Below are 55,988 nucleotides of genomic sequence, written 5' to 3' on the forward strand. Positions count from 1 at the left end.
GACACGGTGCACAAAGTCGCCAGCAGAGGGGGCAGCCGCGGCGGTCGCGGGCGCCGCGGCCGGCCGTCGGGCGTGGGTGGTAACGCTCGAGTGCGGTGGGCCGATAACCGGGCAGACCGCCCGATCACCTGGAGACCGCGTGCCGAAGTTGAAGCTGGGTGCTGTGGTCTACGGGCTCGTCGCTGTCGGTTTGGCCGTGGGTGTCGTCCTGACCCTTCGGCACTACGGCGCGTATGTCGAGGTCCACGGCGCACCACTTGCCGCAACGGTTGTCGTGCTCGCGGCAACGGCTTTGCTGTTGGCGGTCGGCGCGGTGACCCGGCGGGGCCTCGTCGCCGATGACGGACCGTGGATCTGCCGGCACGGCTGGATAGTGCTGTTCGGGTTGACCGCCGCTGGTTGGGTCGTTGCGTTTCTCGGCAACCAGGACGTCCCGATGTGGCCAACAGGCCCTGCCGCGTTCCTGCCCCACTTCATCCGCAGGCTGCAGGAGTCGTACTACGACGGTGTCGCCGAGGCGGAGCGCGGACTCAGAGCAGAGCCTGACGAAGTGCGTGGGCCTGGGTCTTGAACCAGTGGTTGGTTCGGTCGGTGAGTTCGGCTTCGCCGGTGGTCCAGCGTTGGCGGAACCACGGGTGGCCGGTCTCGGCGCCGCGGCGGACGTAGTCCATGCACCAGACGTGGTTGTGGGCGGCCGCGTCGACCAGGCGGAGGCGGTCGGATTCGGTCAGCCCGTAAGCGTCGGCGAAGCGTCGGAGGCGGGTCAGCGTGCGGCCTCGTCGTACGTCGGCGATGTCGGAGTCGGGCCGCAGCGGAGCCCACAGCCGGACTGCCGTGGCGACGTCCCACAGCGGCGACCCCGGGCCGGCCAGGTCGAAGTCGATCAGCGCGACCGCGACGCCGTCCCGGAAGACGACGTTGTCGAGGTTCGGGTCGTTGTGGCTGATCAGGCCGGAGACGTACGCCGACGGCACCGGCTCGGCCCATTCCAGCCCGGACGGGGTGAAGTCCGCGACCGCCAGGTGATACGAGCGCAGCAGCACAGCGACACTGTCGAGCGCCTCATCCGTCATCGACCACGCCGGGTACGGCGGGGTGACCGTCTCACCGGGGAGATACGACAACACCTCACGCCCCCGGGAGTCGATGCCCAGGAACGTCGGCGCACCGGTGAATCCGACCTGCTCCAGGTGCTGGAGCAGCGCGTGCGTCGCGGTGCTGCTGGCGCGCAACGGCCGACGGACGGTATCGCCGACCCGCACGACCATCCCACGGTTCGCGGTACCGCCGAGCAGCAGAGTCTCGACCTCGGAAGCGGGCATAGCGCGTCAGTGTGTCTCGTCCAGGAGCGCCTTCGCCAGGGGTGAGTGGGTAACGATCCCGTTGACCAGGCCGCTGCGCACCGCGGCCCGGACCGCCTCGACCTTCGCAAGGCCGTACGGAATCGCGATCACCTCGTCGATCTTGTGCATCTGCTCGGAATTGATCGCGATCACCCGGTCGGTGACCCGGCTCTGCACCGGTGCGCCGGCCGCGTCCACGAACACCCCGGAGATGTCCGCGACCACGCCGCACTTCAGCAATTGATCACAGGCCTTCGCGTCCATCGCGTCGTACAGCGTGGACTGCCCGGCCGCCCACGACCCGAGCCCGACCACGGCCTTCGTCACCGAGTCGAAGTGGGTGATCGCCTCGGCCACCTCCGGCTGCTGACGCAGGGCGCGAGCGGTGGCCGCATCCGGCACGACGAGCGGCGCGTAGAAGAGGTACGCCGGTCCGCCGGACAGCCGAGCGGTGTGCCGAACGAGCTCGACCGAGTTCGCCTCGACATCCGGACGAGTCAGCGCGCCGGTCAACTGCACGACCGGAACGGGAGCCAGGGTGGTCAACTGCTCGGTCATCGCGGTGACCGCCCGGGCCCACGCGAGCCCGAGAACGTCTTCTGCCGTGACGATCTCGGACAGAAGGTCGGCGGCGGCCTTGCCCAACTGGGTGCGCAGCGCGGCCTCGTCAGCTTCGGGGGTGTCGACCACGATCGCGCGGCGGAGACCGAGCGACTCCTGCAGCCGCGCGGACAGATCGAGGTCGATGGCGCCTGGGTGGCTGATCTCGATCCGCACCAGCCCGCTGCTGCGGGCCTGGTCGAGCAACCGGGCCACCTTGAAGCGGCTCAGCCGAAACTCCTCGGCAATCTCCACCTTCGATCGCCCGTCGACGTAGTACCGCCGCGCGATCGACGCCGTCAGGACGAGCTGCGCCGGACCGAAGGTGTTGGTGCTCGGCTCCATGCTGCCTCCACGATGTCCAGGCCTGCTCATATGAGCACGCCCCCGCCCTAGTGTTGCACAGACTCTTGACAAGGCGCTCGGGTAACAGTTGACTCATGTATGAGCAGCGTGATGCTCATCTGAGCGAGGACGAGCGAGGGAGCACCATGCCCGAGACGCGCGAGGCCTTCGTGAGAGATCAACATCAGGTGGAGGTAGCTATGCGCAGCAGGTTCACGAAGTTGAGGACGATCGCCGTGGCCCTGCCGGCGGCTGCTGGGCTGGCGCTGGCCGGCTGCGCCGGTGCCGGTGGTGGTGGCGATAGCGGCGGTGGCGGTGGCGGCGGTGACAAGTCCATCAACGTCCTCATGGTCGGCAACCCGCAGATGGTGGACATCCAGAAGCTCACCGCGGACAGCTTCACCAAGGACACCGGCATCAAGGTCAACTACACCGTCCTGCCCGAGAACGAGCTGCGTGACAAGGTGACGCAGGACGTTGCGACCGGGGCCGGTCAGTACGACATCGCCACCGTGGGCGCCTACGAGGTACCGATCTGGGCGAAGAACAACTGGCTGCACGAGCTCGGGTCCTACGCGGACGGCGACGCCAACTTCGACAAGGCCGACCTGCTCAAGCCGATGGTGCAGTCCCTGTCCGGTCAGGACGGCAAGCTCTACGGCCTGCCCTTCTACGGAGAGTCCTCGTTCCTCATGTACCGCAAGGACATCTTCGCGAGCAAGGGCATCACGATGCCCGAGCGTCCCACCTGGCAGCAGGTCGCCGACATGGCCGCGAAGGTCGACGGTGCGGCGCCCGGCATGAAGGGCATCTGTCTGCGCGGTCTGCCTGGGTGGGGCGAGCAGGGCGCCGCGCTGACCACGGTGGTCAACACCTTCGGCGGCACGTGGTTCACCAAGGACTGGCAGGCACAGGTGAACGCCCCGGAGTTCACCGAAGCGACCAACTTCTACGTCAACCTGCTCAAGGCACATGGCGAGCCGGGTGCCTCGCAGGCGGGCTTCACCGAGTGCCTGAACGCGATGAGCCAGAGCAAGGTCGCGATGTGGTACGACGCGACCTCGGCCGCCGGCTCGCTCGAGGACCCCAACGTCAGCAAGGTCGCCGGCAAGGTCGGCTACGTCTTCGCCCCCGTGAACAAGACCAAGGTCTCCGGGTGGCTGTGGACCTGGGCGTGGGTGATGCCGAAGACCACGAAGAAGGCTGACGACGCCGCGAAGTTCATGCTGTGGGCGTCGGGCAAGGACTACGAGAAGCTGGTGGGCCAGAAGCTCGGGTGGTCCCGTGTTCCGGCCGGGAAGCGGGCCAGCACCTACGAGAATCCGGACTACAAGAAGGCCTCTGCCGCCTTCGGAGAGATGACGCTGAAGTCGATCGAGGAGGTCGACCCGACCAACCCCGGCGTGCAGCCCCGGCCCACGATCGGCATCCAGTTCGTCGACATCCCGGAGTTCCAGGACCTCGGCACCAAGGTGACGCAGGACATCTCGGCGGCCATCGCCGGACGAGGCACGGTCGAGCAAGCGCTCTCGAAAGGTCAGAAGCTCGCCGAGGAAGTGGCGGGCAAGCAGAAGTAGTAGACCTGCCCGGGGCGGACCGCGCCATCCGGTCCGCCCCTAGCCCGGGACCTCCGTCATCGGTGAGGTCTCGCACCTGGAGGAACCATGACTGCTCTGGCCACAGAGGCGGCTACCACCACCCCGCCCACGACCCAGCCTCCCACCGCGCGCGACAGGTGGCGCCGTAGGGGGCCGCTGCTTCCCGCACTGATCTTCACCATCATCATCACCCAGATCCCGTTCGTGCTGACGATCGCCATCTCGACGCTCCACTGGAACATCCTGCAACCCGGCGAGAAGAACTTCCTGGGGCTTGGCAGCTACCAGTCGTTCGCCGGTCTGCACAACTATGCGACCGTCTTCAGCGATGCCCGGCTGAGGAACGCAGTCGTCAACACCGTCGTCCTGACCGCGTCGGTGGTGGTCATCAGTGTGCTGATCGGGCTCGGGCTCGCGATCCTGCTGGACAAGCGTTTCCCGGGACGCGGACTGGCGAGGACCCTGCTCATCGCACCGTTCCTGGTGATGCCGGTGGCGGCGGCGCTGCTGTGGAAGCACGCGTTGTACAACCCCGACTATGGCCTGTTCAACGGTGTCCTCAACTGGATCTGGCAACTCTTCGGCGCCGAGCAGGGGCCGACGATCGACTACGTGTCGCGCTGGCCGATGCCCTCGGTGATCGCGGCGCTCGTGTGGCAGTGGACGCCGTTCATGATGCTGATCCTGCTGGCCGGGCTCCAGTCGCAACCCGGCGACGTGCTCGAGGCCGCCAAGATCGACCGTGCCGGCAGCTTCCAGACCTTCCGTTTCATCACGCTGCCGCACCTTCGGCAGTACATCGAACTGTCCGCCCTGCTCGGCTCGATCTACGTCCTGCAGACGTTCGACGCCATCTACACGATCACGCAGGGTGGGCCCGGCTCCGCCACGACCAACCTGCCGTACGAGATCTACCTGACCACGTTCCGCAAGTACGAGTACGGCGAGTCCGCGGCAGCCGGCGTGGTGACGGTGATTGCCACCATCATCGTGGCCACCTTCGCCCTTCGCACCATCTCGTCCCTGTTCAAGGAGGAGATCTCCCGATGACCACCGTGGTGGACAAGCCTCAGACGAGCGGCCCGAGGACCGGCCGGCGCAGCCGGCGACGCGGGCGCCAGGCGGAACCGAGGAGATCGGGGTTTCCCTGGTGGGCAGTGGGCACCTGGATCGTCACGGTGATCTTCTTCCTGCCCGTTGCCTGGATGGTGCTCACCTCGTTTCACCACGAGGCCGACGCGGCAACGAACCCGCCGTCCGTGTTCGCCCCGATCACGTTCTCCAACTACGCCGATCTCTTCGACCGTGATATCGCTCCATACCTGATCAACTCGGCGACAGCCAGCATCCTGTCGACGATCCTGGTGCTGGTCCTGGCTGTCCCGGCGGCGTACGCGTTGTCGATCAGGCCGATCGAGAAGTGGACCGACGTACTCTTCTTCTTCCTGTCGACCAAGTTCCTGCCGCTCATCGCCGCGCTGCTGCCGATCTACCTGATCGTGAAGTACCTCGGGATGCTCGACAACATCTATACGCTGGTCATCCTCTACACGTCGATGAACCTGCCCATCTCGGTGTGGATGATGCGCTCCTTCCTGGCCGAGGTGCCCTTCGAGATCCTCGAGGCCGCGCAGGTGGACGGCGCGGGCTTCGTCCGCACCCTGGTCTCGATCATCGCGCCCATCACGATGCCGGGGATCGCGGCCACGAGTCTGATCTGTTTCATCTTCAGCTGGAACGAGTTCATGTTCGCCGTGAACCTCACCGCGGTGCGTGCCGCAACCTCCCCGATCTTCCTGGTCGGGTTCATCTCCAGCCAGGGCCTGTTCCTCGCCAAGCTCTGCGCGGCCGCGACACTCGTGTCGCTCCCGGTCCTCATCGCCGGCTTCGCGGCGCAGGACAAACTCGTCCGCGGACTGTCGCTGGGAGCGGTAAAGTGACCCAGATGCTCTCCGTGACCACGCTAGGTGCCCTGAGCAACGAGGTGGATGTCCCCTCGTACGACCGTACGGCGGTCAGCCCCGGCATCGTGCACTTCGGGGTCGGCGGCTTCCACCGGGCCCACCAGGCGATGTACCTCGACCGGTTGATGAACGACGGCAAGGCGCTGGACTGGGGCATCGTCGGCGTCGGCGTACTCCCGCAGGACAAGCGGATGTACGACGTTCTGGAGGCGCAGGACCACCTGTACACACTGGTGATCAAGCACCCGGACGGGACCCTCGAGCCGCGGGTGATCGGGTCGATCGTCGACTACCTGTTCGCGCCGGACGACCCGTCCGCCGTCCTGGACCGGCTCGTCGACCCGGCCACCCGGATCGTGTCGCTGACGATCACCGAGGGCGGGTACAACGTGAACCAGGTGACCGGTGAGCTCGACACCTCCGATCCCGGGCTCACCGCCGATCTCGTCCCCGGCGCCCTGCCGGTCAGTGTCTTCGGGTTCATCGTCGAGGCGCTGACCCGGCGGCGGGCGGCCGGGATCCCGCCGTTCACGGTGATGTCCTGCGACAACATCCCCGGCAACGGTCACGTCGCGCGGAAGATGCTGGCCGGCTTCGCCCGGCTGAAGGACCCGGACATCGCCGACTTCCTCGAGACCGAGGTGCGGTTCCCGAACTGCATGGTCGACCGGATCACGCCGGTGACCACCGATGCCGACCGGTCCGCGCTGGCCGAGCGCTTCGGCGTGGAGGACGGCTGGCCGGTGGTGTGCGAGCCGTTCACGCAGTGGGTGCTGGAGGATGACTTCGGCGGTGATCGGCCTCCGTACGAGGATGTCGGCGTACAGATCGTCGGCGACGTCGAGCCGTACGAGCTGATGAAGCTGCGGCTGCTGAACGCGAGCCACCAGGCGCTGTGCTACCTCGGGTATCTGGCCGGCTACCGGTACGCGCACGACGTGTGCCAGGACAAGCTCTTCGTCGACTTCCTGATCGGTTACATGGATGACGAGGGGACGCCGACGCTGCCGCCGGTCCCCGGGGTGGACCTCGACCGCTACAAGCACCAGCTGATCGAGCGGTTCGCGAACCCCGAGGTCCGTGACACCCTCGCGCGACTGTGCGCCGAGAGCTCGGACCGGATCCCGAAGTGGCTGCTCCCGGTGGTCCGTGAGCAACTGGCGGCCGGGCGAGAGATCAAGCGCTCGGTCCTGGTGGTCGCGTCCTGGGCCCGGTACGCCGAAGCCGTCGACGAGGACGGGCAGTCGATCGAAGTGGTGGACCGGTTGCGCGACAGGCTGGTGGAGCGGGCGCAGCACAATCGCGAGGACCCGCTGATGTTCATCTCCGACCCGGATCTCTTCGGTGACCTCGCCTCCGACGATCGGTTCGTCACGCGGTACGAGGCCGCCCTCCGGTCGCTCCACGAGATCGGCGCCCGCGCCACTCTCGAAGCGATCCAGACACGGCCTTAGTCTGGGAGCCATGACTGAGCAGAGACTGGTGGCCGGTGTGGACTGCTCCACCCAGGCGACCAAGGTCGTCGTATGCGATGCCGAGACCGGAGCCGTACTGCGGGAAGGCCGGGCACCGCACCCGGACGGGACCCAGGTGGACCCGGCCGAGTGGTGGAAGGCGTGGGAGATCGCGTCCGACGGACTGCTCGACGGGGTCGAGGCGATCTCGGTCGGCGGCCAGCAGCACGGCATGGTCCTGCTGGACGAGGCCGGCGAGGTCGTCCACCCGGCGGTGCTGTGGAACGACACCAGCTCGGCGGACGCGACGGTCGAGCTCGTCGACGAGCTCGGTGGCCCGGGCGCGTGGGCCGAGGCGGTCGGTTCGGTGCCGGTGCCTTCGTTCACCGTGACCAAGTTGCGGTGGGTGCGTGACAAGGAGGCGGCTGCCCGCGCGGCGGCCGTCGTACTGCCGCACGACTGGATGACGCAGCGGCTGGCGGCCGATCGGCACGGCATCGAGGGCATCACCACCGACCGCGGCGACGCGTCCGGGACCGGCTGGTGGTCCCCGGCCACGAACAGCTACCGGCCCGACCTCCTCGAGCTCGCCTTCGGCCGGCAGCTCGCCCTGCCGCGCGTCGCCGGCCCGGCCGAGATCGTCGGCCGGACCGCTTTCGGTGCGGCCATCGCGGCGGGCACCGGAGACAACGCGGCCGCCGCACTCGGTCTCGATCTGCAGCCAGGTGATGTGGCCGTCTCCCTCGGCACCAGTGGTACGGCGTTCGCCCGGTCGGCGCACCCGACCGCCGACCCGACCGGCCTGGTGGCCGGCTTCGCCGACGCCACCGGCAAGTACCTGCCGCTGGTCTGCACCCTGAACGCCGCTCGGGTGCTGTCCGCCACCGCGGAGCTTCTCGGCCTCGACCTCGATGCCTTCAACGACGCCGCCCTGGCCTCTCCCGGGAGCGACGGTCTGGTCCTGCTGCCCTACCTCGACGGTGAGCGCACCCCCGACCTGCCCCACTCGACCGGCCTGCTCTACGGCCTCACCCGCGCCACGATGCAACCCGCGACGATGGCCCGCGCTGCCGTCGAAGGTCTGCTCTGCGGTCTGGCCGACGCCGTCGACGCGCTCCGGGCGCAGGGACTTCCCGTCCAGCGGGTCCTCCTGCTCGGCGGGGCAGCCAAGTCACGTGCTGTCCAGGCGCTCGCTCCGGCGCTGCTCGGGGCCGAGGTCACGCTCCCTGAGCCGGCCGAGTACGTCGCCTTGGGCGCCGCCCGGCAGGCCGCGTGGGCACTCTCCGGGGCGGACACCCCGCCGACCTGGCAGGTTCCGGTCGGCAAGCCCGAGCCCTCGGCCATGACGGACGCCGAGGCTGCCCGGGTCCGCGCCCTGTACGAGCAGGTCCTGACCAACACCCGGCCCTTGCTGTCGGCGCCGTACAACCAGTAGCCGGAGCGAGTGTCAGAATGCTCCGGTGAGTTCACGGGTGGTGTTGCTGGCCGGGCCGTCGGGGGCGGGGAAGTCCCGGCTGGCCGAGCAGGTGGCCCTGCCCGTGGTCCGGCTGGACGACTTCTACCGCGACGGCGACGACAAGGCGATGCCGCGCTCACCGCTCGGCATCGTGGACTGGGACGACCCGCGCTCGTGGGACGGTGACCGCGCCGTCGCCGCGCTCGAGCAGCTGTGTACGACGGGCACCGCGGAGCTGCCGATCTACGACATCGCCGCCGACGGCACGGTCGGTCACCGGCCGGTCACCACCGCGGGATCCCCACTGATCGTTGCTGAGGGCATCTTCGCCGACCAGATCGCCGGTGCGCTGCGCGAGCGCGGCCTGCTCGCCGCCGCCATCTGCGTCCGGCACCACCGCCTGGTCACCTTCGTCCGGCGGTTCCAGCGCGATCTGCGCGAACACCGCAAGCCGCCGCTGACGCTGCTCCGGCGCGGTCTGCTGCTGCTCCGCGACGATCCGCAGGTGGTCCGCCGCTGCGTCGAGGCCGGCTGCGAACCCCTGCACCCCAAGGCCGCCCGCCGCCGGATAGAGACGCTTCTCACGGAGGCTCGCTCGCACTAGTTTATCTGGTGTTCACCTTGCCCTGATGGCATCTGGCTCGGAATCATCTGATGCTCTCGGGGCGTAGCCGGACGGAGAGGACTCGTGACGCGGACCGCACCAGGTGTTGCCGCTGTAGTGACCGCGCTTTTGCTCGGCGTGACTGGGTGCGGGAATCATTCCAACTCCTCGACCGGTTCGCTGCAGAGTCCCGCCGCGAAGACGTCGGCCCTCGCGGCCCCGACGGACAAGAAGCCGAAGGGCACGCTGGCCGGCTTGGTCGTGCTTCCGCGCGGATACGTCGACGACACCCAGAACTCCACCGGCCCGTTCACCGCGACCGCCTTCCTGGCCAGCTGGTCCGCCGATCCCGCGACCGACCGGGCATTGTTGCTCAACGCCGCCTTCACCGACGGCTACCGCGCGACCCGGCTCAGCCCGGACAAGAAGAAGCGGTTCACCCTGCAACTGTTCAAGACTGGCTCCGCGGCCAAGGCGAGAGTCCTGCAGCGAGGCTTCTGGAGCCAGGAGACCCACGAGCGCTCGTTCGACGTACCGGATGCGCTCAGCGACGCCCGCGTCGCGTACGACGGCGGTCTCGACCAGTCCGTGGCCATCGCCGAGGTCAGCTTCGTCGCCGGCGCCCTGGTCGCCGAGCTCAGCGTCCAGCAGACCGGTGCCCTCGGCACCGACCTCCGGCCGGACACCGGCCTGCTCACGAGCCTCGCCAGGGAGCAGCGCGCCCGCCTCACGGCCACCTCGAGCTGAGCTCAGCCGATCCGCTCGATCACCAACGGCCCCTGCTCGTACGCCGTTGACACCTCGACGGCATCGGTCAACGCGTCGAGGGCTCGCTCGAAGCGGGCCGAGTCATCCGCGTGCAGAGTGAGCAACGGCTGCCCCTCCCGTACCTCGTCGCCCGGCTTGGCGTGCAACTCGACGCCCGCGACGGCGGACACCGGGTCCTCCTTACGAGCCCGGCCGGCGCCGAGGCGCCAGGCCGCGATACCGACCGCGAGCGCGTCCAGCTTCGAGAGCACTCCGGAGGCAGGGGCCGGTACGACGTGCTGCTCGGGGGCGACCGGGAGTTCGGCGGACGGGTCGCCGCCCTGGGCCGCGATCATCGTGCGCCAGACGTCCATCGCTGTACCGTCGCGAAGCTTCTCGGCCGGATCTACGTCGGTGACGCCCGCCGCGGCGAGCATCTCGGTGGCCAGGGCCAGGGTCAGCTCGACCACGTCGGCCGGACCGCCGCCGGCCAGAACCTCGACCGACTCGCGGACCTCCAGCGCGTTCCCGGCGGTCAGGCCGAGTGGAACTGACATGTCGGTGAGCAAGGCAACGGTCTTCACGCCAGCGTCGGTGCCCAGGGCAACCATGGTCTCGGCGAGCTCCCGCGCGTCGGCCAGATCCTTCATGAACGCGCCGGAGCCGACCTTCACGTCCAGCACCAACGCGCCCGTACCCTCGGCGATCTTCTTGCTCATGATCGAGCTGGCGATCAGTGGGATCGCCTCGACCGTCCCGGTCACGTCCCGGAGCGCGTAGAGCTTCTTGTCGGCGGGCGCGAGGCCGTCCCCGGCCGCGCAGATCACCGCGCCGACCTCGTCCAGCTGGCGCATCAGCTCGTCGTTCGAGAGCGCGGCCCGCCAGCCGGGGATCGACTCGAGCTTGTCCAGCGTGCCGCCGGTGTGACCGAGGCCGCGACCGGACAGCTGCGGCACCGCGACGCCGCACGCGGCGACCAAAGGGGCCAGCGGCAACGTGATCTTGTCGCCGACACCGCCGGTCGAGTGCTTGTCGGCGGTCGGCCGGGACAGCTTGCCGAAATCCATCCGCTCGCCGGACGCGATCATCGCCGCGGTCCAGCGGGCGATCTCGCGACGGTTCATCCCGTTCAGCAGGATCGCCATCGCCAGTGCCGACATCTGCTCGTCCGCGACGTCGCCGCGGGTGTACGCGTCGATCACCCAGTCGATCTGGCCGTCGCTCAGCTCGCCCCGGTCCCGCTTGGTGCGGATCACGTCGACAGCGTCGAAGCTCATCAGTTCTCCAGATCGTCCGGCCCGAACGCGTCGGGCAACAACTCACGCAGCGGCCGCGGTCCGGTCGGCGTCTCGAGCAGGAGGCCGGGCCCACCGTTCTCGTGCAGCAACTGCCGGCAGCGCCCGCACGGCGTCAGCAGATCACCGTGCCGATCCACACAGCTGAACGCGACCAGCCGCCCACCCCCGGAGCGGTGCAGCTCGGACACCAATCCGCATTCCGCACACAGGGTCAACCCGTACGACGCGTTCTCTACGTTGCACCCGGCAACGATTCGGCCGTCGTCGACCAGCGCCGCGGCCCCTACCGCGAACCCGGAGTACGGTGCGTAGGCGCAGCCCATCACCTCGACGGCGACGGCGCGCAACGCTTCCCAGTCGATCTCATTCGGTGACGTAGGGCTCACCATCCGCCTTCGGGGCTCTGACGCGGCCGACGAGGCCGGCGACCGCGATGATCGTCGCGAGGTACGGCGCCATCAGCAGCAGCTCGCCCGGGATCGGGGTCTGGATGATCTGCAGCTGGGACTGCAACTGCGTGGCGAAGCCGAAGAACAGCGCCGCGACCATCGCGCCGATCGGGTGCCAGCGGCCCATGATCAGCGCGGCCAGCGCGATGAACCCGTTGCCTGCGGTCATCTCCTTGCTGAACGAACCGGCGTACCCGACCGTGAAGAAGGCACCGCCGAGCCCGGCCAGCACGCCGCCCCAGAGGACCGCGGAGTACCGGACCCGCTTGACCTTGATGCCGACCGTGTCCGCGGCCTTCGGGTGCTCGCCGACCGCACGGACCCGCAGGCCCCATCGGGTCTGGAACAGCACGAAGGTGACCACCGCGACCGCGAGGTAGGTCAGGTAGACCAGTATGGTCTGGTTGAACAGGATCGGCCCGATGAACGGGATGTCGCCCAGACCGGGGATCTTGATCGCGGACAGCACGGTCGGCGTGTTCAGCTTCTCCGCGTTCGACTGCAGGAACTGGTCGAACAGATAGCCGGTGATACCGGTCGCGAACACCACCAGGACGACGCCGAGCACGACCTGGTTGACCAGGTACTTGATCGAGAACACCGCGAGCAGCCAGGCCATCACCACGCCGGTCACGGCCGCCGCGATCAACGCCAGCGCGGCGCTGTTCGTCGTACTCGAGACCACCGCGGCCGTGAACGCGCCGACCAGGAACTGGCCCTCGATGGCGATGTTGATGACACCGGAGCGCTCACACAGCACACCGCTGAGCGCGCCGAGGATCAGCGGGGTCGCGAAATTCAGCGTGCCCTGGAACTGGTTGGCCAGCGGGAACGTCTTGCCCGCGGCGGCCCAGCACAGGAACGAGCCGATGAAGCAGATCCCGAGCAGAGCGGCCAGGTACCCGGAGTACGACTGCGGGACGCGGCGCAGCAGGTACGCGCCGGCGGCGATCACACCGAGGATGCCGAGCACCAGCGCGGCGAACTGCGCGGGAATCCCGAGCAGGTTGTGCTGCAGGTCGCCGGAGGTCAGCTGGAACGTCGCCTTGCCGCCCTTGGTGAAGATCGCCAGGCCGAGCCCGATCAGCGCGAACACCACCATCAGGCCCCCGACGCGCAACCGCCGGGTTCGTTCGGCCGGCGCCTCGATGACCTGAGGCTTGGCCGGCGCCGCGGGTACGGCGTCGGGTGTGGTCTCGCTCATCCGTTCCAGCCTTTCGCGAGGACGGGACCTGTTCCGCGTTCCTTCGGCAGGAACCGGAAGATCGAGCGCACCAGCGCCGGAGCCGCGACGAACAGCACGATCACGGCCTGCAGCACCGTGGTCAGGGTCAGCGGGGTCTGCGTGATCAGCTGCATCTGCAGACCGCCCGCGTTCAGCGCGCCGAAGAGCAGACCCGCCAGCACGGTGCCGACCGGCGTACCGCGACCGAGCAGCGCGACCGTGATCGCGTCGAACCCGATCGACGCCGCGACGCCGTCGGTCAGCGGCAGGTCGGTGCCCAGCACCTGCTGGGTGCCGGCCAGACCGGCCAGCGCGCCGGCCACGACCATCGCGACGATGTACGCGCGGCCCACCGACATCCCCGCGGTCCGGGAGGCGTCCGGGTTCGAGCCCACGGCCCGCAGTTCGAAGCCGATGGTGGACCGGTTGAGCAGCCACCAGACGAAGACCGCGGCGAGCACCGACAGGATGAAGCCGCCGTGCAACCGGGTGTCGCCGAACTGCGGGTACTGCGCGTTGTGGTCGACGATCGGCGAGATCGGGTCGGTCCGTCCCGGCCGCCGGAAGGCCGTGGTGGTGAGCAGCCAGGCGAGCAGATAGATGGCGACGTAGTTGAGCATGATCGTCACGATCACCTCGTGCGCCCCGGTCCGGGCTTTCAGCAGGCCGACGACACCGCCCCAGAGCGCGCCGCCGAGGAGACCGGCGATGATCGCCACGATGAGGTGCAGGACGGGCGGCAGATGCCAGGCGAAACCGACGTACGCGGCGAGGATCGCGCCCATGATCAGCTGGCCCTGGGCACCGATGTTGAACAGGCCGGTGCGGAACGCCAGCGAGACCGCCAGGCCGCCGCAGATCAGTGGTGTTGCCTGGGTCAACGATTCGCTGATCGGGGTGATCCCACCCAGCGCGCCGAGGGCGAGGGCCTTGTAGGCCTCGCCGACCGCGGACGCGGCCGCGGTGACCGTGTCCATCGGCGCGGCACCGAAGTACCCGACGGCCGCCTTCACGCCCTCGTCACCGATGATGATCAGCACGGCGCCGACGATCAGCGCCAGCACGATCGCGCTCAGCGAGACCAGCGCCTGGACCGCCCAGTTGGGCAGGCCGGAGAGCCGCTCCTTCGTGGCGGGTGCCGGCGCCGGGGCCGGCTCGGTGGTGGTGTCAGTGCTCATCTAGATGGTTCCCAACGTGGTCGGGTTCTCGATCGCTACGTCGTGCGCCTCGGACCTGGAGGCGCCGGCCATCATCAGGCCGAGTTCGTCGCGCGGGGTGTCGGCCGGTACGACGCCGACCACCTTGCCGCGGTACATCACCGCGACCCGGTCGGTGAGCGAGGCGATCTCGTCCAGCTCGGTGGACACGATCAGGACCGCGGTGCCGTTGTCGCGCTCCTTGACGATCCGGGCGTGCAGGAACTCGATCGACCCCACGTCCACCCCACGGGTCGGCTGCGACGCGACCAGCAGCTTCACCGGCCGGGACAGCTCACGCGCCAGCACCACCTTCTGCTGGTTGCCGCCCGACAGCGACGAGACCGGCAGGTCGATGCCCTGGGTGCGGATGTCGAACTCCTCCACCCGGGCCTGCGCGTTGCTGGCGATCTCGTCGGTCCGCAGGGCCAGCCCGTTGCCGAACGGCGCCTTGCGGAACATGTCGAGGACCAGGTTCTCGGCGACCGTGAACGAGCCGACGAAGCCGTCGTGCGCGCGGTCCTCGGGCACGTAGCCGATCCCGGCGTCCAGCCGCTGTCTCGTCGTCCGCCCGGTCAGATCCACCCCGTCCAGCGAGATCTTGCCGGCCGCGATCTCGGTCAGCCCCAGCAGCGCCTCGGCGAGCTCGGTCTGGCCGTTGCCCTGGACGCCGGCCACGGCGAGGATCTCGCCGGCGCGCACCTCGAGGCTGACGTCGTCGACCGCGGTGAAGCCACGCTCGTCGATCACGGTCAGGCCCTCGACCCGCAGGACGACCTCCTGCGGCTGGGCCGGCGCCTTGTCGACCACCAGATCGACCGCGCGGCCGACCATCAGCTCGGCGAGTTGCTCCTCGGTCTCGGACGGCTCGGCCTGGCCGACCACCTTGCCGCGGCGGATCACGGTGATCTTGTCCGCGATCGCCTTCACCTCTTTGAGCTTGTGGGTGATGAAGACGATCGACGTGCCGTTCTCCTTGAGCTGGCGCATCACGCCGATCAGCTCGTCGATCTCGGCCGGAGTGAGCACCGCGGTCGGTTCGTCCAGGATCAGCACGCTGGCTTCGTTGGCGAGCGCCTTGATGATCTCCACCCGCTGCTGCACGCCGACCGGGATGTCCTCGACCAGCGCCTCGGGGTCGACCTCGAACCCGTACCGGTCGGACAGCTCGGTGACGAGCGCGTGCGCCTTCTTCCGGTCCAGGACGCCGCCGGCGTGGGTGTTCTCCCGGCCGAGCATGATGTTCTCGGCGACGGTGAACACCGGGACCAGCATGAAGTGCTGGTGCACCATGCCGATCCCGTGCTTGATCGCATCGCTCGGCGAGGTGATCCGGACCTTCTCGCCGTCGATCACGATCTCGCCCGAGTCGGGCTGCAGCAGCCCGTAGAGCATGTTCATCAGCGTGCTCTTGCCGGCACCGTTCTCACCGAGCAGACAATGGATCTCGCCCGGTTCGATGACGAGATCGATGTGGTCGTTGGCGACCAGCGAGCCGAAGCTCTTGGTCAGGCCGGACAGCTCCAGGTGCATGCGGGCAGCCTCCCCTTCAGACGGCGAGCCAGGCTCTTCGAACCGCGAGCCAGGCTCTTCGAACCGCGAGCCAGGAAGGCAGACCGTCGGTCTGTTGCCTTCCTGGCTCGCACCGTACTACGCGAATGCGCCGTGGTTCAGGACGCCTTGGGCTGTACCTTCGACTGAATCATGATCTTGCCGCTGATGATGTCGGCCTTGATCTGGTCCAGCTCGGACTTCACGTCCGCCGGGACCTTGCTGTCGAAGTCGTGGAACGGCGCGATCGCCGTACCGCCGTTCTGCAGCGTTCCGGTGAACTGGGTGTTGTCGAACTTGTTGTCGACGACCGAGATGACCGCGTCCTTGACCGCGACGTCCATGCCCTTCTCGACGCTGCTCATCAGCACCGGGCAGTACTCCTCCGCGCTCACGCAGCCGTCGGTGTCGACCCAGATCGCGTTCACCTTGCCGTTGCTGGCCTTGGCCGCCTGCAGACCGCCCAGACCGGACGGACCGGCCACCGGGAAGAGAACGTCGGCGCCCTGGGTGATCAGGTTCTGCGCGTTGTTCTGGCCCTTGGCCTTGTCCTCGAAGTCGCCGGTGAACAGGCCCTTCTGCTTGGCGTCGTCCCAGCCCAGCACCTGGACGTTCTTGCCCTTCTGCTGGTTGTAGTAGCGCACACCCTCGGCGAAGCCGTCCATGAAGATCGTCACGGTCGGGATGTTCAGACCGCCGAACGTGCCGACCTTGCCGGACTTCGTCATCGCGGCGGCCAGGTAGCCGGCCTGGAAGCTGGACTGCGCGGTGTTGAACAGCAGCGGCTTCAGGTTCGCGATCGGCGCCTTCGGTGCCGAGTCGACGATCGCGAACTTGATGTTCGGATTCGCCTTGGCGGCCGCCTCGGTGGCGTCCTCGAGCTTGAAGCCGACGGCGACGATGACGTTGCACTTGGCGTTGACCATCGCGGTCATGTTCGTCGTGTAGTCGTTGTCGGACTTCGACTCGGCCTTGACCTCAGTCAGGCCGCGCTCCTTGACGGCGTCCTGCAGACCCTTATACGAGGTCTGGTTGAACGACTTGTCGTCGAAGCCACCCGAGTCGGAGACCATGCAGGCCTTGAAGTCCTTGTTGGCGCTGCTGCCGCCAGAGCTGCTCTCGGTCGGCTTGCTGCCACACGCGGCGACGGCGAGCGTCAGTACGCCCACGATCGCCGTACCCCGCACGTACTTCTTCACCGGATGTCTCCTTCGTCAACCAGAGTTGTTCCCGGCACGCCTTCCCCCACGTGCCGCATCCGCAGACTATAGGGTGCGGTCCGACCTTCTTTGAACGTCAAGAGGGCCTCGATACCGGAAAGTGACCGGCACTTTCGTCACATTTCGACAACTCCTCCGGTCTGGTCACCGCCTGCTGAGCGCACGTCACGGTGCGCACGCTCCGTGCTTGCGTTCACGGTCCGTGGTCGTCACGATCGGTGACCGGCGTGGACACCTCCCGGAGTACGTCGTACCTGGATGTAACAATCGCGGGATGAGTCATCAGCTGCTGGTCGCCGACGTCCTCGCCCGCGTCGAGGCCGTGCGCGAGGAGATGGTCGAGGTACGGCGCGATTTGCACGCGCACCCCGAGCTCGGCTGGCGCGAGGTGCGGACGACGGAGATCCTCGAGCGAAGGCTGGTCGAGGCGGGGCTGTCGCCGCGGGTGCTGCCGACCGGGACCGGACTCATCTGCGACATCGGCTCCGGCGACAGCTGTGTCGCGCTGCGGGCCGACATCGACGCGCTGCCGGTGCCGGACGCGGTGGAGGCGCCGTGGCGGTCGACGATCGACGGAGTCGCACACGCGTGCGGTCACGACGTACACACCTCTGCTCTGCTGGGCGCGGGCCTGGTGCTGGCGGGGATGGCGCGTGACGGGCAGCTGGACCGGCGGGTGCGGCTGATCTTCCAGCCGGCCGAGGAAGTGATGCCGGGCGGAGCACTCGGCGTCATCGCGGCCGGCGGACTCGACGGGGTCCGCCGTATTTATGGGCTGCACTGCGATCCGCGCCTGCAGGTCGGCCAGATCGGCCTGCGTGTCGGCGCCCTGACCGCGGCGGCGGACCGGATCCTGGTCCGGCTGACCGGGCCCGGCGGTCACACGTCCCGCCCACATCTGACCGGCGATCTCGTCTACGCGCTCGCGACCCTGGTCACCGAACTTCCGGCCGCCCTCTCCCGGCGTGTCGACCCCCGCGCCGGCATGTCCCTCGTCTGGGGCCGCATCACCTCGGGCTCCGCCGCCAACGCGATCCCCGCCCGCGGCGAGGCCGAAGGCACCCTCCGCTGCCTCGACGCCAACGTCTGGCGCTTCGCCGCCGAGCTGATCCCCACACTGGCCGCCCAACTCGTCGCGCCGTACGGCGTCGAGGTCGACACCGAGGTCACCCACGGCGTCCCCCCGGTGATTAACGACGCCACCGCGATCGACGTCCTCCACAACGCCGTCCACCAGACCCTCGGCTCCGGCGCGATCGCCCCCACCGACCAGTCCCTCGGCGGCGAAGACTTCGCCTGGTACCTGGAAGACACCCCCGGCGCCATGGCCCGCCTAGGCGTCCGCCCACCCGCCCAGGAAACCGCCGCCGACCTCCACACCCCGGGCTTCGACCCCTCCGAAGAAGCCATCTCCCTCGGCACGACGATCCTCACCTCGGCCGCCCTGCTGGATTGACTAGAAGGTGTCGGCGGGGACGTAGCTGCCCCAGACGTCTCGGAGGGTGTTGCAGACTTCGCCTACGGTGGCTCGGGCTTTGAGGGCTTGTTTCATGGGGTAGAGGCAGTTGCCGGTGCCTTGGGCGGCCTTCTTCAGGGCGGCCAGGGCTTCGTCGACGGCCGACTGGTCGCGGTCGGCGCGGAGAGCGGCGAGGCGGTCGACCTGCTGGGCCTCGATGGCGGGGTCGACCCGGAGGGGTTCGTACGGCTCCTCCTCGGCGATCCGGAACTTGTTCATGCCGACGACGACCCGCTCGGCCGAGTCGATCTCCTGGGCGATGCGGTACGCCGACCGCTCGATCTCCTGCTTCTGGAAGCCCTTCTCGATCGCGGCGACGGCACCGCCGTACTCCTCGACCTGGTCCATCAGCTCGACCGCGGCCGCCTCGACCTCGTCGGTCAGCGACTCGACGACGTACGAACCGGCGAAGGGGTCGACGGTCGCGGTGATGTCGGTCTCGTACGCGAGCACCTGCTGGGTGCGCAGCGCGAGCCGGGCCGCCTTCTCGGTCGGCAGCGCGATCGCCTCGTCGTACGAGTTCGTGTGCAGGGATTGCGTGCCCCCGAGTACGGCGGCCAGCCCCTGGATCGCGACCCGGACGAGATTGATCTCGGGCTGCTGTGCGGTCAACTGCACGCCGGCGGTCTGGGTGTGGAACCGCAGCATCAGTGACTTGGGGTTCTTGGCACCGAAGGAATCCCGCATCACCCGCGCCCAGATCCGCCGCGCGGCGCGGAACTTCGCCACCTCCTCGAGCAGCGTGGTCCGGGCGACGAAGAAGAACGACAACCGCGGCGCGAACTCGTCCACGTCCAGCCCGGACGCGACCGCGGCCCGGACGTACTCGATCCCGTCGGCGAGCGTGAACGCGATCTCCTGCGCGGGCGTCGCCCCGGCCTCGGCCATGTGGTAGCCGGAGATCGAGATCGTGTTCCAGCGCGGCAGTTCCGCCTGGCAGTAGGCGAAGATGTCGCTGATCAGCCGCAGCGACTCCTTCGGCGGGTAGATGTAGGTGCCGCGGGCAATGTATTCCTTCAGGACGTCGTTCTGGATCGTGCCGGTGAGCTTGTCACCGGCCACCCCCTGCTCCTCGGCCACCAGTTGGTACAGCAGCAACAGCACCGAGCCGGGCGCGTTGATCGTCATCGAGGTGGACACCTGGTCCAGCGGGATCTTGTCGAACAGCGCCCGCATGTCGTCGATCGAGTCGATCGCCACCCCGACCTTGCCGACCTCACCGTGTGCGATCGGCGCGTCGGAGTCGTACCCCATCTGGGTGGGCAGGTCGAACGCGACCGACAGGCCCATGGTCCCGTGGTCGATCAGCTGGTGGTACCGCTGGTTCGACTCCGCCGCCGTCCCGAAGCCGGCGTACTGGCGCATGGTCCAGGGCCGCTGGGTGTACATCGTCGGGTACACCCCGCGGGTGTACGGGAACTTCCCCGGCTCGCCCAGCTTCTCGTCCGGCGCGAACCCGTCCAGCGCCTCGGGTCCGTACACCGGCGCGATCTCGAACCCCGACTCACTCCGATGACTCATCCTCCAACCGTAGGCCGAACCACACCACCACTGGTATGCAACAGCCTGGTGAGATCGAGCACGCCGTGTGACCGTCGTCTCCAGTTCGCACAGGACTAACCAAGTACCGCCCCGTGGTCACCTGACGGCCATCCCCCGGCCCCGGACCCGTCGACAGGGCATCGACGCCGTGTCACGAGAGTGTCGCCGAGGGTTCATGCGCGCTGGGGAACCTCCGAGGTGTGCGCATCGTGATGGTGGCTGAGACCTTCCTGCCGCAGATCAACGGCGTGGCGAACACGGCTCGCCACGTCGCCGATCGGCTGCGTGCCCGCGGGCACGAACTGCTGATCATTGCCCCCGGCCCCGGACCCGGCAGCTACGCGGACGTGCCCGTGATCCGGGCCCGCAGCTTCCGGACCCCGGGCTACAAGGAGTTCCCGGTCGGTCTGCCCGATCCCTCGATCGAGCGGGCGATGGCCGAGTTCAGGCCGGACCTCGTCCACCTCGCGTCGCCGTTCATCATCGGCGCGTACGGGCTGCGCAGTGCGCGCAAGCTCGGGCTGCCGACGGTCGCGATCTTCCAGACCGACATCGCCGGCTTCGCCCGCCAGTACCCCTGGTTCGCTGCCGCGGATCGCGGGATCTGGCGCTGGGTACGGCGTACGCACTCGCGGGCCGACCGCACGCTCGCACCGTCCACCGCGTCGGTCGAGGCGCTGGTCCAGGGCGGCGTACCCCGGGTCCATCTGTGGGGCCGTGGCGTGAATCTGGACCTCTTCGATCCCAAGCACCGCGACGAGAACTGGCGCCGGGAGATCTCCCCCGACGGCAAGCCGATCGTCGGGTACGTCGGCCGGCTGGCCGCCGAGAAGAAGGTCCGCCGGCTCGCCGAGCTGACCGACCTGGGCTGCCGGATCGTCATCGTCGGCGACGGCCCGGACCGCGCCTCCCTGGAGAACTCCTTGCCTGACGCAACTTTCCTGGGAATGCGCCGGGGCGCCGACCTGGCCGCGATCTTCGCCGGGCTGGACGTCTTCGTACACACCGGGGAACACGAGACGTTCTGCCAGACGATCCAGGAGGCGCAGGCGTCCGGTGTCGCGACCGTCGGCCCGGCCGCGGGTGGCCCGCTCGACCTGATCAAGCCCGGCGAGAACGGCCTGCTGTTCGAGCCGGGTCGGCCCGGATCGCTGCGGCAGGCGGTCAAAACCTTGCTCGACTACCCGACGGCCCGCGGCAGGATGGCGGCGAGCGGCCTGGAACGCGTGCAGTCCCGGACCTGGCCGGCGGTGGTCGACGATCTGGTCGACCGGCACTACGCCGAGGTCCTGCGCGAGGCCGCAGCCGTCCGGCGGGTCGCATGACTGGGTTGCGGATCGCCCAGCTGGCCAATTTCGTCGGGCCCACGTCCGGCGGGATGCGGACCGCGATCGAGCATGTCGGTCAGGGGTACGTCGAGGCCGGCGCCGAGCGGATCGTGATCACCCCGGGCGAACGGGACGTCGTGATCGAGACCGAGTTCGGCACCGTGGTCCGGATGAAGGCCCCGAAGGTCGGCGGCGGTTACCGCCTGATCACCGACCCCTGGAAGGTGATCGAGACCCTCGAACGCTTCCGGCCGACCACCGTGGAGATCTCGGACAAGTCGACGCTCCTGCCGGTGGCCCGCTGGGCCCGTCGCAACGACATCGGCTCGATCCTGTTCAGCCACGAACGCCTCGATGCGATGCTCTCGCTCCGCACCGGCCGCCAGCTCGGCGTCGCGGCCGGGGTCGGCGCGCTCTACAAACTCCTCAGCCGGACGTACGACGCGGTCGTGGTGACCTCGCGTTACGCCGCGGCCGAGTTCGACGAGGTGACCACCCCACTGGTCCGGATCCCGCTCGGGGTCGACCTCGACACGTTCCACCCGTCACTCGCCGAGCCGGTGGACGACGGCGTACTCAAGCTGGTCCACGCCGGACGGCTGTCGCGGGAGAAGAGCCCGCACCTCGCGGTCGCCACGGCCGCCGAGCTGTACCGCCGGGGCGTCAACCTGCGCATGGACGTCTTCGGCACCGGCCCGCATCTCGACGAGCTCCTCGAGATCGCCGGCTCCGCGCCAGTCACCTTCCACGGGTACGTCGACGGCCGCCGGACGCTGGCCACGCACCTGGCCGAAGCCGACATCGCCCTGTCGGTGTGCCCGGGCGAGACCTTCGGACTGGCCGTACTGGAAGCCCTCGCCGCAGGCACCCCGGTCGTCACCGCGAACACGGGCGGCGCGCGCGAACTCGTCGACGACACCTGCGGACGCTGGGCGCCGGCCAACCCGGCCGCCCTGGCGGAGGCCGTACTCCAACTGGCCGAACTCCCCGGCCGCAGAGCCGCCGCCCGCCGCCGCGCCGAGCTCTACGACTGGAACTCCTGCATCCACCACATGCTCGCCCTCCACACCCGCCTCGCCGAGGGCCGCCTCGCGGCCTGAGTGTGCAGCTCGACAGGACGTATATGCCCACTCAGGCTCCTCGGCAGCACCTCCTGAGCGTGCCCAGCCGGTCCAGTGGGCGTATACGTCCTGTCCTTGTGCACCAATCAGGTCAGGTGGTCGTAGTCGCCGCGGACCCAGGCGGCGTGGCGGTCGGCGGAGCGGCGTACGACGGCCTTGGCGTCGACGGGGATGGTCGAGCCGAAGTTGTTGTAGAGGCGGTCGTAGGCGAACGGGTCGAGTGACTTCGCGACCCGGTCGACGACCGCGCCGGACAGTGGGATGCGGTTCGGGTAGCTGCGCATGAAGCTGACCGAGGTGCGGTCCGGGTTGGCGAAGATGGTGTCGCCGGACAGGATCACACCTTTGCCCTCGGCACCGTTCGCCCAGTGCACCACCGCGCTGCCCGGGAAGTGCCCGCCCGGCTGGATCACGGTCACGCCGGGCAGCGGGGTGAGCTTGCCCGACCAGGTCCGGATCACCGGGTCCTGCCGGGCCACCCACTCGGCATCCGCCTCGGACACGTACACCGGTACGTCGCCGAGCCGGTGGCTCCACTCGACCTGAACGCCGTACATGTGCGGGTGGCTGGCGATGATCGCGACCACGTCGCCCAGCTCGCGGACCCGCCGTACGGCGGCATCGTCGACGTACCCGATCGGGTCCCACAGCAGGTTGCCCTCGGCGGTCCGCAGCAGCATCGACTGCTGGCCGATCCCGACCGGCGGCTTCGAGCGAACGCCGTACAGGTCCGGCTCGACCTCCTCGATGGTGACCTCGGTGCCGGCCTCGGCCAGCTCCTCGAGCGTGGTCCAGTGCTGGCCGTCGGCCGGCACCCACTGCCGCTCGTCGGCGCAGATCGCGCAGACCTCGACCTGCTCGGAGTGCTCGACCGCACAGGTCGCACAGATCCAGAAACTCACCGTGTTCTCCCCTTCGTCGGACACCGACGCGACCGATCTCACACGCATCGCGATCGATGTCACATCTGTCAGGACATTTCACCTCACGCAGCAGGTCTAGCATCGAGACGATCTGGCGTTCTCGACAAGGAGGATCTGGTGCCCAGCAAACCAGCCGGTACGCTCTACCGCGGCCGGGAGGGCATGTGGTCATGGGTCGCGCACCGGATCACCGGCGTGGGGATCTTCTTCTTCCTGCTGGTGCACGTGCTGGACACCGCGCTGGTCCGGGTCTCCCCGGAGGCCTACAACGAGGTCATCGGCACCTACAAGAACCCGATCGTCGGCCTCCTCGAGGTGGGGCTGGTGGCAGCGGTCCTGTTCCACGCGTTCAACGGCATCCGGCTCATCCTGGTGGACTTCTGGGCCAAGGGCCCGCGCTACCAGCGGCAGCTAATGATCGGTGTCGGGGTGATCTGGGTGGTGCTGTTCGTGCCGTTCGTCATCCGGCATCTGACCCACGTGTTCGGAGGCTGAGATGAGCGACATTGCCGCGCCCCGGTCCAGCTCCCGCTCGCGCTCGCTGAAGGGCGGCGGCCGGAACCGGTCCGGCCAGACCAACTTCGAGCTGTACAGCTGGCTGTTCATGCGGCTGTCCGGGCTCGCCCTCGTGATCCTGGTGCTCGGTCACCTGTTCGTGAACCTGATGCTCGGCGGCGGGATCACCGCGCTGGACTTCGGCTTCGTGGCCGGCAAGTGGGCCAACCCGCTCTGGCAGGTCTGGGATCTGCTGATGCTGTGGCTGGCGATGCTGCACGGCAGCAACGGGCTGCGGACGATCATCAACGACTACGCGGAGAAGGACCAGACCCGGTTCTGGCTGAAGGCGCTCCTGATCACGGCGGCGCTCGTGATCATCGTCCTCGGCACCCTGGTCATCTTCACCTTCGACCCCTGCCTCGACCCGAACAGCACGCTCTCGGTCTGTAAGTAAGGAAGTCATGCAACAGCACCAGTACGACGTCATCATCGTCGGCGCGGGTGGTGCCGGGATGCGCGCGGCTCTCGAGTCCAGCAAGCGCACCCGGACCGCCGTCCTCACCAAGCTCTACCCGACCCGGTCGCACACCGGCGCGGCCCAGGGCGGCATGTGCGCCGCGCTGGCCAACGTCGAGGAGGACAACTGGGAGTGGCACACCTTCGACACGGTCAAGGGTGGTGACTTCCTGGTCGACCAGGACGCGGCCGAGGTGATGTGCCGCGAGGCAGTCGACGCGGTCCTCGATCTGGAGAAGATGGGCCTGCCGTTCAACCGGACCGCCGAGGGCAAGATCGACCAGCGGTTCTTCGGCGGCCACACCCGCAACCACGGCGAGGCCGTCGTACGGCGTTCCTGCTTCGCGGCGGACCGCACCGGCCACATGATCCTGCAGACGCTGTACCAGCAGTGCATCAAGCAGAACGTCGAGTTCTTCAACGAGTACTACGTCCTCGACCTGCTGATGACCGACGGCAAGGCGAGCGGCGTGGTCGCCTACGAGCTGGCCACCGGCGAGCTGCACGTGTTCTCGGCCAAGTCGGTCATCTTCGCGTCCGGCGGGTTCGGCAAGGTGTTCCGGACCACGTCCAACGCGCACACGCTGACCGGCGACGGGATGGGCATCGTCTGGCGCAAGGGCCTGCCGCTGGAGGACATGGAGTTCTTCCAGTTCCACCCGACCGGCCTGGCGGGTCTCGGCGTACTGCTGTCCGAGGCCGCGCGTGGTGAGGGCGGCATCCTGCGGAACAAGGACAACGAGCGGTTCATGGAGCGGTACGCCCCGACCGTGAAGGACCTGGCGCCGCGGGACATGGTCGCCCGCGCGATGGCCAACGAGGTCCGGGAGGGCCGCGGCTGCGGTCCGGACGGCGCGTACGTGATGCTCGACCTGACCCACCTGGAGCCGGCGCACATCGACGCGAAGCTGCCGGACATCACGGAGTTCGCGCGGACCTACCTGGGCGTGGAGCCGTACACCGAGCAGATCCCGGTGTTCCCGACCGCGCACTACGCGATGGGCGGCATTCCGACCAATATCAAGGGCGAGGCGCTGGCCGACAACGACACCGTGATCCCCGGCCTGTACGCCGCGGGGGAGGTCGCCTGCGTGTCCGTGCACGGCGCGAACCGCCTGGGCACGAACTCGCTGCTCGACATCAACGTGTTCGGCCGGCGGGCCGGGATCGCCGCCGCCGAGTACGCCGACACCGCGGTCTTCGAGGAACTGCCGGACGACCCGTCGGCGTACGTCGTCGACCTGGTCGAGGGACTGCGCAACTCCACCGGGGGCGAGCGGATCGCGGCGATCCGGGCCGACCTGCAGGCGACGATGGACCTGAACGCCCAGGTGTACCGGACCGAGGGCTCGCTGAAGCAGGCGCTGGTCGACATCGAGGCGCTCAAGCTGCGGTTCACCCAGGTCGGCGTCCAGGACAAGGGCAAGCGGTTCAACACCGACCTGCTGGAGGCGGTCGAGCTCGGCTTCCTGCTCGACCTGGCCGAGGTGCTGGTGGTGTCCGCGCTGGCCCGCAAGGAGTCCCGCGGCGGTCACTTCCGGGAGGACTACGCGACCCGCGACGACGTGAACTTCATGCGGCACACGATGGCGTACCGCGAGCTCGATGCCGAGGGCAACGAGAACATCCGGCTCGACTACAAACCGGTCATCCAGACCCGTTACAAGCCGATGGAGCGGAAGTACTGATGGACGTCAAGGTCAAGATCCTCCGCTACAACCCCGAGGTCGTCGACGAGGCCGAGTGGAAGACGTACGCCGTCACCCTGCAGCCGACCGACCGGGTGCTGGACGCGCTGCACAAGATCAAGTGGGAGCAGGACGGCACGCTCACCTTCCGGCGGTCCTGCGGGCACGGTGTCTGCGGCTCGGACGCGATGCGGATCAACGGCCGCAACCGGCTGGCCTGCAAGACGCTGATCAAGGACCTGAACCCGGACAAGGAGATCACCGTCGAGCCGATCAAGGGCCTGCCGGTGCTCAAGGACCTGGTCGTCGACATGGAGCCGTTCTTCGACGCGTACCGCGCGGTGATGCCGTTCCTGGTCACCAGCGGCCACGAGCCGACCCGGGAGCGGATCCAGTCGCAGGCCGACCGGGACCGCTTCGACGACACCACCAAGTGCATCCTGTGCGCCGCCTGTACGACGTCCTGCCCGGTGTTCTGGTCCGACGGCCAGTACTTCGGCCCGCAGGCGATCGTCGGCGCCCACCGGTTCATCTTCGACAGCCGCGACGAGGGCACCGAGCAGCGGCTGGAGATCCTGAACGACAAAGAAGGCGTCTGGCGCTGCCGGACCACCTTCAACTGCACGGACGCCTGCCCCCGCGGCATCGAGGTCACCAAGGCCATCCAGGAAGTGAAGCGAGCGCTCATTTTCCGGCGCGTCTGACGTGATCTAAACTTCTCTGCGCAACCAGCCTCTGCCCCGGCACGTCGAATGGGTCAGAGGCTGATCGCTACTCCAGGGGTGACTTTGCTGCGTCTGCGCGCGTACTTCGACCGCTCCTACCCTCGCTTGATCGAGCGGTTGGAGCGTCTCGGCGTACCTCGGCGCTGGCCGCCGTTGCTCATCGTGGGCGTCGTGGCGGCCACGATGTCCGTCGTCCTCGCGGCCGTGGTCTGGATCACAGGCCCGAGCGGGCCCAGCGATCTACCGATCGCCATCCTGCCCGCGGCCGCACTGAAGGACGGGAACTCCGTGGTGACCGCGGGGACGGCACAGCTGCGTTCGGTCGCGATGGTGACGCGGAACCGCTGGGCGGCCGGCTGGGCCGAGTGCGCGGCGGGTCCGCAGTGCCGGTACTCGGCGGTGATCGACCGGGACGGCGTGAAGGCCACCGCGCCGGAGTGGCCGGTGCCGTACGCGACGCTGCGGACCGGGGACGAGGCGATCGCGGTCGCCCCGCCCGCGGAGGGCACCCTGACCGGGGATGCGACCTTGCTGTTCCGGTTGACGTACGACGGTCCGGTGACGTCGAGACTGCAGTACGTCCTGCCCACCCGGACCTTCCGCAGCGGCGAGATCCTCACCGACCGGATCGTGCCGGGCCGGATCGTCGTGGTGAACCTCGAGGACTCGACCGTCCGGATGCTGGAGACCTCGGCGACGAGGTCGCCGGTCTGTGACACCGGCGGACGGTGCTGGGCGCTGACCGGGATCGGCCGGACGGACATCGTCTGGACCGACGACGGCGGCGCGACCTGGGGATCGGCGCCGCTGGACACGAAGAACCAGCGCGGACGGCTCGCGGTCAGCCCGGACGGCAAGACCCTCGTGGCGACCGCGGTCACCATCGGCAGTCTGTCCGAGACGGTCTCGACGATGCGGATCTCGACCGATCGGGGCGCCCACTGGACGACGGTACGGAAGACTCCGTGGAGCCTGAACGCCGGCCCCGTCGTCTTGAACGACGGCACCGCCATGGTGCTCGGAGGCCGCTCCGGCGACCCGACACCGCACCTGTACCGCATCAGCGACGGCCAGGCCCGCCCCGACCGCGGATCCCCCGGCGTCCTCGCCCAGCTGGCCGGCGACGCCCACCTCCTCTACGGCCCCGAGGTCTCCAAGCGCCACACCACCCGCCTCGCCCTCAGCACGGATGGCGGCACCACCTGGGAGTACGTCGTACCCCGCTAGGGCTCGTCCTGCTCAAGGGTGTTTGGTGGCACCCTTGAGGACCTTGTCGACGGCGTTCTTCGGGCCGTAGACGGCGATCCCGACCAGGTCGAGCTCACCGGTGGACACTGCCTTCACGGCGGCGCGGTTGTCTCGGTCGTTGCCGGTAGCAAACAAGTCCTGGGTGAACACCGAGTGCTCGATCTCCCGCTGGAGCGCCCGCTGATGCGCGGTCGCCATGAACTCCTTGCTGCCCTCGAACACCATCACCGGCTGCCGGAACATCGGCAGATACCGGGTCCCGTCGGCGTCCTCGTACGGCTCCCCGACCACCTCGGGACGAGTCCCGGCGATACCGCTCACCAGGAACGCGGCGACATTGAGGCGCTGCCACACCGCCAGGTCGTCACGCAGCAGCACAGCGATCTTCGTGTCGAACCGGATCGGCTCAGCTCCATCAGTCATGACCCCAGCCTGGCCCGCCACCCCACCGCTCGGCTTGTACGTTCTTGACCAATGTCCCTTACCCGGACGCCTTCCGCAGGAGCTTGAGCAGCGCAACTCGCTCTGCCGGCGACAATCCGCCGACCGAAGCGGTCAGGACAGTGTCGAGGATCCGGTCGCCCGCCTTGCGGATCCGTTCACCGTCCGGGGTGAGCCGATGCCGCACCGCCCGGCCGGATCCCTCCAGGCGCTCGATCAGGCCGCGCGCCACCATCCGGGCGGCCAGCGAACCCATCGACTGATCGGTCTGGAAGGTCAGCTGGGCGAGCTCGTGCAGCGAGGCATCGGGACGTTCGTGCAGCCGGCGGAGCACGTCCCACTGCGGCAGCGAGACACCAAGCTCGGCCAGACCTTTGCTCGCCTCGGTGTGATGCCGCCACTGCAGCCGCTTCACCGCGATCCCGACGTCCTGTACGGAGGGTTCCACCCGCGCACCCTACCATTGCTTATATAAGGTTCCTGATCTAAGGTTCCTTATATGACACCTTCGATCGTTCAGTACGGCACCGGCCGGCCAGTCCTTCTGCTCCACGGTGGAGGCGGGCCGCAGACCGTCAGCGAGTTCGGCGCCCGGCTCGCCGCGGAGCTTCCGGTGCACGTCGTCGTACCCACTCACCCAGGGTTCGGCGGGACACCCAGGCCGGACGAGCTGACGACCATCTCCGGACTCGCGAAGGTGTACGCCGAACTGCTCGACGAGCTCGATCTCGACGACGTGACGGTGATCGGCAACTCGATCGGCGGGTGGATCGCGGCCGAGCTGGCGTTGCTGGGGTCACCACGGGTCGGGTCCGTGGTGCTGGTGGATCCGGTCGGCATCGTCGTACCGGACCACCCGGTCGTGGACTTCTTCGCCCTGACGTTCCCCGAGATCGCCGAGCTCAGCTACTACAACCCCGACGGCTTCCGGATCGATCCGGCGGCGCTGCCACCGGCGGCCCAGGAGCAACTGGCGGCCAACCGCGCCGCGCTCGCCGTCTATGCGGGCGAGATGGTGGATCCCGACCTGCGCGACCGGCTGGCCGCGATCACGCTCCCGACGCTGGTGATCTGGGGCGACAGCGACCGGATCGCCGACACCGGCTACGGACAGGCGTACGCGGATGCGATCCCGGGCGCCGGCTTCGAGGTGCTCCCGCAGACCGGCCATCTCCCACAGTTGGAGAGCCCAGACCTGCTGCTCTCAGCCGTGCGGAAGTTCAGCAGTACGGCGGGTTCGAGGTGATGGCGGTCGCGACGCGGAGGAAGAGGTTGAAGAGGCGGTAGAGGTGGAGCATGTCGCCCTCGACGGAGACCGTGCGGTCGTCGCGGCGGGTGACGCCGGGGATGGCGGTCAAGTGGGAGGCGACAGAGGCCGACTGCCAGCGGACCGCCAGGTGACGGGTCGTGGTCGAGTCGGTGGTGATGCCCGGGAGGTTGCGGAGGGCTTCGGTGGTGGTGGCTTCGATCGCGGCGCGGGCCTCGGCGACGGGGACCAACTGGGCGGCGAAGCGATCCTTGGCGAACTTGACCGGGACGGTGGCGACCGCTGGGTCCCACGCCTTCATCTCGGCGCAGGCGGTGTCGTCGCCGGTGAGGAGGGCGACCGGTACGCCGTACGCGGACGAGGCAGCGTGGAGGAGGCCGATCTCGCCGGTGGGGTCGTCGTCCAGCCAGATGTCCTCGATCTCGTGGCCCATGAAGCTGTGGCTGAGTACGCCGAGGACGCCGGCGCGGGCGTGGAAACCGACGCAGAGGACGGCGTCGTACTCGCCGGTCAGGCCCTCGATCATGCCCATCGGCTTCGGCCGGCCCTTGATCAGCGTGGCGCGCGGGTCGAGCAGGTCCGGGAGGATGTTGCGCATCGGGCCGTGGGCGTCGTTCACCAGGACGGCGGTCGCGCCCGCGTCGTACGCGCCCCGGACGGCGGCGTTCACGTCCTCGGTCATCAGCACGCGGCCGCGTTCGTAGTCCCGGCCGGGCGGCTGGACGTCCTCCGCGTCGACGAGTCCGGTGATGCCTTCCATGTCCGCGCTCAGGTAAACCTTCACGGGACGCAAGCGTATGTTCTTAGGTATGAGCGGCGGCGCTGAGGTCCGGGCGTGGCGGCCCGGGTTGAGCGGGGTCGTCGAGGTCCTGCACGCGCATTTCCCGTCGCATGCGTACCCGAGCCACACCCATGACGCGTGGACCGTGCTGATCGTCGACGAGGGTGTCGTCCGCTACGACCTGGACCACCGCGAGCACGGCTTGGCGCAGGCGCAGGTCTCACTGCTACCACCGCATGTGCCGCACGACGGGCGGTCGGTCCGGCCGGAGGGGTTCCGCAAGCGGGTGCTGTACCTGGAGCCCGATCGGCTCGGCGACAACCTGATCGGCGCGGCCGTCGACCAGCCCGAGTACGTCGATCCGCTGCTCAGGCACCGGATTCACCAGTTGCACGGCGTACTGCTCGACGGCAAGGAGGACCTGGAGGCGCAGAGCCGGCTGACGCTGATCGAGGAGCGGCTCACCCAGCACCTCCGCCGGAACGTGCTCGATCCACCTGATCGGAGTGATCCCACGGTCGCCTCGCGGCTGCGCGACGTACTGGACGCCAACGTGCCGGCCGGTATCACGCTGGACGACGCGGCCAAGTTGGTGCACGCCCATCCGGCCCATCTGGTCCGGGCGTTCAGCCGGGAGTTCGGGATGCCACCGCATCGGTATCTGACCGGGCGGCGGGTCGATCTGGCCCGGCGATACCTACTCGACGGCTGTCCGGCCGCCGAGGTCGCCGCGCTGGCCGGCTTCTACGACCAGTCCCACCTGAACCGGCACTTCCGGAAGATGCTCGGGGTCACACCGTCGAGTTTTGTGAAGCGTTGACCCGTGCCGCCTTGTAGGCCCGGACGCCCCACGTGCCGAGCAGGGCGGCGATCAGCAGGTTGACGATGATCAGGATGGTGTGGGCCACGTAGTACCCGGTCGGACGGCCCTCGGTGTCGGCCAGCGCCTTGATAAAGCGCAGGTAGGTGACCACGTTCCAGACCGCGATGCCGAGCAGGATCAGTGCGTGCTTGCGTTCGAGTTTCACCCACTCATTGTCCCCGAGCGTGAGAACGGGGCGGCCGCGCCTCACTCGGTCGCCCCGCCGGAGCGGAGATCTCACCCCACCGACCCTCGTCGATGGCTCGTCGAGCAGCAAGACATCACAAGCTACTCACGGGTCGCCACAAGGGTTCCCCTGCGGACTCAGGGGTTGGGGCGGTCGACCATCCGGAGGAGCTGGGTGCGGTTGGCGACACCGAAGCGGCGGTAGAGGCGGGTGAGCTGGGACTCGACCGCCTTCACCGACAGGTAGAGCGCGGCGGCGATCTCGCGGTTCGTGGAGCCGTCACGGACCATCGCGACGATCTGCTGCTCGTTGTCGGTCAGCTCCGACGGCTGCCGGCTGCGGCTCGGTACGTCGAGACGGGCGAGCTCGGTCTCGGCGACCTCGCGCCAGGCGGGAGCGCCGTACGCCTCGAACTGCTCGATCGCGTCCAGGAACGCCGTCCGCGCGACCGAACGGCGGCGGGCCTGCCGGGCGACCCGCCCGCGGGTGAGCTCACAGCGGGCCAGGTCGAGCGGGTAGACGCGGTCGCCCGCCGTACTGATCGTTTCCTCCAGCAGGTCCAGGGCCGCGGCCGGATCGCCCTGCTTGGCGATCAGCAGCGCCTGGGACCGGGCCAGCCCGACCCGCACGACCGCGCGATCCAGGTTGTCCGCGCGGGTCCGGATGTCGGCGATCAACGCGGCGGCGTCCTCCAGCCGGCCGGCCGCGACGAGCGCCTCCGCGTAGTCCGCGTGCCACGGGATCACCGCCGGGTCGAACGGCATCGCCGCCTCCCCCGACTCCGCGATCGCGTCGAACGACTCCACCGCGCGCTGCGGATCCCCGGTCAGTACGGCGATCAGCCCGAGGCTTGCCAGCGCCGGGCCGGTCCATTCGTCGTTCCCGACCAGTCGGACACCCTCGAGCGCCGCCTCCGCCAGTTGCCGACCCATCGCCGCCGAACCACCGGCCCACTCGGCGCGGCTCGCGATGATCATGCCGACCTCGGCCTCTTCGCCGATGTCCTGCATCAGCTGGTAGCACTCGTGCCCGGCGGCCAACGCATCCGCGCCGCGCCCGCTGCGCTCGTAGATCGCGGTCGCGGAGATCAGGACGGACGCCAGCCACCGCATCGCGCCGTTGTCGCGGACCTCGTCGACCAGTGCGGTGATCGCGGCGATCGCCTCGTCCGTGCGGCCGCGGAACAGTTCACGCATCGCCGCCATCTGCCGCGCGTTCACCACGGTCTTGGTCAGCGGCAGCTCACCGGCCAGCTCGGCGGCCTGCTGCAGCAACGCGTCCGCGGTCTGCTCGGCGTCGCGCGCGATCTGCACCGAGCTCGCGGCGCTCAGCGCGTCCACCAGCGCCTCGGTGTCATCGGACGCGCGGGCCAGAGCCTCGGCGACGCGCGCGTCCTCCTGCGCCTCGTCGAGCCGGCGATCGAAGTACTCGCTGTGGCTGCGCATGATCCGCACCCGCGCCTCGAGCCGCTGGTCGCTGAGTGACGCCTGGAAGGCCTCGTCCAGCAGTTCCACGCGACGGTCCCGGTCGGGCCAGGCCGCGTCCGCCAGCAGCAACAGCGCGAGCACCTTGTTCTCCGGCGTGGTCGCCGCCTGGACGGCGAGCCGCGCCATGTCGGCCGACTCGGCGAGATGGCCGGCGGCCGCGGCGTCGTCAGCGGCCCGGGTCAGTCGTCGGGCCCTCTCGTCCGGCAGGTTGCTCGGCGTACGCTCCGCCGCCAGGCGCCACAGCGTCGCCGCAGCACCGGGTGCACCCCGGCCGGCTGCGACGGTCGCGGCCTCTTCGATCGTGGCGGCGAGCTCCGGGTCGGCCTCCTGTGTGGCGAGCGCGCGGTGGGTCGCGTTCTCCACGGGCTCGTCGACCACGGCCGCCAGCTGGGCGTGGGCCTGACGACGGGCGGCTGACGTGGCTTCGGCGTACACGAACTCCCGGAGCAGCGGGTGGGAGAACCGCAACCGCTCGGAGGAGACGTCGATCAGTCCGAGCGCCTCCGCCTCCGCGAGCTCGGTGTCGATCGGCCGGTCCAAGGACTGCGCGAGCTGAGTCGTGGTCGGGCGTGGTGACGACGCTGCGTGCAGGAGGAGCTCGTGCGTGGCGGTGCTGAGGTCGGACAGGCGGTCGCCGAGCAGGGTCTTCAGCCGGCTCGACACCGGCAGCGGGTCGTTGGGCGAGACGCCTTCCGGATGACGCAGTACGGCGCGACCGAGCTCGAGCGCCATGAACGGGTTGCCGGCGCTCGCGGTGAAGATGCGCCGCGCCGTACGCACCGGGAGCGGGCTGGACAGGCGCTGCCTGAGCAGGCCGAGCACGTCGGGCTCGGTGAGCGGTGGGACCTCCAACTGAAGAACCGGCTCGGGGCAGGCCTCGGCCATCATCGGGAGGTCGCCGTCAGCCACCTGCTCGGTGGCGAGCATATGCACGCCCTCGGACAGTCGCCGGGCACAGAACGTCAGCACTTCCAGGCTCGACGGGTCCACCCACTGGATGTCGTCCACGACGAGCAGGACCGGTCCGCCCGCGGCCAGACGGCGGAGGACATGCAGTACGGCGAGGCGCACGGCCAGCTCGTCACGGACGGTGTCGGGCGCGCTGGCCTTGAGCAGGGCGACCTCGAGCGGCTGGCGGAGGTGGTCGGGCAGCACCTGCCAGGCGAGCTCGAGCTGGTTGGAGAGGAGGTCGAGGAGGGTGACGTACGGGAGGCCGGCTTCGGACTGGGACGGCGCGGCGCTGAGAATCCGGCAGCCGGCCCGGGTCCGGTCCGCGACGAGGGCGCGGCCGAGGGCCGACTTGCCGATCCCGGTCGGGCCGTAGAGCAGCACACTGCCGCTGGTCTCGAGCTGCTTGTTCGCACGCTCGACCAGCCCGGCGCGCCCGACCAGCTCGTCGTCAGTCATCGATCACTAAATCCCCTCGAAGGCCGCTCGACCTTTTTGTTGGCCCTCGCCGATTATCACAGTCAACGACCTTCCGACACGGCGAGTGTCACATGAGGAAACCATCCCGTCACCATCCTGTCACCCGTCGCTGCCCAGATCAGAGCAGTCAGGGCGGCACGATCGTGCCGGGGCACTGATGGCCCACGAGGTTGCGACAAAGTTCAACCGCCCGCCGCGCAAGACCACGACAAGCGACTGAAAGTTGCTGAATTCCGCTGGATTCGAGCCCGCGAACCTCGCACCCGACCCACCCCGGCCGAGGCCGAGCTGGGCGGGGCCGGGCTGGGATGGGCGCCCGGCCGACGGCGGGATCGCTGCGACCTCGGACAGGTACCAGGGACCGCGGACACGGCACAACCTGTCCGACGACCCCAGATGGTGTCCCCGGCCCCGCAGATCCACACCGATCCCACCGCCAACACCACGAACCCGCCCCGCCTCCGCCGCCCTGCCCCGCTTCCGCTCCGCCCTGCCCCGCAGTGCGGTCGGTTCGGTGCGGTCGGAGGCTGATGGGCGCAACTGGAGGCCGGGACGTGCAAGGTCAACAGGAGGTGTCGGCCCCAGCCCCGGCCGGGCCAGCCGATCTCAGACGTGAATGCCTCGCCCGAGCAGCACCCCTGCACCGGCACTTCCTGTCGAACTGCACATCCCGGCCGACCCACACTCGTATCACCACATCCAGCAGAAGAGCCGTCCTGTCTCGGGCCTCGTTGTCTTGGCCCAGGTCCCCGGAGCCGGCCGGCGGGAAACAGCAAACAGCCGCGCGCGAGGAAAGTCGGAGGGGCTGTCAAGGAATCAGGCGAGGAAGGCTCTCAGCAGGGCGGCCGTCCCGGACAGGTGCTCCTGCATCGCGCGCCGTGCTGCCTCGGGATCGTCGGCGAGGACGGCGTCGACGATCGCCTGATGCTGGTCGTTCGAGTGCTGGATATTCCTTTCCAGCAAGGGGATCGCGTCCAGGAGTTCGTTCAGGCGCATGCGGACGTCGGCGGTCGCGGACGTCAGCGACGGAGAGCCGGTCACCTCCGCGACGGCCAGGTGCAGCCGGGAGTCGAGCCGGCGGTAGTCGGCCAGTGTCGCAGCGGACGTCTCTGCCAGACAGCGGCACAAGTGCTCCCGCTCGGCATCCGACAACGCGCGCGCGGCGGCGGCTTCGGCGGCACCGGTTTCGAGCGCGGAACGCAGTACGAGCGCGTCCTCCAGCCCATCGACCAGCTCTCGGGCCAGACGTTTCGCCGGCGTACGACGGGGCTTCGGCAACCGCTCGTTGACGAAGGTGCCGCCGTACCGGCCGCGCCGGGACTCGACGTACCCGGCCTCGGCGAGCGCGTGGATCGCCTCGCGGAGGGTGACCCGGCTGACGTTCAGGCGGGCGGACAGGTCGCGTTCGGACGGCAGCCGGTCGCCCGGGACGACGACGCCGAGTTTGATGGCCTGCAGCAACCGCTCGACCGCCTCCTCGAACGGGTTTCCGGTCCGCACCGGCCGGAACACCGCGTCGTCTGCCTGGCCAACCATGAGGACAGACTAGAGCGGAGTCACATAGGCGCCCGAGATTCCCCCGTCGACGAGGAACGTGTTGGCGGTGATGAAGGAGGCGTCGTCGCTGGCCAGGAAGGCGACCGCGGCCGCGATCTCCTCCGGCTCGCCGAACCGGCCCATCGGGACGTGCACCAGCCGGCGCTGCGCCCGCTCCGGGTCCTTCGCGAACAGCTCGGTCAGCAGCGGCGTGTTCACCGGTCCCGGGCAGAGCGCGTTGACCCGGATCCCCTGCCGGGCGAACTCGACCCCGAGCTCGCGGCTCATCGCCAGTACGCCGCCCTTGGACGCGGAGTACGAGATCTGCGACGTGGCCGCGCCCATCACCGCGACGAACGACGCGGTGTTGATGATCGAGCCCTTGCCCTGCCGTTGCATGTAGGGGATCGCGGCCTTGCAGCACAGGTACACCGAGGTCAGGTTGACCTCCTGCACCTTCCGCCACGCCTCCAGGCCGGTGTCCAGGATCGAGGCGTCGTCGGGCGGCGAGATGCCCGCGTTGTTGAACGCGATGTCCACGCTTCCATAGGTGTCGAAGGCCTGCTTGAACAAGTTGTCCACCGCAGCCGCGTCGGTGACGTCGGTCGCGACGAACAGCCCGCCGGCCTCGTCCGCGGCGGCCTTGCCGGCGGCCGGGTCGAGGTCGCCGATCACGACCTTGGCTCCCTCGGCGGCGAGCCGCCGTACGGTGGCCAGGCCGATCCCGCTCGCGCCGCCGGTCACCACCGCGACGCGCCCCTCGAGCCGGCTCGCCTTCACGTCTCTCATTCAGTCCTCCGTGCTGATGAAGATGTTCTTGGTCTCGGTGAACGCGGCCAGCGCGTCCGGACCGAGCTCGCGGCCGAGCCCGGACTGCTTGTAGCCGCCGAACGGCGTCGAGTACCGGACCGACGAGTTCGAGTTGACCGAGAGGTTGCCGGCCTCGACGCCGCGGCTCACCCGCAGCGCACGGCCGACGTCCCGGGTCCAGATCGAGCCGGACAGCCCGTACTCGCTGTCGTTCGCGATCCGCACCGCGTCCGCCTCGTCCGTGAACGGGATCACCGCGACCACCGGCCCGAAGATCTCCTCCCTGATCGCCCGGTCGCCGGCAGGTGCGAGGACGGTCGGCGGGAACCAGAACCCCGGGCCAGTCGGCGCCGTCCCTTGGATCGCAGGATTGTCGACAAAGGACGCGACCCGCTCGAGCTGACCTCGGGAGATCAACGGCCCCATCTCCGTCAGCGGATCACTCGGGTCCCCGACCTTGAAGTTCTTCACCGCGGGCTCGAGCAACTCCATGAACCGGTCGTACGCCGACCGCTCGACCAGGATCCGCGACCGCGCGCAGCAGTCCTGCCCGGCGTTGTCGAACACGCCGTACGGCGCCTGAGCCGCGGCCTTCTCGAGATCCGCGTCGGCGAAGACGATGTTGGCCGACTTCCCCCCGAGCTCCAGCGTCACCCGCTTCACCTGGTCGGCACAGCCCGCCATGATCTGCTTCCCGACCACGGTCGACCCGGTGAAAACCACCTTGCGCACGGCGGGATGCGTGACGAACCGTTGCCCGACCACCGTCCCCTTCCCCGGCACGACCTCGAACACACCCGGCGGGAGTCCGGCCTCCACCGCGAGTTCCCCAAGACGGATCGCGGTTAACGGCGTGAGCTCGGCGGGCTTGAGGACAACAGTGTTGCCGGCGGCAAGCGCCGGGGCGAAACCCCAGCCGGCGATGGGCATCGGGAAGTTCCACGGCACGATCACGCCGACCACGCCGAGCGGCTCCTGGAAGGTGATATCGATGCCCTCGGCAACGGGTATTTGCTTGCCGAACAGGCGTTCCGGCGCGGCCGAGTAATACGTCAGCACGTCGCGGACGTTGCCTGCTTCCCAACGGGCGTTGCCGATGGTGTGGCCGTCGTTCTCGACCTCCAGCGCGGCGAGGTTCTCCAGGTCGGCGTCGACCGCCTCGGCGAATCGGCGGAGCAGCCGGCCACGATCCGCCGGGGTGACGTCCCGCCAGGTTTCGAAGGCCTTGGCGGCACGGGCGATCGCCTCGTCCGTCTCCTGCTCGGTGGCCAGGGCGATCGTGCGGACCACTTTCTCGGTGGCCGGGTTGATCACGTCGTACGTCATGCTGTGCTCCTGGTTGCGGCGATCAATGCGGTGAACAGCCGCAGATCATCGGGGTTCTCCTCCGGATGCCACTGCACTCCGAGCGCGAAGGCGTGGCCGTCCACCTCGACCGCCTCGACGGTCCCGTCACCGGCCCGGGCGGTGACGGTCAGGCCCGGCGCGAGTACGTCGATGGCCTGGTGGTGGTAGCAGCGCACGCCGGCGCGGTCGCCGAGGATCCGGCCTGCGAGCGAGTCGGGCTCGAGCTTGACCTCGGTCGTGCCGAAGACCGCGGGCGAAGGGCGGTGCTCGTCGTGCGTGATCACGTCGGGCAGGTGCTGGTGCAGCGTCCCGCCGAGCGTGACGTTGAGCATCTGCAGGCCGCGGCAGATCGCGAGGAGCGGGAGATCCCGGTCGAGTGCGCCCTGGATCAGCGTGCGCTCATGCTCGTCCCGGCCGGGCCTGGTGTCGACCGTTTCCGGATGCGGCGTCGCGTGGTACGACGCTGGATCGACGTCGCACCCGCCGGCGATGATCAGGCCGTCCAGGAGATCCAGGACGGTCGGATCGGTCCCGACCGGCGGCAATAGCAGCGGCACCCCTCCGGCCGCGGCCACCGCATCCAGGTAGACGCGCGGCAGCAGCGCGGCGTCACGCTCCCAGATCCCCCAGATCGTCGGCTCCAGGTACGTCGTGATGCCGATCCTCGGATTGCCGATGGTCCTGTTGTCGACGGGTTGATTGTCGACAACAGGACGATCAGAGTCGTTCGAAGCCACGGATCCGCTCCCAGTCGGTGACGGCGGCGTCGTACGCGTCGAGCTCGACCCGCGCGGTGTTGGTGTAATGGTCGACCATCTCGTCGCCGAACGCCTCCCGGGCGAGCTTCGAACCGGTGAACAGCGCGGCCGCCTCGCGCAGCGTGGACGGGACGTGGTCCTTGTCGGACTCGTAGGCGTTGCCCGCCAGCAGCGGCTCGAGCTCCAGCTCGTTCTCGATGCCGTGCAGGCCGGAGGCGATGATCGCGGCGACCGCGAGGTACGGGTTCACGTCGCCGCCGGGCAGGCGGTTCTCCACCCGGAGCGAGTCGCCGTGACCGACCACGCGGAGCGAGCAGGTCCGGTTGTCCAGCCCCCAGGCGACCGCGGTCGGCGCGAAGCTGCCGCGGACGAATCGCTTGTAGGAGTTGATGTTCGGCGCGAGCAGATAGGTGAACTCGGGCAGGCACGCCAGCTGGCCGGCGATGAACCGCTCCATCAGCTCGGAGAACCCGTGGTCCCGGTCGCCCGCGAGAACGGCATCACCGTCGGTGGAGCGGAAGCTCAGGTGGATGTGACACGAGTTGCCCTCGCGTTCGTCGTACTTCGCCATGAAGGTCAGGCTCTTGCCGTGCTTCGCGGCGATCTCCTTCGCACCGGTCTTGTAGATCGAGTGGTTGTCGCAGGTCACCAGGGCCTCGTCGTACCGGAAGGCGATCTCGTGCTGGCCGAGGTTGCACTCCCCCTTCGCGGACTCGACGTACAGGCCGGCGCCGGTCATGCCTTTGCGGATGTCTCGCAGCAGTGGTTCGATCCGCGCGGTGCCGAGGAGGGAGTAGTCGACGTTGTACTGATTCGCCGGGGTGAGGTCGCGGTAGCGCTTGTCCCAGGCCGACTCGAACGTGTCGTCGAAGACGATGAACTCCAGCTCGGTCCCGACGTACGCCCTCAGGTTCTTCTCGGCCAGGCGCTCCAGTTGCTTCCGCAGCACCTGCCGGGGCGAGGCCACCACGGGCGTCCCATCCAGCCACTGCACGTCACACAGCACCATCGCCGTACCTTCGAGCCACGGCATCAGCCGGAGCGTGTCGAGATCAGGCGCCATCACCATGCCGCCGTACCCCCGCTCCCACGAGGACATCGCGTAACCGCCCACGGTGCTCATGTCCACGTCGACCGCGAGCAGGTAGTTGCACCCCTCGGTCCCGTGCTTCAGCACCTCCTCCAGGAAGTACCGCCCACCACATCGCTTCCCCTGCAACCGCCCCTGCATATCGGTAATGGCCACCAGCACGGTGTCGATCCGGCCGGTGCCGACCAGATCCCGCAACTCCTGCACAGTCAGCTTCCCAGTCGCCACGACCACTCCCAGATCTATTGGTCTACACCCAGCCCATTGACTCAAAGCCTAGGTATCACTGTCAACAGCCTCACCCGAGCCAGGCAGCCACCGCCACCGGCCCCTCGCTCCGAACAAGCCGCTCCTCCCACAGTGCACGCGCAGCCGACATCCTGCTCCCCATCCCGCCACCTCGCAGCCACCACAAGCCCCGCCGCGATACCGACCGTCGCCCAACGAACACGCGGTCCGGCGGCACAACGAACCATCGTCGGGGTGGCGGCGTGGTGGTGCCTTGGCACTGGGCGGACAGTGAATCGGTAGGCACTGTGCGGGATCGTGGGGAAAATCTCGGGATTCGGCCGCACCGCCCAAGCGGCCCGATTCTCGGAGGACGCGTCATGCGATCTTCACTTCCTTTCCCGTCCCACCGCCCCGGTCGTTTCATCACCCGCCCCCGCGCCCTGGCTGTGTTGCTGGCTGGTACGGCGCTCACGTTCAGTCCACTCGGAGGTCAGGCGAACGCGCAGTTGCCGGCCGACCAGACCGGGAACCCATGCTTGACCACAGCCGAGGGACCCTCGGCTCGTGGTGGGTTCGGCGCCGACCACCGGGAGTTGTCGGCGGCCGAGCAGAAGGCGATCGATGCCAGGACGGCGGAGATCCTCAAGGCCAAGTCGGCGCGTGGGCTGGCTCCCAAGGCCGGAAAGCTGGCCGCGGCGAGCGTTCCGGTCTACATCCACGTGATGCGGAGCAGCTCGGGCGCCGGTGACGTGACCGCGACCCAGATCAACCAGCAGATCGCCGAGCTGAACCAGGACTTCGCCGGCGGCGAGTCGTCGCAGGCCGCGAACACCGGCTTCACGTTCTACCTGGCCGGCACCGACCGGTTCAACAACAACACCTGGCACCGCGACGGCCAGAGCACGACGTACCGGTCACAAACGCGCAAGGGTGGCAAGAACGCCCTGAACATCTGGCTGGTCGACTTCTCCTACCTCGGCATCGCGACGTTCCCGTGGGACTACGCGAGCAACCCGTCGATCGACGGCATCCGGGTGCAGTACAGCTCGCTGCCCGGCGGTTCGGCGACCAACTTCAACCTCGGGAAGACCGCGTCCCACGAGGCCGGTCACTGGTTCGGGCTCTACCACACCTTCCAGGGCGGTTGCACGAGCACGAACGACTCCGTGTCCGACACGCCGGCCCAGAGCAGCGCCAGCAGCGGCTGCCCGACCGGCCGGGACTCCTGCTCGCTGCCGGGCGTGGACCCCATCCACAACTACATGGACTACTCCTACGACTCCTGCTACAACCAGTTCACTCCGGGCCAGAGCACCCGCATCAGCAACATGTGGACTGCCTATCGGGCATGAGACCCGACTGTGACATCTACCCCGCGAGGCAACTAGAGTGCGGCCGATGCGTTTGCTTCTGACGGGCTGCGCGGCCGCCGCACTGGTGGTCACCGGACCTCTGACAGCGACCGCCGCCGACCAGGGCTCACAAGGCCCGGTCGGCGGCGACCTGCTGACCGCGAAGCCGACGGTCGTCGCCGACGGGGCGGCACCGCCGGCCGTCCAGGCGTCGGCGTACGTCGTCGCCGACCTCGACACCGGCGCCGTACTGGCCGCCAAAGCACCGCACGCCAAGCTGCGGCCCGCCAGCACGCTCAAGACCCTGACGGCCCTGGTCTTGCTGCCACGCCTCAAGAAGACCGACCAAGTAGTCGGTACAGATGCCGACGCCGGGATCATCGGTAGCAAGGTCGGTGTCTACCCGGGACTGACCTACACGGTCGACCTGCTCTTCCAGGGCATGTTCCTGGCCTCCGGGAACGACGCGGTGCACGCGCTGTGTGCGCACGACCAGGGCGGCATACCGGCGACCATCCAGCGGATGAACCAGAAGGCCGCCGAGATCGGGGCACTCGACACCCACGTGACCGACCCGACCGGCCTCGACGCCGACGGGCAGTACTCCAGCGCCTACGACCTGGCCCTGTTCGCACAGACCGGCCTGGGCCGCCCGGACTTCGCGAAGTACGCGTCGACGAAGTACACGGCCTTCCCGAACGCAGGCAGGGGCAAGGGCACCTACCAGGTCGCGAACCAGAACAAGCTGCTGTTCAGCTACGACGGCGCACTGGGCGTCAAGACCGGCTACACCACCCTGGCCCGCAACACGTTCGTCGGAGCGGCCCGACGCAACGGGCACACGCTGGTGGTCACCATGATGAACGCGCCACACGGCATCACCGAGGACGCCAGCAACTTGCTCACCTGGACGTTCGACAACTACGGCAAGCTCAGCCCCGTCGGCAGCCTGGTCAAGCCCGCGGTGAAGCCCAAGTCCGCACCCGAGCCCGCCGACGGCAAGAAGACCCAGTCCTCCGGCACGAGGCACCCGGCGCGCAGCCGCACAGTCCTGAACCCTGGCCAGGCCGTGCAGTCCCTGGCCTTCCGCGTCCCCGCCTGGGCGTACGCGGGCCCGCCCGTACTGCTCCTGGGCCTCTTCCTCCGCCGCCCACGCACCCTGCGCCGGCGCCGTCACTGAGGCCTAACGCCGAAGCGAGCGAGCGGCCCTGCCGACCTGTGCGGCCAGGATGGACACAGTGACGCCCAGCACTGCACCGGCGGCGACCGCCACGGTGTCGGCCTTCCGCTGCGGCACCGGCACCACCTTGTAGCGCTTCCCAGGCGGCCCCAGCAGCAGCGGCTCCTCCACCGGCTCTGGCTCCGCTGGCTCCGGCTCGGGCTCGGCCTCGCCCGGAGCGCGGGCGTCCAGGGTCGCCTCCTTGGTCCACGCCGCGATGACCATGATCGCGCGCGTCAGCAGGTAGATCCACACCAACAACGCCAGCGGCAGGGCCAGAGTGCCGTACGCCGCGTTCGTCCCGATGACGTGGGTCACATACAGACTGCCGAGCTTCTGCGCGAGGTAGTACAGGATGCCGCCGGCCAGTGCTGCGATCAGCGCTACCTTCCCCGGCAGGATGATCCCCGGCAGGGCCGTCTGCAGGTAGAGGACCAGGATGGCACCTGTCACGATGCCTAACACAACGCTGCAGACGGTCAGAAAGCTCCCGTCCAGATTCGTCCGGTCGACGATCCGCTGTGTCAGCGCGGACAGGACCGCCGAGGCGCCGGTGGAGATCAGGGCGATCAAGCCCAGCCCGACGAGCGCAGCGAAGTCCCAGAGCTTCACCACCACGAAGTTGCCGGGCTGGTCGTCCAACTCGTGCATCGACCGGATCGAGGCACGCATCGAGTCGATCCAGCCGAGCCCGGTGAACAGCAGCGTGACAGCGGAGATCAGTCCGATCGTGCCGGCGTGGGCGATCAGCGAGTCGATGTCGATCTGGTTGTCGATGCCGGGAAGGTTCTGGTGCAGAGTGTCCTTCAGCGTGTCGACCGCTTCGTCGCCGAGCAGCAGACCGGTGATTGCCGCGGCCAGCACGATCAGCGGGAACATCGACAGGAACCCGAAGAAGGTCGTTGCCCCGGCCAACCGGTTGCCCCGGAAGTTGCCGTACCGCTGCCAGGCCCGCCACACCTGGGTCTTGCCGAACCAGTGCCACGCCGCCTTGATGATCCCCATACCGCTCCTGTACCCGAGAGTGCCGGGCCTAGCCTGCCAGTGGACTAGGTTGCCAGTGGACTAGGTTGCCAGCGGGAAGGCGCGCTGCGGCCGCCACACGCCGTCGGCGCCGTGCTCGTAGCGGCTGAAGAACTCGACGTCGAACGAGCAGTCGTACTCGGCCAGGGCGTCGTACGCGCGGTCCAGCGCATCCTTGTCCAGGTCATGGGCGACCGTGACGTGGGGGTGGTACGGGAACCGCAGCTCGACCTCGAGCGGGCCGGACCGGACCTGGGACTGCAGCACCTCGCAGGACGAGATGCCCTCGGCCAGCGGGACGAACACGACCGGCGAGATCGGCCGGAAGGTCGCCGTACCGCGCAGGCGGATCCGGAAGCTCGGGAACCGGGCCGCCACCGCGAGCAGATGCTCGTCGATCCGGCCCAGGTCGGCGTCGTCGATCTCGGTCGGCGGCAGCAGGGTCACGTGGGTGGGGATCGACGCGGCCATCGGATCGCCGAACTCGGCCCGGTACTTCTGCAGCTCCGAGCCGTAGGGTTCCGCGATCGGGATCGCGACACCGATCGTCGCCATCCGGGGCCTACCGGCCCACTGCCGGACCGGGCACGAAGCCCAGCCGGTCGTAGACCCGTTGCAGGGTCGGCTCGGTGACCGCGCGGGCACGCTCGGCGCCGGCGGCCAGGATCCCGTCCAGCTGCGCCGTGTCGTCGAGATAGCCCAGCGTCTTCTCCCGGAACGGCGTGACGAACTCGACCACGACCTCGGCCAGGTCCTTCTTGAAGTCGCCGTACCCGCGGCCGGCGTACTCGTCCTCGAGCTCGCTGATCTTGCGGCCGGTCAGGGCCGAGTAGATGGTCAGCAGGTTGGCCACGCCGGCCTTGTTCTCCGGGTCGAAGACGACGTCGCGGCCGGAGTCGGTGACGGCGGAGCGGATCTTCTTCGCGCTCACCTTCGGGTCGTCCAGCAGGTCGATGATCCCGGCCGCGGACGAGCTCGACTTGCTCATCTTGGCGCTCGGATCCTGCAGGTCCGCAATCTTCGCGGTCTCCTTCACGATGTACGGCTCCGGCAGCCGGAACGTCTTGCCGAACCGGTGGTTGAACCGCTGGGCCAGGTCGCGGGTCAGCTCCAGGTGCTGGCGCTGGTCCTCGCCGACCGGGACGCGGTCGGCCTGGTAGATCAGGATGTCCGCGGCCTGCAGGATCGGGTACGTGAACAGGCCTACGGTGGCGCGGTCGGCGCCGCCCTTGGCGGACTTGTCCTTGAACTGCGTCATCCGGCTGGCCTCGCCGAATCCGGTCAGGCAGCCGAGCACCCAGGCCAGCTGGGCGTGCTCGGGCACATGCGACTGGACGAACAGGGTCGACCGCTCCGGATCGATGCCGGCCGCGAGCAACTGCGCCACCGAGCGACGGGTCCGCTCCCGCAGTTGCTTCGGCTCGTACTCCACCGTGATCGCGTGCAGGTCGACGACGCAATAGAACGCGTCGTGGTCGTCCTGCAGGGCCACCCACTGCCGCAACGCGCCGAGGTAGTTGCCGAAGTGGAAGGAGTCCGCCGTCGGCTGGATCCCGGACAGCACCCGAGGGCGACGCTGGGAACCGGCTGCGGAGGGGTCAGGCGCAGCTAGGGACATGCCCCCGATTCTGCCAGCGCCCCCGGTCCACGCCACACCGGGGCGGTCCCCTCGCCTCATAGACTCGGCCCTATGACTTCGCGTACAGCCGTCGTCCTGCCCGGCGGGCAGAACGGCCCGGCCGCTCCGCTGCCGATGTTCGCCTCCGACGCGGCCGAACAGCGTGGTGCCCGCGTCCTGCCGGTGTGGTGGGACGAGCCCGACCGCCCGCCCAGCCTGAGGGAGGAGGAGCGCGGCCCCTGGGTCCTGCCACAGGCCGCCAAGGCCCTCGACGGTGTCACCGGCGACGTGGTGCTGATCGGGAAGTCACTCGGCGCTTATGCCGCTCACCTCGCCGCCGACCGCAGGCTGCCGGCGATCTGGCTGACGCCGAATCTGACGAGTCCATGGGTACTCGACGGGCTGCGGAGATCCACCATGCCGTTCTTGCTGGTCGGCGGTACGGCGGACGGCGTCTGGGATTCCGCGCTCGCTCGTGAGCTCACGCCGTACGTGCTGGAGGTGCCGGAGGCGGACCACGGGATGTATGTGCCGGGCCGGCTCGCGGAGTCGGCGGCCGTGCTGGGCCAGGTGGCGACTGCCGTGGAGGACTTTCTCGACCAGGTCGTCTGGCCCTAGCTCACCAGGACCAGCCGCGGGACGCCAGCTCCTGTTCCTCGAGCCAGCGTTTCGCTTCGCCGCGCTTCAGGTCGGCCTCCTCGGAGACGCCGGCCATCCGGCAGGCTTCGTCGAGGAGGTCGTCGTACGCGGCCTCGAGGGCCATCAGCTTGTGAGCTTTCGCGTACATCCGGGTGGCCTCGACCCGGCGGATCTCCCCGGCGAGATGACCGAGCCTGGTCTGCAGACGCAGGGTGTCGAACGGATCGGGTTGAGGGGCGGGCCGAGGGTGGATCCGCCCCGCGAGACCGGCCACCGACCGCTGCAGACGGCGGCGCCAGCGCGCGGGCGGCGGCTGCGGCAGCAGGAGGTTGAGCAGCACGCAGAGCCCGAGGAACACGAGCAACAGCACTACCCACTCCATCGATCTCACCTACCCTCTTCGAGGGTAGTTCGACTCGCCGCCGACGGCGAGATCTTTTGCCTGGTCAGGCGCAGGTTCGAGGGGTTCCGTCGCTCGCCGTGTCGGAGCCTTACGGGCTCGTAGTCAGATTGCCCTGAGCCCTTCAGTCCCGGTGGTACTTGGTGACTCTTTTGTCCTGTTTGGTCTGGTCGGCGGCGGACTGAATGCGGGCGGTCCACTCGGACAGTTGCAGGCCGCCGGCGAGGAACTGGCCGGTGGCCTGGGCGGCGGTTTCGGCGAAGGCCGGGTACCAGGTGTCGAAGTACCAGGTGATGACCTGGTCGCCGGCTGCGGTGAGCAGGTCGCGGGCCGAGCGGAGCGCCGTACCGACCTCCAGGCCGTCGGCCGCGCCGCGGACGATCGTGAGCTGGTTGGACTCCGAGGTGACCTGGGCCGCGACGTCCTTCGAGAGCGAGGCCCGCAGGTACTCGAGGCCGCCGGCCTTGTTCTTCGCCTGCTCCGGCACCAGGTACGGCGCGGTCGCCGCGACGTGGAGACCCCGGCCCAGCGCCGACGACCCGTCCAGCGCCGGTACGCCGATCATGGTCAGCCCGAAGTTCTGCGGGATCAGCGCCTTCATCTCGTTCTCGAGCCAGTTGCCGCAGGGCAGCATGCCGGCCTTCGAGGCCAGGAAGCGCTTCTGGGAGCCGATGTGGTCGTAGTCGGTGCTGCCCGGCGCGATCAGCCCACGCTTCGCGAGCTCGCCGACCGCGGTGATCGCGCGGGTGACACTTTCGTCCTTCCAGGCGCCGTCGTCGAGGTTGTCGATCCGCTTCACCACGTCGTGGCCGCCGGCCTTGGCGGCGAGGGTGAGCACCATTTCGAGCACGTAGTACGGATGCGCGCCCGCGTAGACGAACGGGCCGAGGCCGGCCGCCTTCATATCGGTGCCGAGGGCAAGCAGTTCCGGCCAGGTGCGGGGCACGTCCCAGCCGTTGCGCTGGAACAGACTGGCCGAGTACCACAGGCCGTACACGGTGGCGACGTAGTTGACGGTCCGCTGGGTCCCGTCGTACTGTCCGGCGTCCAGCATCCCCGGGAGCAGTCCGTCCTCGACCTTCGCGTTCGCGTTGTCCCAGGCCGGTGCGTTGAGCAACGATCGCAGATCCGCCAGCTGGTTCTCCTTCACCAGCCGGCCGAGCTCCAGCGCCTGGTCCCCGGTGCTCAGCACCACATCCGGCGGATTCCCCGCCGCGAACCGCGGCAACAACGCCTTCGCGAGCTGCGCGTTCACCGTCGGCGACACCGTGGCGCTCGCATACCTCTTCCGGTACGCCGCGGCCGCGAAGCCGCCGTACTCCTCGCCGATCGCGACGTCGACGGGCGCGGATCCGTCGACCATGAACGGGTTCCCGGCCGACGCGGTCGGGCGGGTGGTCGTCGTACCCGACGAGCACCCGCTAAGGACCGCTCCGGCCAGCGCGCTCTGCACCAACGTCCGCCGTGTCAGCATCACGGCAGGCTACCTACTTCACGCCTCCGGCGGTGACGGAGACCTGCAGCTGACGCTGGAAGATGATGTAGACCACCAGAACCGGCGCCACAGTGATCACCACGGCCGCGAACAGGGCGCCGAAGTCCACCGCATAACCGGCTTGCGATGCGAACGAGGCCATGCCCTGCGAGAGCACGTAGTTGTTCGAGTCGCTGTTCAGGGCGACGGGGAGCAGGAACTGGTTCCACAACCCCAGGAAGTTGAAGATGGCGACCGACGCCATCCCCGGCCTGGCCATCGGCAACATCACCGCGAAGAACGTGCGCCACTCACCTGCCCCGTCGATCTGCGCCGCCTCGTAGATCTCGCCTGGCAACGCCTTGAAGAAGCTGTGCAGGAAGAAGACAGTGAACGGCAGTGCGAACGCGACGTAGGTGATGATCAACCCGGGCAGGGTGTTCAGCAGCGCGAGGTTCTTCAGCACGAAGAACAGCGGCACGATCGCCAGGAAGACCGGGAACGTCAGCCCAGCCAGCATGGAGTAGTAGATCAGCCGGTTGCCGCGGAACGAGAACCTGGCCAGCACGTACGCGCACATGGCACCCAGGATCATCACCAGCACCAGCGCGGAGCCGACGACGACCACCGTGTTCGCGAAGTAGCGACCGATGCCGGCCGTCGTCCAGGCGCTGGCGTAGTTGCTGAATTGCAGTTTGCCCGGCAGCGACAGTGGGTTGCCCAGGATCTCCTGCGTCGTCTTGAACGAGGACAGCAGCGTCCACAGCAGCGGCAGGATCACCAACAGCGACCACAGGATCAGCGCGATGTGGGCGGTCGTGGCAACGCGCTTGCCCTCTTGGGCCCGCTTGTCGGGCGCGCGGGACCCGGCGACGAATTCGGCCCGGTCGGCGGTGGTTGTCATCGGCGTACCTTCACCTTCCGCTCACGTCCGCCGGTCAGGGCGTTCACCACGAAGACCACGAGCGCGAACAGCAGCGTCACCGTGGCCAGGACCACGCCCATCGCCGTCGAGTAACCGAACTGCCCCTTGGTGAAGGCCGTGGTGAACAGTTGCTGGGGCATGACCAGCGTCGAGTTCTGCGGGCCGCCGCCGGGGTTCAGCGCCTGCATGTAGACGAAGGCGTCGAGGGCGGCGATGCCGAGATAGATGTACGCCGTCTGCACGTTGTCCCGGATCAGCGGCACCGTCAGGAACACCGCGGTACGGAACCGGCCGGCGCCGTCGATCCGGGCAGCCTCGAACACCTCGGGGTCGATGCCCCGGATGGCCGCGATGAACAGCACCATGTAGAAGCCGACGAAGCCCCAGATCATCACGAACATCGACACCGGCATCGCGGTCCGCGCGTCACCGAGCCACGCGTAGTTCTCGAATTGGTGCAGCCCGATCTTCGACAGCACCGCGTCCAGCAAGCCCGAGCCCGGCGTGAACACCTGGGCCCAGATCAGGCCGATCACGATCGCGGGAATCACGTACGGGAAGAACGAGACGATCCGGTAGAAGCCGGAGTTGCGCAGTCCGCGGACGGTCCCGGTGCCCGAGCCGCCGATCGTCACCAGCGTGGCAAGGGTCAGCGCCAGCACGATCGTCACGATCGGCACGACGATCGCGAGCTCGATGTTGTTGCGCACGGCCTTCAGGAAGATGTCGTCATGAAACAGCTTGACGTAGTTGTCGAAGCCGACGAAGTTCATCTCCGAGCTGAACCCTGACCAGTCGGTCAGCGAGTACCACAGCGCCTGCACGAACGGAGAGACCACGAAGATCACGAAGATCGCCAGCGGCAGGCCGAGGAAGACGACCATGAAGCTAACCCGGTCGAAAGTCAGCGGCCGGCGCCGCCGGGCGGCGGACCGCTTGGGTCCGCCGCCCGGCACGACATCTGGCGTCATGGTCACTTGGTGACCGGGATCTTCTTGACGGAGCTGTCGTTGCGCACCTTGTCCGTGATCTGCTGCAGGCCCTTCGTCAGGCCCGCTGCGTCGAGCTGGCCGGACAGGAACGAGTTCCAGACCACGAGGTTGTCGGTGTTCATGCCGTACAGGCCGACGAACTGGTAGTCGAAGATGTTCGTGCCGGCGGCGTCCAGCATCGCGCTCTGCGACTGCAGCGCCGTCGAACCGAAACCGTCCGCGGGAACAAGACCCTTGACGATCGTCGGCGCCAGCCGCGTCTTGGCGAAGTTGGTCGCCGCTTCCTTGGACAGCATGGCCCGCAGGAGCTCCTTGCCGCCGGCAACGTTCTTGCCCTTCGACGGGACGATGAACGGCTCACCGGCCGCGCTGCGCAGCGACTCGTACGGCAGCTTCGGGCTGTCGGTGAGCGTGGGCTCCGGGATGCCCTTCATGGTGAAGCCCGCCTTGGTGGCCTTCTTCATCTCGTTCTCGATCCACGAGCCCGAGGGGTAGAGGATGGCCTGCTGGTCGTTGCTCCACTTCGCCTGCGCGGCGGTGAACTGGGTGCCGGCGCCGCCGGGGACGAAGTAGCCGTTCTTGACCATGGTCTCCATGGCCTTGAAGACGCTCTGGAGCTGCGGCATCGACCAGCAGTTCTCCTTGAGGTTCTCCAGCGCCAGCCGGACCTCGTCGCCACCCTCCTTGATCGCGGAGTCGACGGCCAGGGTGTGGTAATAGGTCGCGGCTTCCTTGCCCCAGACGAACAGGTACTTGCCCTTCGCCTTGGCCTTGGCGCCGAGGTCGAGCAGCGCGTCGTAGGTCTTCGGCGGCTCCCAGCCGTTCTCCTTGAACAGGCTCTCGGAGTACCACAGGCCGTAGAGGGTGAGCACGTAGTTCATGGCGACGAACTTGCCGTCGAAGGTACCGGGGAGCTTGGCGCCGGGGTACAGGGTGTCGGCGATCTTCGTGCCCTCGTAGTTGTTGGCCTCGAAGACGTCGTCCAGCGTCGCCAGCTGGTCCAGGATCGTGTTGAAGCCGATCTGGTTCGCGCCGGAGTTGTCGATCAGGTCCGGCGGGTTGCCACCGACGAAGCGCGGCTGCAACTGCTGGGCGATCTGGGTCGACGGAGCGACCTTGAACGTCGAGCCCGCGAACTTCTGCTGCGCGATATTGGCCGCGAACGACACGTAGTCGTAGCCGTACCCACCGTTGAAGATCACCGCGTCAACGGTCGCCTTGTCGGCCATGCCGAACGGGTTGTCCGCGGTCTTGTCGGCGCCGCCACCGCTGGAACCGCTGTCGTTGCTGCCGCTACCGGCACAGGCGGCCAGAAGCGTGCTGCCGCCGGTCGCCAGCAAGGTGCCGACCGCTGCGCGCTGCAGGAACAGGCGCCGCGACAGGTTGTTGGGAGTGGTCATAGTCCTGCCTTCCAAGGAGTGTTTCACGCAGTACGCCGGATGCGACCGGCATACCGTGCTTCAAGGGCGTGGTTGTGTTCGTCGCCACCGGGGATGTTCGCAGACAGGTAGACCGGCGGCGTCTCGCCGGCGTCGGTCATCCGGCGCAGTACCTCGGCGACCAGCATCTGGGCGATCAGCGCGGCGGTGATGGACGACACCGCGCAGACCTTGCCACCGCCGTCGGGCAGGTCGAGCACGGAGTCGCCGTACGGCGCGTGGTTGTCCAGTACGACGTCGGCGAAGTCGATCAGCTTCTTGCCGGACGGGTGGCGCGAGTCCATCCCGCCGGTGTGCTGCAGCGAGGTGATCGCGATCAGCGGGTGACCCTTCTCCTTCACCACCGAGGCCAGCTCGACGATCGAGCCGTTCACGCCGGAGTTGGAGGCGATCACGAACAGGTCGCCCGGCCGGGCCGCGGACAGTTCATAGAGCTTGCGGGAGTACGACGGGTCGCGCTCGAGCTCGGCGCTGCGGAGCAACTCGGGGGGCTCGCCGCCGAGCAGGACAAGGTCGCGCAGCGCGATCCGGTTGGTCGCGATCAGGCCGCCGGCGCGGCCGGCGATCTCCATCGCCAGCGCCTCGGAGTGGCCGGAACCGAACGCCTGGATGACGCCGTCGGCGCGCAGCGCCGTGGTCATCAGGTCCGCGGCCTGCTGGATCGGTCCGTCGATCTGCTCGGTGACCGCGGCCATGATCGGCGTCAGCGTGTGCACATAAGCCTGCGCGCTCATACCCCCGGGCTGCCCCGGTCCCCCGTGCTTACTGCTGGCCATCAGCGGCCCCACCCCTCGATTAATCTGTTCGGTACGACACTCCTGGTGCCGACAAGTGCGCAAGTGTGCGGTTTGCTGGACAGAACTTTTCTTACCTAGCAGCTAAAGTCAAGGCCGATCTCACTCTTCTCGCCGGATCGGAACCGTTGCGTAACCTTGTTCTCTTGTGCTTGCCGAGAGGCTCTTTTGAGCAGTTTGGAGCATTGCGTATGCCCGTCGAACGCCCGCTGCCGGAACCTGCCGACCCAGTGGTCTTGATGCCAGCGACTGCACTGGTTCTGGGCGGCGACCTCGGCGGCACCTCCACCCGGATCGTGATCGCGGACTCTGACGGCAACGTGGTCGGCCGAGGTGCCGCCGCGGGTGGAAACCCGACCAGTCATCCCGCAAGTGCGGCGGCCAACTTCGGTCAGGCGCTTCACGCGGCACTGGCCGGACTGGACCCGACCGCGGTCAAAGCGGCGGTCGTCGGTGTCGCCGGCGGCTCGGCGCTGGGGCGGCCCGACGTGGCAGCCCAGTTCGACGCCGCCTGGTCCGGCGCAGGTCTGACCGTCACACCCGACTTCATCGGCGATCTCGAGGTGGCCTTCGCCTCCGGTACGGCGGAACCGGACGGGACCGTGCTGATCGCGGGAACCGGGAGCAACGCCGGTCTGATGCGCAACCACCAGCTGGTGCGGACCGCCGACGGGCACGGCTGGCTGCTCGGTGACGACGGGTCCGGATTCTGGCTCGGCCGGGAGGCAGTGCGCAGTGTGCTGCTCGCACTGGATCTGGGCGAACCACTCGGCCTGCTCGGGCAATCCGTCGTACAGGCGATCCTGCCCGACCGGGACGAGCAGGCGATCGCGTTGCGCGACGGATACGACGTACTGCGGGACGATGTGATCCGCACGGTGAACAGCCGGCCACCGGTCCTGCTCGCAGAGTTGGCACGGGTCGTGGTGGCGGCGTACGAGCAGGACGACGAAACGGCACGCGCTCTGGTGAAACGCGCAGCCGAACTGCTCACAGCGACAGTCGGCCGGCTCAGGACAACGTCGGACAAAGGCCCGATGGTGCTCGCGGGCAGTGTCGCGGGAGAGGCCTCACCGGTCGGCCGGCTGATCCGGGAGGCCATTCATCAGCACTTCTCCGGCGAGGTCCTGACCGCCAGGGACGGGGTCGGCGGCGCCACCTGGCTGGCCCTCGGCGCCCTCGACCCCGCCCTCGCGACCGGGGACAACCACACCCGGCTGGTCAGCTAGTCGAAGACCGAGGCCGGGCGGACCTCCACCGCGACGAACTGAGCCTCCGGGATGGTGGCTGCGATCTCCTCGGCCCGCTCAGGGGTGGCGACATCGATGAGGAAGACGCCGGCGAGTTGCTCCTTGGCCTCGGAGTACGGGCCGTCGGTGGTCGCCCGGACGCCCTTGCGGACACGGACGACCCGGGTGCTGGACGGCGGCTCGAGCGGCACGGCGTTGACCAGCTCGCCAGAGGTGTCCAACTCGTCGAGGAGGCTGTTCAACTGCGCCTCCAGGGCATCGCGGGCCTTCTTCGGCAGCGCCTGGCCCTCGTCGGTGTACAGGAACGACGGGTGTCCCCAGGTGATCGGGTTGCTGTGGATGAGCAGCAGGTACTTCATGACTGGTTCCTTTCGGAGTCTGAGTGGATCTTCGCAGCAGAGGTCGGAGGCGGCCGGCAGGACTCGACATTTCACCTCCAGGCAAAATGTCGACTCCGTCCGCGGGCTTCCGACGTACCGCTCGCCAAGACCCCGACGAACCTAAGGTGAGCGATATGGACGAGACGGACCTCCAGTTGGCGGACGGCCGGACCCTGCACGTGTACGACAGCGCGCCCGGCGACACCGCCCGGCTGACGGTCGTCTGGCACCACGGCACGCCGAATCTGGGCGTCCCGCCGGAGCCGCTGTTCGAAGCCGGCGACTGGCTTGGCATCCGATGGGTCTCGTTCGACCGGCCCGGGTACGGCGGTTCGACGCCGGCACCCGGACGCACGATAGCCTCGGTCGCGGCCGATCTGACCACAGTCGTGGACGCACTCGGGGTCGGCACCTTCGCGCTGATGGGCTACTCGGGCGGCGGCTCGTACGCCCTCGGCTCGGCCGCGGTCCTCGGCAAGCGGGTCGAGGCCGTCACCACGTTCGCGGCCATCGCGCCGTACGACGCTGAAGGTCTCGACTGGTACGACGGGATGATCCCGTCCGGACTGGCGTCACTCCGGGCCGCGGCCGCGGGGCGGTCGGCGAAGGAGCGGTACGAGGCGTCCGGGGTGGAGTACGACCCGGAGTTCACCGAGGCGGACCTGGCCATGTTCGACGGGCCGTGGGGCTGGCTGGGGTCAGTCGCGGGGGACAAATCGATGCCGAACGGTCCGGACGGGCTGATCGACGATGACTGTTCCTATGTGGTGCCCTGGGGCTGCGACCCGGCCACGATCACCGCACCGACCCTCCTCGTCCACGGCACGGACGACGGCATCATCCCCAGCTCCCACGGCCGCTGGCTGGCCGATCATCTGCGCACCGCCGACCTCGACCTCCGTCCCGGCCTCGGCCACATCTCCGTCCTGGCCCACGCCGAGGACGCCCTCGAGTGGATCCGCGAACAGACCGGCTGACATTCCAAGCAACGGCTTGACATCTGATTCAGGCTGTCGCATATTCCAAGCATGTCTTTGGAGAAGGATCCGCGGCGGACGCGGTTGCTGGCTGATCCGCTGGCTATTCGGGCGATGGCCCATCCGGTCCGGCTGGACCTGCAGTCGCTGCTCGGGCGGGAAGGGCCGATGACCGCGGCCGACGCGGCCCGGCGGCTCGGCATCAGCCAGGCGCTGGCGTCGCATCACCTGCGGCAGCTGGCGAAGTACGACTTCATCGAGCCGGCGCCGGGCAAGGACAACCGGGAGCGGCCGTGGCGGCTGGTGTCGACCTCGCAGTCATGGCGTGACGCTGTCTCGACACCCGAGGGCGCTGCGGCGGCCGACGTGCTCGAGCAACTGCTGGCCGAGCGGGCGCTGGAGCGCCTCAGCCAATGGCAGCAGCAACGCACGACCGAGGACGGGGTCTGGCAGGACAACTCGGGCATCGGGCAGAGCGGGTTCTACCTGACCGCCGAGGAACTGTCCGAGCTCGTCACCCAGATCGACGCTTTGCTGCAGCGGTACGTCGACGAGCGGCCGATCGACGACAAGTCCACCCGCCCGCCGGGCAGCCGCCATGTCTCCATCACGCAGATCGTCACCATCACACCTGAGGAGCAGTGATGAAGGACTTGTGGGGTGTCCTCGCACGGCAGCGCGACTACCGGCTGATGCTGAGCGCCGGGCTGATCTCGCTGATCGGCGACTGGCTGCTGCGGACCGGGCTCGCGTTCCAGGTGTATGTGCTGACCGGATCCACGCTGGCCTCCGGCGGGCTGCTGCTGGCGTCGTTCGTGCCGCCGGTCGTGCTCGGTTCGCTGGCCGGGGTCTTCGTCGATCGCTGGGACCGGCGGAAGACGATGATCGTGACGAACGTGCTCAACGCGCTGGTGCTGCTGCCGTTGCTGGCCGTCCGCGACGAGAGCGCGATCTGGATCGTGTACGGCGTCGTCCTCGCGCAGAGCTGTTTGCAGCAGTTCTTCAGCCCGGCCGAGCAGTCGTTGGTGCCGGTGCTGGTCGACACCGAGCAACTGGTGACGGCGAATGCCTTGAACGGTCAGATCCGTGACATCGCCCGCTTGGTCGGCGCCGCCCTGGGCGGCGT

Annotated in this window: 55 protein-coding genes (1 of these 55 running past the window's edge); 25 read left to right on the forward strand and 30 right to left on the reverse strand. The window is 68.6% G+C overall.

Annotated elements, in window-relative coordinates:
- The first annotated feature begins 139 nt into the window (after positions 1-139).
- Positions 140-571: a hypothetical protein gene (locus tag ACXC9Q_RS00465; protein WP_457054454.1), complete on the forward strand. Its 432-nt coding sequence runs from the start codon at positions 140-142 to the stop codon at positions 569-571.
- Here the strand turns inward: ACXC9Q_RS00465 and ACXC9Q_RS00470 are convergent.
- Both ACXC9Q_RS00470 and ACXC9Q_RS00475 read right to left on the reverse strand, forming a co-directional pair.
- The gene (locus ACXC9Q_RS00470; protein ID WP_457054455.1) at positions 531-1,322 is read right to left on the reverse strand and encodes a phosphotransferase; all 792 of its coding nucleotides are present in this window, start codon (positions 1,320-1,322) and stop codon (positions 531-533) included. The genes ACXC9Q_RS00465 and ACXC9Q_RS00470 overlap by 41 nt on opposite strands.
- A gap of 6 nt (positions 1,323-1,328) precedes the next feature.
- Positions 1,329-2,288 (reverse strand): sugar-binding transcriptional regulator, encoded by a 960-nt coding sequence (locus ACXC9Q_RS00475; protein ID WP_457054456.1) that lies wholly within the window; start codon positions 2,286-2,288, stop codon positions 1,329-1,331.
- Between the two features lie 200 nt (positions 2,289-2,488).
- On the opposite strand from ACXC9Q_RS00475, the gene ACXC9Q_RS00480 reads away from it, so the two are divergent.
- From ACXC9Q_RS00480 to ACXC9Q_RS00510, 7 genes are all read left to right on the forward strand, one after another.
- Entirely contained in the window at positions 2,489-3,865 is a 1,377-nt protein-coding gene (locus tag ACXC9Q_RS00480; protein ID WP_457054457.1) for an ABC transporter substrate-binding protein, read from the forward strand.
- Positions 3,866-3,952: 87 nt separating this feature from the next.
- Positions 3,953-4,936 (forward strand): carbohydrate ABC transporter permease, encoded by a 984-nt coding sequence (locus ACXC9Q_RS00485; RefSeq protein ID WP_457054458.1) that lies wholly within the window; start codon positions 3,953-3,955, stop codon positions 4,934-4,936.
- 107 nt (positions 4,937-5,043) lie between these two features.
- Complete coding sequence (locus tag ACXC9Q_RS00490; protein WP_457054459.1) at positions 5,044-5,826, forward strand: carbohydrate ABC transporter permease; 783 nt, start codon at positions 5,044-5,046, stop codon at positions 5,824-5,826.
- A gap of 5 nt (positions 5,827-5,831) precedes the next feature.
- Positions 5,832-7,304: a mannitol dehydrogenase family protein gene (locus ACXC9Q_RS00495; protein ID WP_457054460.1), complete on the forward strand. Its 1,473-nt coding sequence runs from the start codon at positions 5,832-5,834 to the stop codon at positions 7,302-7,304.
- A 10-nt stretch (positions 7,305-7,314) separates the two neighbouring features.
- The gene (gene xylB, locus ACXC9Q_RS00500; protein WP_457054461.1) at positions 7,315-8,739 is read left to right on the forward strand and encodes a xylulokinase; all 1,425 of its coding nucleotides are present in this window, start codon (positions 7,315-7,317) and stop codon (positions 8,737-8,739) included.
- 25 nt (positions 8,740-8,764) lie between these two features.
- On the forward strand, positions 8,765-9,364 hold the full coding sequence (locus ACXC9Q_RS00505) for a uridine kinase family protein (protein WP_457054462.1): 600 nt from the start codon (positions 8,765-8,767) through the stop codon (positions 9,362-9,364).
- A gap of 84 nt (positions 9,365-9,448) precedes the next feature.
- A complete protein-coding gene (locus ACXC9Q_RS00510) occupies positions 9,449-10,111 on the forward strand; it encodes a hypothetical protein (protein ID WP_457054463.1) in 663 nt (220 codons plus the stop codon).
- Between the two features lie 2 nt (positions 10,112-10,113).
- On the opposite strand, the gene ACXC9Q_RS00515 is transcribed toward ACXC9Q_RS00510, so the two are convergent.
- From ACXC9Q_RS00515 to ACXC9Q_RS00540, 6 genes are all read right to left on the reverse strand, one after another.
- Positions 10,114-11,388 carry a thymidine phosphorylase gene (locus ACXC9Q_RS00515; RefSeq protein ID WP_457054464.1) on the reverse strand — a complete coding sequence of 425 codons (1,275 nt, stop codon included), beginning with the start codon at positions 11,386-11,388 and terminating at the stop codon, positions 10,114-10,116.
- Entirely contained in the window at positions 11,388-11,795 is a 408-nt protein-coding gene (locus ACXC9Q_RS00520; protein ID WP_457054465.1) for a cytidine deaminase, read from the reverse strand. The genes ACXC9Q_RS00515 and ACXC9Q_RS00520 overlap by 1 nt, the downstream gene beginning before the upstream one ends.
- The gene (locus tag ACXC9Q_RS00525) at positions 11,773-13,062 is read right to left on the reverse strand and encodes an ABC transporter permease (protein ID WP_457054466.1); all 1,290 of its coding nucleotides are present in this window, start codon (positions 13,060-13,062) and stop codon (positions 11,773-11,775) included. Before ACXC9Q_RS00525 ends, ACXC9Q_RS00520 begins: the two co-directional genes overlap by 23 nt.
- Complete coding sequence (locus ACXC9Q_RS00530; protein ID WP_457054467.1) at positions 13,059-14,261, reverse strand: ABC transporter permease; 1,203 nt, start codon at positions 14,259-14,261, stop codon at positions 13,059-13,061. Before ACXC9Q_RS00530 ends, ACXC9Q_RS00525 begins: the two co-directional genes overlap by 4 nt.
- Positions 14,262-15,812, reverse strand: a complete 1,551-nt coding sequence (locus ACXC9Q_RS00535) for an ABC transporter ATP-binding protein (protein WP_457054468.1) — start codon at positions 15,810-15,812, stop codon at positions 14,262-14,264. It lies immediately after the preceding gene.
- Positions 15,813-15,949: 137 nt separating this feature from the next.
- Positions 15,950-17,029 (reverse strand): BMP family lipoprotein, encoded by a 1,080-nt coding sequence (locus ACXC9Q_RS00540; RefSeq protein WP_457054469.1) that lies wholly within the window; start codon positions 17,027-17,029, stop codon positions 15,950-15,952.
- A gap of 295 nt (positions 17,030-17,324) precedes the next feature.
- Here ACXC9Q_RS00540 and ACXC9Q_RS00545 point away from each other — a divergent pair, with 295 nt between their 5' ends.
- The gene (locus ACXC9Q_RS00545) at positions 17,325-18,506 is read left to right on the forward strand and encodes an amidohydrolase (protein ID WP_457054470.1); all 1,182 of its coding nucleotides are present in this window, start codon (positions 17,325-17,327) and stop codon (positions 18,504-18,506) included.
- On the opposite strand, the gene ACXC9Q_RS00550 is transcribed toward ACXC9Q_RS00545, so the two are convergent.
- On the reverse strand, positions 18,507-20,087 hold the full coding sequence (locus tag ACXC9Q_RS00550; protein ID WP_457054471.1) for an acyl-CoA mutase large subunit family protein: 1,581 nt from the start codon (positions 20,085-20,087) through the stop codon (positions 18,507-18,509).
- Between the two features lie 233 nt (positions 20,088-20,320).
- On the opposite strand from ACXC9Q_RS00550, the gene ACXC9Q_RS00555 reads away from it, so the two are divergent.
- Together ACXC9Q_RS00555 and ACXC9Q_RS00560 are read left to right on the forward strand one after the other, a co-directional pair.
- Positions 20,321-21,433 carry a glycosyltransferase family 4 protein gene (locus tag ACXC9Q_RS00555; protein WP_457054472.1) on the forward strand — a complete coding sequence of 371 codons (1,113 nt, stop codon included), beginning with the start codon at positions 20,321-20,323 and terminating at the stop codon, positions 21,431-21,433.
- Complete coding sequence (locus tag ACXC9Q_RS00560) at positions 21,430-22,536, forward strand: glycosyltransferase (protein ID WP_457054473.1); 1,107 nt, start codon at positions 21,430-21,432, stop codon at positions 22,534-22,536. Before ACXC9Q_RS00555 ends, ACXC9Q_RS00560 begins: the two co-directional genes overlap by 4 nt.
- A 107-nt stretch (positions 22,537-22,643) precedes the next feature.
- On the opposite strand, the gene ACXC9Q_RS00565 is transcribed toward ACXC9Q_RS00560, so the two are convergent.
- Positions 22,644-23,459: an MBL fold metallo-hydrolase gene (locus ACXC9Q_RS00565; protein WP_457054474.1), complete on the reverse strand. Its 816-nt coding sequence runs from the start codon at positions 23,457-23,459 to the stop codon at positions 22,644-22,646.
- A gap of 138 nt (positions 23,460-23,597) precedes the next feature.
- Here ACXC9Q_RS00565 and sdhC point away from each other — a divergent pair, with 138 nt between their 5' ends.
- The 5 genes from sdhC (at position 23,598) to ACXC9Q_RS00590 (ending at position 28,134) form a co-directional block, all read left to right on the forward strand.
- The gene (sdhC, locus tag ACXC9Q_RS00570) at positions 23,598-23,975 is read left to right on the forward strand and encodes a succinate dehydrogenase, cytochrome b556 subunit (protein WP_442914510.1); all 378 of its coding nucleotides are present in this window, start codon (positions 23,598-23,600) and stop codon (positions 23,973-23,975) included.
- A 1-nt stretch (position 23,976) separates the two neighbouring features.
- Positions 23,977-24,432 (forward strand): succinate dehydrogenase hydrophobic membrane anchor subunit, encoded by a 456-nt coding sequence (locus tag ACXC9Q_RS00575; protein WP_457054475.1) that lies wholly within the window; start codon positions 23,977-23,979, stop codon positions 24,430-24,432.
- A gap of 7 nt (positions 24,433-24,439) precedes the next feature.
- A complete protein-coding gene (sdhA, locus tag ACXC9Q_RS00580; RefSeq protein ID WP_457054476.1) occupies positions 24,440-26,182 on the forward strand; it encodes a succinate dehydrogenase flavoprotein subunit in 1,743 nt (580 codons plus the stop codon).
- Entirely contained in the window at positions 26,182-26,886 is a 705-nt protein-coding gene (locus ACXC9Q_RS00585) for a succinate dehydrogenase iron-sulfur subunit (protein WP_328523854.1), read from the forward strand. The genes sdhA and ACXC9Q_RS00585 overlap by 1 nt, the downstream gene beginning before the upstream one ends.
- Before the next feature lie 78 nt (positions 26,887-26,964).
- The gene (locus ACXC9Q_RS00590) at positions 26,965-28,134 is read left to right on the forward strand and encodes a sialidase family protein (RefSeq protein ID WP_457054477.1); all 1,170 of its coding nucleotides are present in this window, start codon (positions 26,965-26,967) and stop codon (positions 28,132-28,134) included.
- Between the two features lie 12 nt (positions 28,135-28,146).
- On the opposite strand, the gene ACXC9Q_RS00595 is transcribed toward ACXC9Q_RS00590, so the two are convergent.
- Together ACXC9Q_RS00595 and ACXC9Q_RS00600 are read right to left on the reverse strand one after the other, a co-directional pair.
- Positions 28,147-28,578 (reverse strand): DUF2000 family protein, encoded by a 432-nt coding sequence (locus ACXC9Q_RS00595; RefSeq protein WP_457054478.1) that lies wholly within the window; start codon positions 28,576-28,578, stop codon positions 28,147-28,149.
- Positions 28,579-28,636: 58 nt separating this feature from the next.
- Positions 28,637-29,044: a MarR family winged helix-turn-helix transcriptional regulator gene (locus tag ACXC9Q_RS00600; RefSeq protein ID WP_457054479.1), complete on the reverse strand. Its 408-nt coding sequence runs from the start codon at positions 29,042-29,044 to the stop codon at positions 28,637-28,639.
- A gap of 51 nt (positions 29,045-29,095) precedes the next feature.
- On the opposite strand from ACXC9Q_RS00600, the gene ACXC9Q_RS00605 reads away from it, so the two are divergent.
- Positions 29,096-29,842, forward strand: coding sequence for an alpha/beta fold hydrolase (locus tag ACXC9Q_RS00605; protein WP_457054480.1), 747 nt, complete (start codon positions 29,096-29,098; stop codon positions 29,840-29,842).
- Here ACXC9Q_RS00605 and ACXC9Q_RS00610 read toward each other — a convergent pair.
- A complete protein-coding gene (locus tag ACXC9Q_RS00610; protein ID WP_457054481.1) occupies positions 29,817-30,647 on the reverse strand; it encodes a M55 family metallopeptidase in 831 nt (276 codons plus the stop codon). The genes ACXC9Q_RS00605 and ACXC9Q_RS00610 overlap by 26 nt on opposite strands.
- Positions 30,648-30,672: 25 nt before the next feature.
- Between ACXC9Q_RS00610 and ACXC9Q_RS00615 the strand changes: the two genes are divergently transcribed.
- Positions 30,673-31,464 (forward strand): AraC family transcriptional regulator, encoded by a 792-nt coding sequence (locus tag ACXC9Q_RS00615; RefSeq protein WP_457054482.1) that lies wholly within the window; start codon positions 30,673-30,675, stop codon positions 31,462-31,464.
- Here the strand turns inward: ACXC9Q_RS00615 and ACXC9Q_RS00620 are convergent.
- The 7 genes from ACXC9Q_RS00620 to ACXC9Q_RS00650 all read right to left on the reverse strand — a co-directional run bounded on the left by ACXC9Q_RS00620 (position 31,436) and on the right by ACXC9Q_RS00650 (position 40,377).
- Entirely contained in the window at positions 31,436-31,672 is a 237-nt protein-coding gene (locus ACXC9Q_RS00620) for an SCO4848 family membrane protein (RefSeq protein WP_457054483.1), read from the reverse strand. The two genes, ACXC9Q_RS00615 and ACXC9Q_RS00620, sit on opposite strands and share 29 nt — an antisense overlap.
- Before the next feature lie 158 nt (positions 31,673-31,830).
- Positions 31,831-34,587, reverse strand: coding sequence for an AAA family ATPase (locus tag ACXC9Q_RS00625; protein WP_457054484.1), 2,757 nt, complete (start codon positions 34,585-34,587; stop codon positions 31,831-31,833).
- Between the two features lie 837 nt (positions 34,588-35,424).
- Positions 35,425-36,144 carry a FadR/GntR family transcriptional regulator gene (locus ACXC9Q_RS00630; RefSeq protein ID WP_457054485.1) on the reverse strand — a complete coding sequence of 240 codons (720 nt, stop codon included), beginning with the start codon at positions 36,142-36,144 and terminating at the stop codon, positions 35,425-35,427.
- A gap of 9 nt (positions 36,145-36,153) precedes the next feature.
- Positions 36,154-36,933 (reverse strand): 3-oxoacyl-ACP reductase, encoded by a 780-nt coding sequence (locus ACXC9Q_RS00635; protein WP_457054486.1) that lies wholly within the window; start codon positions 36,931-36,933, stop codon positions 36,154-36,156.
- Positions 36,934-38,280 (reverse strand): aldehyde dehydrogenase family protein, encoded by a 1,347-nt coding sequence (locus ACXC9Q_RS00640; RefSeq protein WP_457054487.1) that lies wholly within the window; start codon positions 38,278-38,280, stop codon positions 36,934-36,936. It lies immediately after the preceding gene.
- Positions 38,277-39,038: a gamma-glutamyl-gamma-aminobutyrate hydrolase family protein gene (locus ACXC9Q_RS00645; protein WP_457054488.1), complete on the reverse strand. Its 762-nt coding sequence runs from the start codon at positions 39,036-39,038 to the stop codon at positions 38,277-38,279. The genes ACXC9Q_RS00640 and ACXC9Q_RS00645 overlap by 4 nt, the downstream gene beginning before the upstream one ends.
- Positions 39,019-40,377, reverse strand: a complete 1,359-nt coding sequence (locus tag ACXC9Q_RS00650; protein WP_457054489.1) for a glutamine synthetase family protein — start codon at positions 40,375-40,377, stop codon at positions 39,019-39,021. Before ACXC9Q_RS00650 ends, ACXC9Q_RS00645 begins: the two co-directional genes overlap by 20 nt.
- Positions 40,378-40,757: 380 nt before the next feature.
- On the opposite strand from ACXC9Q_RS00650, the gene ACXC9Q_RS00655 reads away from it, so the two are divergent.
- Both ACXC9Q_RS00655 and ACXC9Q_RS00660 read left to right on the forward strand, forming a co-directional pair.
- Positions 40,758-41,732 carry a zinc metalloprotease gene (locus ACXC9Q_RS00655; RefSeq protein ID WP_457054490.1) on the forward strand — a complete coding sequence of 325 codons (975 nt, stop codon included), beginning with the start codon at positions 40,758-40,760 and terminating at the stop codon, positions 41,730-41,732.
- 46 nt (positions 41,733-41,778) lie between these two features.
- Positions 41,779-42,912 (forward strand): D-alanyl-D-alanine carboxypeptidase family protein, encoded by a 1,134-nt coding sequence (locus ACXC9Q_RS00660; protein WP_457054491.1) that lies wholly within the window; start codon positions 41,779-41,781, stop codon positions 42,910-42,912.
- Positions 42,913-42,915: 3 nt separating this feature from the next.
- Here the strand turns inward: ACXC9Q_RS00660 and ACXC9Q_RS00665 are convergent, their stop codons facing one another.
- The 3 genes from ACXC9Q_RS00665 to trpS are packed head-to-tail and all read right to left on the reverse strand — an operon-like array spanning position 42,916 to position 45,592.
- A complete protein-coding gene (locus tag ACXC9Q_RS00665) occupies positions 42,916-43,956 on the reverse strand; it encodes a YihY/virulence factor BrkB family protein (protein WP_457054492.1) in 1,041 nt (346 codons plus the stop codon).
- Between the two features lie 60 nt (positions 43,957-44,016).
- Positions 44,017-44,529, reverse strand: coding sequence for a 2'-5' RNA ligase family protein (locus ACXC9Q_RS00670; protein WP_457054493.1), 513 nt, complete (start codon positions 44,527-44,529; stop codon positions 44,017-44,019).
- Between the two features lie 7 nt (positions 44,530-44,536).
- Positions 44,537-45,592: a tryptophan--tRNA ligase gene (gene trpS, locus ACXC9Q_RS00675; RefSeq protein ID WP_457054494.1), complete on the reverse strand. Its 1,056-nt coding sequence runs from the start codon at positions 45,590-45,592 to the stop codon at positions 44,537-44,539.
- Positions 45,593-45,664: 72 nt separating this feature from the next.
- On the opposite strand from trpS, the gene ACXC9Q_RS00680 reads away from it, so the two are divergent.
- Positions 45,665-46,210 (forward strand): alpha/beta fold hydrolase, encoded by a 546-nt coding sequence (locus ACXC9Q_RS00680; RefSeq protein WP_457054495.1) that lies wholly within the window; start codon positions 45,665-45,667, stop codon positions 46,208-46,210.
- A gap of 1 nt (position 46,211) precedes the next feature.
- Here ACXC9Q_RS00680 and ACXC9Q_RS00685 read toward each other — a convergent pair whose 3' ends face one another.
- The 6 genes from ACXC9Q_RS00685 to ACXC9Q_RS00710 form a co-directional block, all read right to left on the reverse strand.
- Positions 46,212-46,613, reverse strand: coding sequence for a hypothetical protein (locus tag ACXC9Q_RS00685; RefSeq protein ID WP_457054496.1), 402 nt, complete (start codon positions 46,611-46,613; stop codon positions 46,212-46,214).
- A 142-nt stretch (positions 46,614-46,755) separates the two neighbouring features.
- The gene (ngcE, locus tag ACXC9Q_RS00690) at positions 46,756-48,105 is read right to left on the reverse strand and encodes an N-acetylglucosamine/diacetylchitobiose ABC transporter substrate-binding protein (RefSeq protein ID WP_457054497.1); all 1,350 of its coding nucleotides are present in this window, start codon (positions 48,103-48,105) and stop codon (positions 46,756-46,758) included.
- 13 nt (positions 48,106-48,118) lie between these two features.
- Positions 48,119-49,009, reverse strand: a complete 891-nt coding sequence (locus tag ACXC9Q_RS00695) for a carbohydrate ABC transporter permease (RefSeq protein ID WP_457054498.1) — start codon at positions 49,007-49,009, stop codon at positions 48,119-48,121.
- Entirely contained in the window at positions 49,006-50,001 is a 996-nt protein-coding gene (locus tag ACXC9Q_RS00700; RefSeq protein WP_457054499.1) for a carbohydrate ABC transporter permease, read from the reverse strand. The genes ACXC9Q_RS00695 and ACXC9Q_RS00700 overlap by 4 nt, the downstream gene beginning before the upstream one ends.
- Positions 50,002-50,003: 2 nt before the next feature.
- Positions 50,004-51,422 (reverse strand): N-acetylglucosamine/diacetylchitobiose ABC transporter substrate-binding protein, encoded by a 1,419-nt coding sequence (ngcE, locus tag ACXC9Q_RS00705; RefSeq protein WP_457054500.1) that lies wholly within the window; start codon positions 51,420-51,422, stop codon positions 50,004-50,006.
- 23 nt (positions 51,423-51,445) lie between these two features.
- On the reverse strand, positions 51,446-52,195 hold the full coding sequence (locus ACXC9Q_RS00710; protein WP_457054501.1) for a sugar isomerase domain-containing protein: 750 nt from the start codon (positions 52,193-52,195) through the stop codon (positions 51,446-51,448).
- A 299-nt stretch (positions 52,196-52,494) separates the two neighbouring features.
- Between ACXC9Q_RS00710 and ACXC9Q_RS00715 the strand changes: the two genes are divergently transcribed.
- Positions 52,495-53,484: an N-acetylglucosamine kinase gene (locus ACXC9Q_RS00715; RefSeq protein ID WP_457054502.1), complete on the forward strand. Its 990-nt coding sequence runs from the start codon at positions 52,495-52,497 to the stop codon at positions 53,482-53,484.
- Here the strand turns inward: ACXC9Q_RS00715 and ACXC9Q_RS00720 are convergent.
- Positions 53,481-53,864: a YciI family protein gene (locus ACXC9Q_RS00720; RefSeq protein ID WP_457054503.1), complete on the reverse strand. Its 384-nt coding sequence runs from the start codon at positions 53,862-53,864 to the stop codon at positions 53,481-53,483. The two genes, ACXC9Q_RS00715 and ACXC9Q_RS00720, sit on opposite strands and share 4 nt — an antisense overlap.
- Positions 53,865-54,019: 155 nt before the next feature.
- Here ACXC9Q_RS00720 and ACXC9Q_RS00725 point away from each other — a divergent pair, with 155 nt between their 5' ends.
- The 3 genes in view from ACXC9Q_RS00725 to ACXC9Q_RS00735 are tightly spaced (at most 51 nt apart) and all read left to right on the forward strand, a layout consistent with a single transcriptional unit that may run on beyond the window.
- A complete protein-coding gene (locus tag ACXC9Q_RS00725; RefSeq protein ID WP_457054504.1) occupies positions 54,020-54,862 on the forward strand; it encodes an alpha/beta fold hydrolase in 843 nt (280 codons plus the stop codon).
- Positions 54,863-54,913: 51 nt separating this feature from the next.
- Entirely contained in the window at positions 54,914-55,507 is a 594-nt protein-coding gene (locus ACXC9Q_RS00730; protein ID WP_457054505.1) for a helix-turn-helix domain-containing protein, read from the forward strand.
- A protein-coding gene (locus ACXC9Q_RS00735) for an MFS transporter (protein ID WP_457054506.1) crosses the window boundary here: on the forward strand, positions 55,507-55,988 show its 5' end (the start). The gene runs 793 nt beyond the window's last position; only the first 482 of its 1,275 coding nucleotides appear in the window; the start codon lies at positions 55,507-55,509; the stop codon falls past the right edge of the window. The genes ACXC9Q_RS00730 and ACXC9Q_RS00735 overlap by 1 nt, the downstream gene beginning before the upstream one ends.

It is taken from the genome of Kribbella sp. CWNU-51, assembly GCF_054073265.1.

Coding starts and splice junctions, on each gene's coding strand:
- ngcE (WP_457054497.1), bottom strand. CDS start 48,105: ATGCTGACACGGCGGACGTTGGTGCAGAGCGCGCTGGCCGGAGCGGTC.
- ACXC9Q_RS00660 (WP_457054491.1), top strand. CDS start 41,779: ATGCGTTTGCTTCTGACGGGCTGCGCGGCCGCCGCACTGGTGGTCACC.
- ACXC9Q_RS00475 (WP_457054456.1), bottom strand. CDS start 2,288: ATGGAGCCGAGCACCAACACCTTCGGTCCGGCGCAGCTCGTCCTGACG.
- ACXC9Q_RS00715 (WP_457054502.1), top strand. CDS start 52,495: ATGCCAGCGACTGCACTGGTTCTGGGCGGCGACCTCGGCGGCACCTCC.
- ACXC9Q_RS00670 (WP_457054493.1), bottom strand. CDS start 44,529: ATGGCGACGATCGGTGTCGCGATCCCGATCGCGGAACCCTACGGCTCG.
- ACXC9Q_RS00480 (WP_457054457.1), top strand. CDS start 2,489: ATGCGCAGCAGGTTCACGAAGTTGAGGACGATCGCCGTGGCCCTGCCG.
- ACXC9Q_RS00630 (WP_457054485.1), bottom strand. CDS start 36,144: ATGGTTGGCCAGGCAGACGACGCGGTGTTCCGGCCGGTGCGGACCGGA.
- ACXC9Q_RS00695 (WP_457054498.1), bottom strand. CDS start 49,009: ATGACAACCACCGCCGACCGGGCCGAATTCGTCGCCGGGTCCCGCGCG.
- ACXC9Q_RS00515 (WP_457054464.1), bottom strand. CDS start 11,388: ATGAGCTTCGACGCTGTCGACGTGATCCGCACCAAGCGGGACCGGGGC.
- ACXC9Q_RS00525 (WP_457054466.1), bottom strand. CDS start 13,062: ATGAGCGAGACCACACCCGACGCCGTACCCGCGGCGCCGGCCAAGCCT.
- ACXC9Q_RS00700 (WP_457054499.1), bottom strand. CDS start 50,001: ATGACGCCAGATGTCGTGCCGGGCGGCGGACCCAAGCGGTCCGCCGCC.
- ACXC9Q_RS00720 (WP_457054503.1), bottom strand. CDS start 53,864: ATGAAGTACCTGCTGCTCATCCACAGCAACCCGATCACCTGGGGACAC.
- ACXC9Q_RS00560 (WP_457054473.1), top strand. CDS start 21,430: ATGACTGGGTTGCGGATCGCCCAGCTGGCCAATTTCGTCGGGCCCACG.
- ACXC9Q_RS00680 (WP_457054495.1), top strand. CDS start 45,665: ATGACTTCGCGTACAGCCGTCGTCCTGCCCGGCGGGCAGAACGGCCCG.
- xylB (WP_457054461.1), top strand. CDS start 7,315: ATGACTGAGCAGAGACTGGTGGCCGGTGTGGACTGCTCCACCCAGGCG.
- ACXC9Q_RS00555 (WP_457054472.1), top strand. CDS start 20,321: ATGGTGGCTGAGACCTTCCTGCCGCAGATCAACGGCGTGGCGAACACG.
- ACXC9Q_RS00730 (WP_457054505.1), top strand. CDS start 54,914: ATGTCTTTGGAGAAGGATCCGCGGCGGACGCGGTTGCTGGCTGATCCG.
- sdhA (WP_457054476.1), top strand. CDS start 24,440: ATGCAACAGCACCAGTACGACGTCATCATCGTCGGCGCGGGTGGTGCC.
- ACXC9Q_RS00710 (WP_457054501.1), bottom strand. CDS start 52,195: ATGAGCGCGCAGGCTTATGTGCACACGCTGACGCCGATCATGGCCGCG.
- ACXC9Q_RS00550 (WP_457054471.1), bottom strand. CDS start 20,087: ATGAGTCATCGGAGTGAGTCGGGGTTCGAGATCGCGCCGGTGTACGGA.
- ACXC9Q_RS00530 (WP_457054467.1), bottom strand. CDS start 14,261: ATGAGCACTGACACCACCACCGAGCCGGCCCCGGCGCCGGCACCCGCC.
- ACXC9Q_RS00485 (WP_457054458.1), top strand. CDS start 3,953: ATGACTGCTCTGGCCACAGAGGCGGCTACCACCACCCCGCCCACGACC.
- ACXC9Q_RS00725 (WP_457054504.1), top strand. CDS start 54,020: ATGGACGAGACGGACCTCCAGTTGGCGGACGGCCGGACCCTGCACGTG.
- ngcE (WP_457054500.1), bottom strand. CDS start 51,422: ATGACCACTCCCAACAACCTGTCGCGGCGCCTGTTCCTGCAGCGCGCA.
- ACXC9Q_RS00535 (WP_457054468.1), bottom strand. CDS start 15,812: ATGCACCTGGAGCTGTCCGGCCTGACCAAGAGCTTCGGCTCGCTGGTC.
- ACXC9Q_RS00470 (WP_457054455.1), bottom strand. CDS start 1,322: ATGCCCGCTTCCGAGGTCGAGACTCTGCTGCTCGGCGGTACCGCGAAC.
- ACXC9Q_RS00585 (WP_328523854.1), top strand. CDS start 26,182: ATGGACGTCAAGGTCAAGATCCTCCGCTACAACCCCGAGGTCGTCGAC.
- ACXC9Q_RS00575 (WP_457054475.1), top strand. CDS start 23,977: ATGAGCGACATTGCCGCGCCCCGGTCCAGCTCCCGCTCGCGCTCGCTG.
- ACXC9Q_RS00545 (WP_457054470.1), top strand. CDS start 17,325: ATGAGTCATCAGCTGCTGGTCGCCGACGTCCTCGCCCGCGTCGAGGCC.
- ACXC9Q_RS00655 (WP_457054490.1), top strand. CDS start 40,758: ATGCGATCTTCACTTCCTTTCCCGTCCCACCGCCCCGGTCGTTTCATC.
- ACXC9Q_RS00665 (WP_457054492.1), bottom strand. CDS start 43,956: ATGGGGATCATCAAGGCGGCGTGGCACTGGTTCGGCAAGACCCAGGTG.
- ACXC9Q_RS00605 (WP_457054480.1), top strand. CDS start 29,096: ATGACACCTTCGATCGTTCAGTACGGCACCGGCCGGCCAGTCCTTCTG.
- ACXC9Q_RS00625 (WP_457054484.1), bottom strand. CDS start 34,587: ATGACTGACGACGAGCTGGTCGGGCGCGCCGGGCTGGTCGAGCGTGCG.
- ACXC9Q_RS00640 (WP_457054487.1), bottom strand. CDS start 38,280: ATGACGTACGACGTGATCAACCCGGCCACCGAGAAAGTGGTCCGCACG.
- ACXC9Q_RS00615 (WP_457054482.1), top strand. CDS start 30,673: ATGAGCGGCGGCGCTGAGGTCCGGGCGTGGCGGCCCGGGTTGAGCGGG.
- ACXC9Q_RS00685 (WP_457054496.1), bottom strand. CDS start 46,613: ATGGAGTGGGTAGTGCTGTTGCTCGTGTTCCTCGGGCTCTGCGTGCTG.
- trpS (WP_457054494.1), bottom strand. CDS start 45,592: ATGTCCCTAGCTGCGCCTGACCCCTCCGCAGCCGGTTCCCAGCGTCGC.
- ACXC9Q_RS00495 (WP_457054460.1), top strand. CDS start 5,832: ATGCTCTCCGTGACCACGCTAGGTGCCCTGAGCAACGAGGTGGATGTC.
- ACXC9Q_RS00635 (WP_457054486.1), bottom strand. CDS start 36,933: ATGAGAGACGTGAAGGCGAGCCGGCTCGAGGGGCGCGTCGCGGTGGTG.
- ACXC9Q_RS00595 (WP_457054478.1), bottom strand. CDS start 28,578: ATGACTGATGGAGCTGAGCCGATCCGGTTCGACACGAAGATCGCTGTG.